This window comes from Glutamicibacter sp. MNS18 (assembly GCF_026107515.2).
Lineage (GTDB): Bacteria > Actinomycetota > Actinomycetes > Actinomycetales > Micrococcaceae > Glutamicibacter.
Genome location: NZ_JAPCHW010000007.1, coordinates 1 through 57,671, shown reverse-complemented (window position 1 = coordinate 57,671; position 57,671 = coordinate 1). Strand labels below are relative to the sequence as shown.

Below are 57,671 nucleotides of genomic sequence, written 5' to 3'. Positions count from 1 at the left end.
GATGCGCTTCGTTCCACAGGCTAGGAAGTGCGCGTTAACATCCGGCTAACGTGGAGAGAAGTTGGTTGAGTAAATCCGGTTCAACGCCTCCGCATTGCGGTTCCAGGTCCGATGGGCCAGCACGTATTCGCGTGCCATGGCACCGATCCGGGCGCGTTTGTCCTCGTTTCCCAGAAGTTCACCGAGTCTTTCGCACCATGCCTGCACGTCACCGGCCGGCACCAGGATCCCGGTCGTCTCCGGATCAAACAATTCGGCCAATGCGGGCAAGTCCGAGGCCATGACAGGTACCGCACTGGCCATGGCCTCGACCGGCTTGAGCGGAGTGACTTCCCTGGTTACCGGAAGATCGAGCCGGGGCACCATGAAAACATCCAGGGCCGCGTGGTACAGGTGTCCCTGCGCACGGTCTACCCGTCCGGGAAAATGGCAGCGGTCGGCGACCCCGAGTTGTCCGGCCAGCTCCATTAACGGGCGTCTCTCGGTTCCATCTCCCACGATCAGCAGGTGCAGCTTGGGATGGCTGGAATCGAGTTCGGCCATCATGCGGACCAGCAGATCCAGCCCCTCGTAAGGAACCAGGCTGCTGATGGTGCCCACATAGTCCAGGGTGGGATCCAGTCCCAGGATCTGACGGGCCCGGGTTCGTGGGACCGGTGCCTCGAGGTACTGCTCCCCCACCGCGTTGGGGATCAGTTCGGTCTTCCCCGGTGCCACTCCGGCGGCCAGGAGGTTGGCACGCATGGATTCACCGAGGGTCAGCACGCAGTCCGCGGCGTCGGCGCTGGCCGCCTCGCGCGCCTGGAACAACCGGTAGCGCTGGGACGTGCGGGACCCTGCCGGGCGCGTGGAGGCCCACGTATCGGCCAATTGGCCCCTGACCTCGTACACCCACGGCAGGTTGTACGCCTCGGCCACGGCGCGTACCGACACCGCGTTGCTGAAGTCCGTGGTGGTGTGCAGCACCGTCGGGCGCAGCTCCTGGACCAGGCGTGCCAGAAGCTCGGTTTGCTGTTGGATGCGCCCTCCCATGTCGAATCGTTGCCAGGCCGGCAGCAACCGGCGATAGGTGAGGTGCCCGACAACGTCCTGCGAGCGCGCCAGCAGGTTCCCCACGGTGACCGGGTACCCTGCTCTGGTCGCCACCACGACCTCGGTTCCGGTGGCGTGCAGGTGGCCCAGCAGTGAATGCGTCCGCTGGGTGTAACCGCTGGAGGTGTATGGCAGGGAGTTGGTGGCGAGGTACAGGACCCGGGTTTCACCATCCAGCTCCCAGTCGCGCGAACACGGCGGCAGGACGGGTGTCCATCCGTTGAAGACCAGGCGCTCGCTGCGATAATGCCGCAATTGCCGGCGGCTGGTTCCGGGAGCGGACTCCAGTAACCCGATCGACTCATCCATATGCCCCAGCGCCCACAGCAGGCGTGCCCGGCCCCGGATCACCGAAGTGCTCGGCGGTGCGTGATCCAGGATCCTTTCGGCATGGTTCCAGTGCCCCGCCGCCAACAGGATATTGGCCATCAATGCCGGCGAACCGCCGCGGCGACCCGTTTCCCACTGCTGCGCGATCCTGGCCACCTCGTCCCGGCGTTCCTGGAGCAGGGCCGCGATGGCCCGCAGTCCGTGGCTTCCCTTCGGCCCAGCCAGCAGCTCCATGATGCCGGGGGCACGGCGTCCAGCACAGAACTTGCGCAGGATCTGCAGGATGAAGAAGGCCGGGTCATCGGCAAGGTTCTGAGCGCTCAAACGCGCAGCGTTAGCGAGGTTCAGGACCATGCCGGCCAGTGGGTTACGGTTCATCATGTTCCTGCCTGTTGACCAGCTCTTCCAGCGCCTGGGTGTAGCGCTTGCCCAGCACCCTGAGATTCGCGTGTTCCCGCACCCACCGCGGCCCGCTGCCGCTGCGTTGAAGTAGTTCCCGGTCACCGGCCAATCGCTGGAAGTGCACGATCAGTGCCTGGGTGGTTTGCTCCACGACCTGGCCCGCTTCGGCGTCCTGGATGATCTGGGCGGCCTCACCGCGAACCAGCCCGGTGACGTGTTGGTCCAGGGCCAGCAGTTCGTAGAGCTTGGATGGAATGGTATGTTCGAAGCTCGGCCAGTCGGGGCGCAGGCTCACCAGGCAGGTATCGGCCCAGTCGTAGAGACGGAGCACCTCGGCGCCATGCACGGGTTCCCTGAAATCCACCTCCACGCCCTGATCCCGTGCGTAGTCGCGCAGTGTGACGGCTTGCGCGCCTGCCCCAACGATGCGCAATTGCACGGTCCGGGGCAGTGCCGCGGTGGCGGCGATGGCGATCTCCAACCCCTGGCTGTGTCCCAGGTTCCCCAGGTAGAGCACCCGTAGCGGTTCGTTCCGCGGTGGGGGTGATGGTTCGGTTGCCTGGTAGTTGCCCACGTCCACTCCGTTACGCAGTGTCAGGACCCGTTCGATTCCCTGGGCGCGGGCCACCTCCTCCAGTCCGTGGGAGACCGTCACCACGAGGTCTGCCCGTCGCAACAGCCACAGAATCACTTCGGTCAGCCACGGTTCCAGCCGGGAGGAACGCAACACGTTGGATTCACGCAGCAGATTGGGCCAGGCATCGCGTAGATCCACGACAAAGAGGGAACCCAGCAAGCGGCTGGCCAGGTACCCGGTGCCCAGGGTGGGCAAGGCGGGAACCGTCGCGATGACCACGTCCATGGGGCCGGAGCGAAGTGCCAGCGGCATCGAGAGCAGCGCCTCCAGCACGTGCTTGCCGGCCTTGGCCAACGAGGTCCTGGCCCGGCCCGGCGAGGGGTACCGGCGCACCCGCAGCCAGCCGTTGCCGTGCTGCAGTGTCGTCCCCAGGCTCCCGGTGGATCGTGGCGTGACCACGCTGACATCGTGCCCGGCATCGGTGAAGGCCTCGGTGAAGGCGCGCCACCGCCGTTGCGGCGGGGAGATATCGGGTGAGAACGAGTGGGTCAGCAAGAGAATCCGCAGGCCGTTCCCGTGCCGCGGCCCGGCTTCCGGGTTCCCCCGCTTCTGGACCTTGCCCGTTCCGCGGGCCGGTTGGTCCGGCCCCGGCAGGTGTAGTGTATTCATGCCTTGGTGATTTCAGGGCCACCGCGACACCGTGCTTCCCGGTGTCGCGGTGGCCCTTCGTTCCTTATCGTTTGGGCGGTTGTCTTAGCGCACGGTCTCGGTGTCCTTGAAGAACTCCCGGAGGCTTGCATCCTGCCAGTCCCGGTGTCCGTAGTATCCCGCGAGTTCGGCGATGACCTCCTTCGAGGATTCCAGTTCTTCGGCTGCCACACGTTGCAGCTTCTCCAGGTACCAGCCCTTGATGAACCCTTCCAGCCGGCGTTCCTTGTAGTCCTGAAGCAAACCGACGTCTTCAAGCCATTGGGCCCGCGAGCGCTCCAACGGAATGTACTTCCGGTAGAACGAGGTTCCCAGGGTGTTGACCGTGGAGTTCGACACGGCGGCGAAATAGGCGTGGATCGGCTCGTTCAGCAAGCTGATCTTGCGGGCATAGAACAGCATCTGCTGGAAGAAATACGAATCCTGCCCCACCGCACCCAACGGCTGCTCAATGCCCAGCGAACGCAGCCACTGCGTATTGGCGACCAAGGCCTGGATGCTCATCGGCGTGTAGTCGATCTTCGGCAGCAGCTCGCGGGAAATCCGATACGTATCCGTGCCTACCTCGTCCTGGTGCACGAACTTGCGCAGTTTGCGCACATAGTTGAACAGTTGCCGGCGGTGGGAATTACGGACCATGTTGCCGATCGCGAAATCCGCGCCGTTCCGGCTGGCCGACGCCAGGAGTTTGGCGTAGCCATCGCTCAACGCCTCGTTGTCCGGATCCAGGTAGGTGACCCATTCACTGGTCGCCATGACCAGCCCCAGGTTCCGTGGCCGTGAGGCGCTACCGGATCCCCCACTGTCGTGGAAGAAGGTGCGCACGTTGGGGTACCTCTCGGCCAGCCGCCGAACCGTGGCGACGGTGTGCTGATCGGTGGAGCCATCATCGATGAGCAGGATTTCCATTTTCTCGAAGATGGAACTGCGGCGCAGCGATTCGAAGCACTTGAATTCCAGATGGCGCCCGTTGTTGTAGATCGGCACCACCACGCTCAGCGCGTACCGGGAGGTTTCTTCCAGCCGCGCGCTGGCGCGGTGGCGTGGCTGGAGGCCGAGGTGATCCACTGCGTACACCTCCTGTCCGCTGTCCATGCCCGGGTTCTCCTCATTCCCGGTGATCCATTGCAGGGATCCGCACTCGGGTTCGGTGGCATCGGTGAAGTCGTGGTGGCCGCTCATCGGACCGGACGCGGACTTCTGGATCCGTCGGGCGCCAACGAACTTGGTCGCATTAACCAGATCCTGCAGGTAATGCTGGCCGTAGTCGAATCCGTCGTTCACCGTGCACAGCAGTTCCATGCCCGCCGCCTCGGCCTGGGCCGGGGTTTCAAAGGGTTGCAGGGCACCTGCATAGTGCTGGCAGTCGATGAACCGCGCGGTGGCAGCGTGGTCACCCACGATGCCAATGCGATGGTCCTGGCGCGTCGCATCGGCCAGCCCGCAGACGGAGAACAGGGTGCGCATCCGGTCGAAGTTGACGTGACCGGTGTAGACGTTGCGCAGCCCGGCCATCTGGTTCGTGTACAGGTGCTCGGCATCCAACGACTGGATGATGTCCCGGGCATCGAAGCTCGATTCGGGCATGTAGACGTTCGGGAACTGGTCGTTGACCCCGGCGTTGTAGTTGGACAGCACGGTGGATCCCATGGCCTGCAACTCCACCACCCGGTTGGCATACATGGTGGAGCTGGCCACCACGGAGTTCAGGTTGATGGCGATATCGCTGGTGCGGTGGATCCTGAGCAATTGCGCATGGTCGACCGAGGGTTCGACGTAGGGCATGTAGCGTTCCGGGAACAGGTAGCGTTCCTTGCCCAGTTCCCAGTTCCGGTCGATGATGCGCAGCCGTCGTTCGGAGGCGATGACGCCGTCGAAGATGGCGGCGGCCGAACGGCGGCGTTCTTCATACTTGTGGTTGTGCCATGACCCGGCAAAGAGGATGTCGTTGATCCGATGGCGGCGCGTACCGACGGGGTTGTGGTGGCGGAAGTCGATGCTGAAGGGCAGCACCTCGATGCGCAGCGCCTGGGGGCAATCCTGCCGGTACTTCTCAATCATTTCCGTGGCACTGGTGAAGACGAAATCACACAGTTTGGCCAAGCCCAGGAAGGCCTGGTAGTTCGGCGGGTCCTCCTTGGAGTAGAAGGCTACGGGCACTGCCTGGTCGCGGAAGTATGGAATGAGTTCCTGTTCGATGAGCTTACGACTCACCCCGTTGGCCTGGGCCGCCCCGACCCATTCACCGGCCAGTCCGCGCCAGGTCGAGGTGACCAGGACCAGGTCCAGTCCGGCCGCCTGCTGCCGGAAATTCGTGGGGGTCAGTGGAATGAAGTGGGCGGTGCTCGCGAAGCTCTTGAACAGGAACTCATCGGCGATGATCCCTATCCGCAGGTTGAACGGGGTATACCAGCGTTGGCTGACGGTCTGCGATTGGTTGATGATTGCTGCGTACTCTTCACCGATATCCGTTCGACGGTCGGCGAAGTATCCCCGGCGTTCCAGGTACTGCTTGTGGTGCCGGGCAGGTTCCAGGAACGGATGCTTGTTCTGCAGCGCGTCGAGGTAGTACCGGGAGCCGAGGTGGGTTTCCATGTCGAATTCCCGGGGGAAGCCGGCCGGTGACGACAGTTGGCTGACTCGTCCGGCGATGGTTGCCAGGCGGTTCTTGAGTTTCTTGACGTCCATGAGGTCCTACTTTCCTGCTCGCAGTCGCCAGTACCACAGTTGCACACGACCGAGTTTCGATTGGCTGAGCGCCTGATAGCGTCGGCGCAGGTTGACCAGTTCCTTGCTGTTGCCCGTGCCGTGGGAGCTGTTCTCCGTTTCAGCGACGTAGTCCGTGGAGGCCACCGGGGCTGGTTCGGGGACCTCATCCAGGCCCGGATTCGGCGCGGAATCCCGTTTGCCCAGTTGGGCAAGCTGCGAATCGCGTGTGTGGATCAGTTTCAGCAGCTTCTCTTCCCGGGCATACAGCGCAGCCAGTTCCCGCTTGAGTTCCTGGTTTTCCTTGTGCAGCTTTGTCGGAAGGACGGAAATCCTTGAGGCCAGGACATCCAGGTCGATGCGTTGGGTTTCAGTCATTGCCTTCTTCGTTTTCATCTTTTTGTTGGTCATCGGTAACGTTCACTGATTCACTACCTGCAAATATGGGTTGTCGGTCCGTATCCGGGTCCCCGGTCGCATAGTTTCCAGTACCTCGAGCTGGATCCCGGTTCTGCTGGCGTTCTCCCAGGAAGCCTTGGGGATATCCCGCAGGGCACGCAATCGCACGGTGAGCTGTGTGTCCTTGGCCAGATCCGTCAGCGAGATCCCGAAGGGCCGGGGCCAATAGGCCAAGTCCTGGCGGGCAATGGTTTGGCCGTCCATCTCGGCGATGAGTTCCAGGTAGTCCACGGCCTTGGCACTGCTGTAGGAATTGGAGATGTTGATCCGCACGTCCGCCCTGTTCCCTGCCTCGAAGTACTCCTCGAGCGGGAAGACAATGCGGGCTTCGTTGCCCGTCAGCAGGTGCTCTCTGGGAATGTAGAGCGTGCCAGTGAAGGGAAGCCGGGCCAGCGCGGCACCGTTCGTGTCGACGACCAGCAGCGCCCGTTCACGATGGCTTGCCCTGGTAGCCTGCCCGCCGATCAGGTCCGGACGCTGGTACCGGTCGTACAGGGTCCTGGTGTCATTGACCCCGAAGAAGTTCAGGAACGGAGCCGATTTGTTGATCAGTTCATGGAACAGGAGTCCCTCCCGGCGCTGGTCCTCGGAAAAGGACAACGCGATATCGATGATCCGCCGGTGGTTGAACGGGATGACCGTATCGAACGCGCAGTCGGTTTCGTTGAACACTTCCGAGAACCACCGTGACATCCGCACTTCCCAGTAGAAGAAATCCGTCGCCAGGTAGTGTTCGCCCAGTTCATCTAAGGTGAGCAGCTCATACTGCTGCCGGGTTTCGTCCAGTATCGACGGCAAGTCCTTGCGCGCACTGGTTGCCCTGCGGTGGATCTGGTCGCGCATGATGGCGTAGATCCCCTCAAGCGGGTCCTGGTTATCGACAAATTCGTGAAAGTAGTTGCGGGCTGTTTCATTCAGGTTCCCACGTAGGTGCACCACGTTGGGCCCCGATACCCGTTCCCTGTACAGGTTCAGCAACCAGCGTCCATGGGTTCCCGCAGAGTTCTTCGCCAGGATGCTTTCTTGGTGCGCGGTCAGCGGGATCTTATCGGATTCGGGTATCAGGCAGTGGTTGAGGTTGACCACTTCCAAAATGCGTTCCACTATCACCTGGTCCTTGTGCAGGGACTTTGAACGCGAGTTCCCGCTGACCGGTTCGGTGGTGTAGGTGAAGGTGCGGATCTCATCCCACCAGGGCCGTGCCATGGCCAGCGAGACCCGGCTGTCCAAGCCGCCCGTGATGGATAGGGCAATCTTCTTGGTCCGGGCAAGGACCCGTAATTGCTCCGTCCACAGCGCATGAACCATATCGACCCGTTGGCCAACGCTCAGGTTGCGGTATTGGTTGGTCCCCTGCCCGAAAAAGCGTTCCATGTCTCCGGTGTCCAGATTCAACCGGTGGTTGGGAATCACTGCGCGGATGCCGTCATAGCGGCTGCGGGTCCAACGGATCCCCAGCGGAAGTTTGGCAAGCGGATGGTGATCGGTGACGGCACCTGTCAGATCCGCAAGGAGCCGCTCATGCGAGGTGACCAGGCGGGCGTCCGCGCTCCGGTACATGGACCGCATTCCGTGGGCATCCTGGTAGGCGTAGCTCTGCGCACGTCCGAGGATGAACAATCCGTACCTGCCGGCCAGGTCGTAAAGGATCTCTTCGACTCCGGATGTCGAGGCTTGCCGCCACGCCGCGGAGATCCTCCGGGCGATGTCAGCCAGCGAGGATATGGACTCCTCGGTTGTCACATAGTGGGCATGGCCGAACAGCACCACCGTGGCATCCGCGCGCTCCGCAATGTGGAAGTCCAGATCCGGGGAAAACCAGAACACCGCGTTGGCAGCCTCCCGGCGCTGGAAATGCCCGGGCATGTCAGGAAGTTCCAACGGGGTCCGTGAATATGCGAAACCACGAGGATACAGGGGAATGGTCATTGGCGGAACGGATCCTTGTTTTCTCTTGCGTGTCGAAAGCCCGGTATTCGAGACTAGCAACCGGACATGGCGTGGAACCGCGGTTCCATCCTCCGGCACCGAGCCCTCACCCAACGTTCACCGGCTGTTAAGTCGGGCGAAGGCTAGGCGCGGCTCGTAGCCATCTTCGTGGATGACGTGTGGTGTTTTTCGATCAACTGAAGGTCTTCCTCCGTAAAGGGAACATCGGATATCCTGGAAAGTCGCTTGCCGACCAACAGGTACTCGGTGCCGGTTTTGGCGTGGATGGTGAACTGACGGTATCCGCGCGGCAGTGTCCGCATGGCCACTGGCGGTTGCCCCTCGCTCTGATAGGCGCCAATCACTGTCCGGAAGGACATCTGCGTGCCGCGTTGGGTAGCCCGCAACAAGGTTGTGGCTTGGTGTTTGCGCCAGCCGGTGGCCGTCCATCCCTCCAGGGGTTTCTCCTGCCCCCTGACTTGGCTGAGCTGCCCCGCATTTCCCACCCATTCGATACGGTTGGGCACCCCGTCGGAGGTCAACAATGCGGTCTTCGACGTGAATGCGGCAACCACTGCCGGATCCAGGTGCCAGCGTTGTTCCACTTCCACCTCGTGGTCCGAGGACAGGGCATCGAGGACCAGTAGGTACTCACCATGTGTGGAGTAGATCGTTCGTCTGGTGATCAGCACTCCCTCGTAGCCGGTGTCACGGGTCATCAGCTCAACCGAACGATCACTCTGGTGGTTTCTGAAGAGCGTGACCTCGGAGTTCCGGTCGTAGTTGCGGTCCTTGACCCGCAACAGGTTGTGTCCGGTTCGTCCCACCACGTAGGTCCGGACCGGATGGCGCCCATAGGTGTAACGGCCGGTGTCGATCAGCCATGGACGGCGCGATGCGTAGAAGGTCAGTGATCCCCCATCGGCGTGTCCGTGGATTTTCCGTTGGTGGCCGAAACACAAGGAGAAGAACGTCTGGTCACTGAACTGGCGCTTATCATCTCCCCAACCGCTGCGTCCGTATGCGTAACCCTGGTCGTAGATCTTGACCAGTTCCTTGGGCGCCGTGCCTTGCTGGCCGTTGCTGGTCACCCAGGTGGTCTCCGGTGCGCCGATCTTGTTGGGCGTTCCCGTGTCGGTATCGCCGATACGCACGTACGACCCGTCGGGTTGTGTGGCGTAGGCCAGCGTCTGCGGCGCGCGGGCAAGGCGTTCGGCCCCGTTGGGGCGAGGCAGTCCTTCGACGTCGAAGCGTTTGAGCGCTTCGTTCCACCAGGTGAAGTTCATCTGGTGGTAGGCGATGCTGCCCTCTTCATTCAGCCCTTCCTGGTCGTAGGAAACCAGGATCTGGTCGCTGATCCGTTGGATCGCAGTCTGCAGGTACCCCTCGTTTTCCAGGACCCGGGCGACGGTGAACAGGGCCTGGTGCTGGTGCAATGCATGGTTGCCGCGACCCACGTTGGCCTCGTCGGCAAGGTACCGCGCGTGTTGTTCCAAGGCGTCGACCAGCCATTGTGGTGGTTCCGCGAACAACGGCACGGCGAAAGCCAGTTCGTAGGTGCGCAGCGCGTCTCCCATATCGATCCACGCCCATTTGGTCGGCGAGGCGCCCGCGGGGTTGGTACGGAGCCATGAGCGGACGTAGTGTGTCCAGAGCTCACGGGCCTCGGTATCCCCCTGCCTCGCTACCCGACGTAGGGGGTCCAGCCAACGCAGTGCGTGGTATTGGAACTGCCAGTTGTCGTCAGCGAACGGATTCTCGGTCCAGGTGGGTTCGTCGGGAAGCTGCCACTGCGCATGGGGTGCCATGATCAACTGACGGTCCTTGAGCTGTTGGGCGAGTTTCGCGTCATGCTTGGTCACTTCATATCTGTTACCAAAGGCCTGACGCCCTGCAGCCGAAAAATCCACGCTCATCTACTTTCTACCCGAAGCACGACGATCCTCGGGCTTCCTGTGCTGACCAACTGCCAGCCTGTGGCTGGTGGCTAGGACCTTTGCGGCAGTAAGTGCGAAAGACCCGTTAACACCGTAAGTTGCAGGTGGGCCCGGAAATGCCGTTTTCGGCCCGGGCCGAAAGCTGTTGGCGCAGAGTTCAGGTCAGGGCCCTGCGGCATTCACGAGAAGTTCACTCCAGGTGGCGAGCGCCGCCGGATCTCCATTCGGTAGCGGAGGCGCGCGCCCGAACATACTCCGGGCTATATGGACCCCTCAGGTGATTACCGTTGCGTCTTCGAGTCCCTGGCCAGGTAGATCACCGCTCCGCACACGGTGGCCAGCACCCCGACGGCCCACCAGGGGAAGCCCACGGAATCCACGTCCTGCCCGGCATCGGCCGGGGTGGGGGTGACCCGTTCGGCGGTGACGATGATGCGGTGGGAATTGATGCCCAAGGGGGTGCATGTCACCAGGGAGAGCTGGTCCAGGCCCTCCTGCGCCCGCAGGGTCTCGGTCTCGGTGGGCAGCACCACCCGGGTACCGGTCACCCGGTAGACCAGGGTGGTGGAGAGCACGTCGACTTCTAGGTGATCGCCCATGTCCAGCTGGTCCAGCTCGGTGAACATCGCCGCCTGCGGGAGCCCACGGTGGGCGGTCAGCACCGAGTGGGTGCCGCTGCCGCCCACCGGCAACGCGGTGCCCTGCAGGTGGCCCGCCCCGCGCACCAGCACATCCCCGGCGGTGCCGTGGTAGATCGGCAGCTTCAAGTCCAGCTTCGGGATGCGGATGCGTGCCATCTTCCCGTCCCCGGCCGGATCCAGCAGCTGCCAGTAGGGGTCATCGGTCTTCACGGTCTGCTCGGCCAGGGCCGAGAACGGGTCCACGACCCGCGAGCCGCTGGCCAGGGACCGGTTGTAGTCCCGGGCCAGCTGCAACTGCTCGCGTTGGAGGGCGGGGTCGATTCCCTCGGTGACCTGCACATAGCGCTCCGACTGCTGGGTCTGCAGCACGGCCGAGTACCAACTGGCCGCTGCGGGGTAGAGCATGACGAACACACCCAGCACCACCATCACGGTGATCACCAGGCTTAACGGCGCAACGCGTCGCCGCCGGGCCTTGTAGGCCGGGCGGCGACGCGTTGCCACACGTGTAGCTGAGGTCATCCGTTCGGGATCCTTGAACCGAGCGGCTAGCTAGTCTTGCGCTTGCGCAGCACAGACAGGCCGATGCCGCCGCCCACCAGCAGCAGCACGCCGACGATTGCGAACATCAGTGCACCGGTGCTACCGGTGAATGGCAGTTCGAAGGGCTCGACCTGGGTGTTCTCGACGCTGATGTTCGTGGCCTGCGCTACCGACCCGGCGGTGATGGTCACCGGGATCGGGGTGGAATCCATCTTGTAGCCCAGCGGTGCCTTGGTCTCGACCAGTTCGTAGTTTCCGGCTTTCAGGCCCTGGACCAGGAACTGCCCGTTGTCGCCGGAGACGAAGCTGGCGCTGGACCCGGTCTCGGGCGCGGTACGCAACGCGCCGCCGAGACGTTCACCATTGGCAGCCAGTGCGTAGAGCTCGAATTCGGCTCCGGACAGGCCCAGGGATTCGTCCTGCGCGGCGTACTTCAACACCTGCAGGGCACCCCATTCGGTGCTCACGGTGTTGGACTCGAAGGAATTCTGCGGGTCGTTGATGAAGTTCGAGGCCTGGTTCGTGATCCGCCCATTGCCCAGCGAGTTGATGGTGGTGTTGATGACCACGCTGATCTGCGCGCCCTGGTTGGCCCGCAGCTTCACCAGACCGGATTCGTTGAAGGTCAAGGAGAACTTGTTGTCCGTGGCACCCACGGTGTAGTCGCCGCCCTGCAGCTGCACCCCTGCGATGTTGATGTCCGCCGAGACGTAGTCCAGACGGGAATCCAGGGTATCGGTGAAACCGAACGCCGTGAGCGGGCTCTTCGCCGGAAGCGAGGGCACATGCGAGTTCAGGGTGAAGCTGATCGGATCCCCGATGACGAACGCGGAGGAATCGTTGATCTCCTTGGTGACCTCGGTGACCGTGTTCTTCGGGTAGACATGCACGTCATAGAGCCAGCCGTTGTCCAGTGCCAGCGGCATGGTGACCAGGAACGGCTCCCCGCGCAACCCGATGTTGTTCTCGCCAACGCTGGTTTCGGTGACCAGGTACAGCCCCACGGGCAGACCGGTGAAGGCGGCCACACCCTGGGTGTTGGTCACCTTGTCCTGTGCGCTGCCCGCGACGAGGTTTTCCTGGGCCTGGGCGACCGTGTACTGCTCAAGACCCTGCCAGTTCTGCGCGTCACTCAGGTCGGTATCCACCCGCTGGGCGGTGAAGGTCACTCCGCCGATCGGCTTCAGTCCGCTGGTATCCTGCTGCGTGCCGTTGTTCGGCAGGCCCGTGGCGGTGGTGGGCTCTTCGAACTTGTGGATCGTGATGGAGCCGGTGGCCTCCGGGTTGATGTTCTGCGCAGCCGAGGCCGGTACCGTCGACCCGAGGGTCATGGCGGTCCCCGCCACGAACACGCCCAGAGCCGCGATGATGCGGCGCAGGCCGCCATGGCCCGGGATTTGGGTGTTCAAGGACATGATGTCCGTTCCTTTCGTTGGGATGATTCATTCATGCATCGGGTGACGGGGATGCCGCCCGTGGTTCTAGGAGCTGTGCTGGCGTTTTGTCCGCCGCCGCAGCAGCCACCCGGCGAGTAGGGCCATTGCGAGCAGTGCCCCGCCCCCACCCAGGTAGGGCCAGGATCCGGTGGCGCCGGTCAAGGGCAAGGCGAAGGCCATGACCTCACGGTTCACGAAGCGGTAAACCGCCAGTTTCCCGGTTTCGACACTGATGCCGGGGCCCTGGGCGGCCGTCCAGTTCGCGGCATCCGCCAGTTGCGCCGGGTCGCGGGGATCGTTGCCGGTGAACTTTTCCAACGCCACCCGGGTGTATCCCCCGGGACCGCGCTCGTCCAGTTCATAAACGTGGCCCGGGCGCACGGGGAAGGAATTGCCGTCAATGGCCAGGGCTCCGGCCACTTCACGTGGCTGCAAGCCCTGGACGCCGGCGGCCGGGGTGGCCGACAGCTGCCAGTCCCCCGGTTCGGCGGTGCCGGTGCCGTTGGTGTTCTGCACGACCTTCAGCAGCGCCAGGTGCGCGGTGCGGTTCACCGCCTCGCACCGGGTGCTGGTGCCCAGCCCCGGAGTCAACGTGCCATCCAGGCCGGCACGCTCGGCCAGCACCCCGTCCAGGGCCCGGCCCTGGCCGTCCACGGCCTGGCACTGCCAGGATCCGGTGGCCCGCGGGGAGCTGTCCCTTTCCTCCGCGGTGCGTTCATCGTCCTGGATCCATTCGGCCGGACCGCCGGATTCGGCCAGGAAGAGGCGTGTCCCGGCGGCAACCCGGACGCTCCCGCTGCCCTGCCCGCTCACTACTGCGGTCCCGCTGTTATCCACGGCGCTCACGGTCCATTGCGCGGGATCGGTTTCCTCCCCGGCAGCGGTCTTTTCCAGGAAGAGCGTGGTGTCGCACTGCACCTCGTTGGTGATCCCGATCGAGTTCCGCCCCGGTGCCAGCTTGGTGTCCAGGGGCAGGGACTTGTCCGTGGCCTGCTCGCCCAGAGCGCTCACCCGTTGTTCCAGCAAGAGGCAACCCGGCAGGTAGTCGGCCACGCGGGTCTGCTCATCGATGCGCACGGTATCGCCGGTGAGCATGTTCCCCGTCGCGGTTCCCCACTGCACTTCGCTGGCCGCGGCCCCGTTGACCGCCAGCCGGGCGGCCGCCTCCAGCCCCTCGGGCTGCTCGCCATGCTCCAGCGGCTCGCCGTTGACGATCCACTGCTTGTGCAGTGTCAGTTCGGCGGGCCGCGGATCGTTGGTGAACACGCAGGTGATCGCCGGCGCGCCGAGTGATGCCTGGTAGGCCGGAACGGTCACGGTGCCCTGGACGGTATCACCCGAGCCCAGGATGGTGCTGGTGCCGTTGGCATAGCGGGCGGTGCACTGGTACCGGCTGGTGTAGTCGCCCAGCACGGACCCGGAGCCCGGGGCCATGGCCTCGCTGAAGGTGTAGGTCCGACCGGGCAGCACCCCGACCGGTTCGATCTGGCGGGACTGGACACCCACCGCCGAACCGGTGGTGCTCGCGGTCCCCAGGGCCGTGTGCCCTTCGCTCAGGGCCAGCACGAACTGGTCCGAGGCATCCGCACGTTGGCTGATGCTCTTCTGGATACCCAGGGTGGGCGTGGCGATCCGCAGGGCGTGGTCCTCCACCTCGCCGGTGGCCGTGATTCCGGTTGGCTGGGCCAGCTCGGCCTGGGTTGCCGCAATCCGTAGCCTCAGGAAGCTGGAGGCAGTGCCCGCCGTGGTACTGGCATCCTCGGGCACCGTCCAGCTCACGGCCACGGATGATCCGGTGCACTGGACCCGCGTTGAGCCCTCCTTGGGGTCGAAGGCACCGTTGTTGTTCCAGTCCAGCCAGCCAGCCACGTAGCCGGGGCCGGTGCAAGCAACGTTGGATTGGGTAAATGACTGGCCGGGAACCGCGTGGATCGTGCCCAGCGCACCCACCGCGTCCTCGTCGTCATCACCATCGGTGTCATCGGCATCGGCAGTGGCCGAGGGCTGGTGGCCGGAATCGGCATCGATCCGGGCGCCCAGCCGGGTGTTCGGTGCCTGGGGGCTGGAGAGCAGACCCTGCTTGAAGACGCTGGTCGTCCCCTGCGGCAAGGGGGTCCCGCTCCAGCTGCGCTGGAACAACGCGCCGGCCTCGCCATAGCTGGCCGGTGCATCGCCGAAGTCCGCTTCGAACACCACGCCGATCGCCACGGCGCTTGTTCCTTCGCCCTTGACCGCCACATTGGCGCCGTGGGCACCTTCCATGAAGGCAATGCCCAGCGGGCCGCCAGCGCATTCGCTGTTGGACACCGGGGATAACCGCAAGGTGGTGCCGGTGACGATGGCATTCATGTCGTAGGAACAGGCGCGGAAACGCTCGATAATCCGCCAGTCCGCGCTCAGGTGCGGGGTGGCTTGGACATATTCGGCTTTGGTGGCGTTGCTCGACTCGGCATCCGCGATGACCAGACCCGCCATGGGCACTGAAACCCCGTTCAGGGTGGTGTCACAGGACACCGAGAAGTCCACGGTTTGCCCGTCGTTGCGGTTGGCCAGCCCGGCAATCAACTGGTTACTGCCGTTCTGCCCGCCGATGTTGTACATGTTGTCCAGCGCATCGTTCTTCCAGGTACCCGGACGGTATGCGGAGAGCGGATCCGTCCCGCCTCCGGTGATATTACCCAGCGTGCAGGAGGTGGCCAGCACCTGCCCGCCAATGGTGCGTTCGGTGCGGGCTACCTTGCCGTCACGGACAATTTCCTTGTGCGCACCCCATTCAATCCAATCGATCAGTCCCTTGTAGGTGCCGACTCCGTCGACCGCATATCGCGCCTTGGCATCTGCGGAGGTGGCCAGTTGCACGCCCTGCAGCCCCACCACGGCCAGGAGCAGCTCCAGCAGAGCGGCAACGATTCGGCGGGGACGGCGGGGACGGACAGTGCTGACACGGGTGGACTGAAGGAGCATGAAACCAAACTTTGTGATCCAGAAGGGGAACGGTGACAACCCTTGTGGATTCGACCCAAATTGAGGTTTCCATGAGGTTCTAAAAAGCTACTAAAGAGTAGAATTTGAAGGTTTAAGCAAACCGTCCGAAGAACCCCAATCGCTTGCAGAATCGACATCCGGCAAGAAATAGAGCTGTTGACATGGCTAGACCCAGAGGTACATGATGCGTATCACCAGTTATTGGGCCCGAAAACCCGAGTAGTTGACTCCGTCACACCCCAACCGGGACCATCTTCCATGGGGCTGCACTAAAGTAGGTAGCGCCAAAAAACCCTTTTGCTCAAGATTTGCCAAATCGCCCCTTGTCCCAATTCCGTGCAGTTACTTGGCTGATGGTTCTGTCAACGTGGTGGCCGGTGTCAGTTGGATGGTTAGCCTGACTGGCAGGGTTGGCTCGGGGCTTGCTTGAACGGGCTTACTGTTCGCTCGTTGCGTTGTTCGCGGCCAGTAGCGTAGCCTGTGTGCGCTGCCCTCGTTCGTGTCCAGCAGGCTGGTGACAAGCGTGTACCGATCTGTGTGGTGCTCTTGATCGGTGATCAGGGTGATGGTCGCGGTGATCACCCGGACCACGCTGCCGCCCAGGTCCGAGAGGTAGGAGCCATCGGCCAGTGCGCTGTGTACCGGTAGCCGGCGCCCGTTCTCGACCCGTACCAGGTAGTGGGCTCCGGTCGCGTGGATCTTGTGCAGCAGCACGGCGGCAGCGAAGTTGCGGTCGCCGAGGATGATCATTGACGGGTCCAAGGAGCGCAGCAGGTCTCGGGTGTAGGTGGTTTCCCCGGTGCGGGTGCTGCCGAACACCGCGTCCACGCGGGCTTGCGGGTATCCGGTGCCGTCGTGGTTCCCGGGTCAAGCCTCGTTGAATGGGGCTGTTAACGGGTGGTGGTTGACTTCATCGATAAGTCTTTAACTGCACGACATTGGCACTAGTGCCAATGATTCTGACGTGACGCAACATCACTTCTAATACCGTATCCCCAATAATTCAACGCGCACGCTAGTCTTCCTTCTGAACATCTGCCATGATGAAGCATCACATGCTCTGTAGGAACCGATACGCGCCGTGGAGAGTGTAAACATGAGCGAAAAATCTGACGAGACCAAGATTGGCCTCAGACAGGCAATTGAGCAGGTTCGACGCGAACTCAATGATGCGCAATCAACCGACCCGTCACCTTCAGGAATTAGGTTCCTTATCGATGAAGTGGAAATTCAATTTGTTGTCGAAATCGTTCACGATGAATCAGTTAACGCCGGTCTTAAATTTTACGTTTTCAATGCTGGAGCATCCGACTCTGTTAAAACTGGAGAAACTACTACAGTAACTATTAATATGAAACCGCAATTCCTGGGTAGCGATGGTGAATTAGGGGACTTTTTAGTCAAAAAGCCTGTCGACACCAGACCACCCACCGGACGCTCGCGCGAACAATCAGCCGGGTGAAATCATGGCAATCGATAGTCGACGGGTTGCGGCGGTCTACGCCAGGGGAAAAGAAGGAAATATTGGCTCTGCCTATTTTGTTTCTAACGGCGTAGCTCTGACAGCCGCACATGTCCTTTCAGATGCAGGATTAGAAGTAAATGACAAAGTAGTAGTCCTACCATCTGATGGTATTGACTGGCTGATGGCTACAGTGGTCTGGCTAGGTCAGGATCCATATTTGGATGCTGCACTCCTATCGCTAGACGATCCAACTCAATGGGAGGTCGCAAGCAATTCACTTTGGGGCAAGCTGCCCGGCAGTGACCCCGTCGCAGTCCAATCCGCTGGATTCCCAAGTTCGGTCACTCAAAACGATGGTCGCCTTTCGCGCGAGAATCTAATAGGGTTTGTCACGCCACCTGTAGATTCCGTAAACGGATGCATTGACCTACATGTCGCGTCCAGTACCCCCGTCAATTCTCGTGGTGAATCACTGTGGGCCGGAATGTCCGGAGCTGCGCTTATTGCGGGTCCTTGTATAATTGGCATCGTTATCAAGGTTCGCTCTAAGTTTGGCACCGATCGATTACAGGCCTTATCAGTTGAGCATATGGTCGAAAGTGAGAGTTTTCTTTCTGCCTTAGGATACAGACCGGAGCTGAGTGAAATCGGAAGTGATTGGCGGCTTCAGTATGGCAGCCATGCAGATAAATCGCTAGTATTGTGCAACCCCAACCAGCTTTTACCCGATTCATACAATATTGCCCGTGATCCATACCGCTTACTTCGCCCTGATCATAGACAAGTTGATTTCCTATTTCGTCACGATCTTGTAGCTGATATCAAACAATGGGTGCTAGAGTCAAAAGAAAATCTAGCCATCAAAACGATCACAGGCGCAGGGGGATCAGGGAAAACCCGACTTGCTATTGAGGCGTGCCTGGCCGCAGCCGATGATGGCTGGGATGCCGGATTCGCTGATTTTCAATCGCCCGGTGGTAACGTCCGTTATCATCTCGAGTCACCCACTTTAATTGTCATAGACGAAGCAGATCTGCTTGCCAGTCAGATAGCCGCCATAGTGAAAACCACACGCAACAGCAAGACGCCCATTCGCCTCCTACTGGTAGCCAGGTCTCGAACTACGTGGTGGGAGACGTTGCACAGCTTAAGCGGAGATAACTTACTAGGCTACGATCAGGGAGAGATCTCCCTTGATAATTTTCCTATGAGCAAAGGGGATTGCGCCGAATTATTTCGTATATCACTGCAAAGATTCTCAAATAGGCTTTCCGTTACGTTGCCTGCAAATGTAAATTTGAATTTTTATGAAGAAGACTTGACAGATCCGCTTATTGTACAGATTGCGGCAATGATAGCTATCTTGGACGATACTGCTAACGTTGATCACAAAGGTGCAGAATTGTGGCGCACCAAAATTATGCGCAGGGCAGTCCAGAATGAAGCAAATCGCTGGGTTCAAATGCACGAGATGCATCACACCAACTGGAACGAGAAAGTTCTTCGCCGATGCGTCAGTACTGCTACTCTTGTTAGTCCAAGCTCTAATGCTATGTCCGGTGTCACCGAATTAGAGAAATCTGCGATACGTTTTCTTCGTACAATAACGGATCTAAACGACGCAACCAATCATCAGATTCTTTCATTGTCAGACTGGCTGCATACTTTGCATTCCGGACCCGCTTATTGGAACCCATTGCGTCCTGGACAGCTCGCAGATCAACTCCTTGCAGATCTTACCATTTTACCTGAACTCGCTGAAACAATCTACAAAGTGGCCATGGATCGCCGGGATGCGAATAGTGCAAAAACGCTTATCCACGCGATAACAAGAGCGGCAGGAAGTTCTCAAGGCTGCGCTCAGTACGCCATGGAAAGAATTTTTCGACTCATGGGGAAGGCGTCATGAGTAAAGAGCACTCGTTTCCTAAACATAGTATTGATGACCTAGTAGCTATGGGAGTTGCAGACGACTCAGGAGTTCTTCTAGCGACGCTCAATGCTGCACTAATAGCGGCTCCCGTACCAGACATTGCGGACCAGCTCCTCGCCAGAATTCCATCTGGTTCGAAACTACTTGTTGAAATAAGTTCGACTCTCGGGTCCCAAGTCATCGAGCACATTCGCAGTTCACAACGAAGCTCAAAATTCGACATTGAGTCACAGGATAGGCTCGCCACCGCATTGCTTGACCAATCTAACCGCCTAGCAGATTTGGGTCGCTTCAAGAGCGCCCTAAACACCGCTGAAGAGGCAGTCAGAATTCGCCAGCAATTAGCAGATCGCGATCCAGAAACACACCTGCCCGGACTTGCAACGGCTTTAAGTACATTGTCCATGCGCCAATCTGAACTTGGTATGTTTAGGAACGCTCTATTCGCCATCGAAGAGGCCGCTAGGATTCGCCGACGTTTGGCTACGAAAGATCCAACGACTTATCTCCCTGACCTTGCTGCAACTTTGAGCAATCTTTCTAACAGATTGTCGGTCAGAGGAAATCGGTCAGGAGCATTAGAAACGATCTCCGAATCCATTCGATACTTCCGGAGTCTTTGCGATGCGAATCCAGAACTTCACCGGCCGCACCTCGCCGCAACGCTCAATAACCTGTCGAACCGATTATCCGACATGGGCATGGAAAACGAGGCCCTCCAACCCATTGAAGAGTCAGTAGAGATTCGTCGGAGATTAGCTGAATTCGATCCGGTTTTATATTTGCCTTCTCTTGCCAGATCGTTAAACAACTTGTCGAATCGATTGGCCAGTTTAGGAAAGATACCGAGAATGCTCGTAGCCATAGAAGAATGCGTTTCGATACGACGAGAGCTGGCCGACTCGGACCCAGCTAGATACCTACCCGAACTTGCTAAGTCTCTAAGCAATCTTACAATTCGTTTACTCGAAATCGGAAGATTATCAGATGCACTTGAAACTGGCAACGAATCAGTTTTTATTTTTCGGAATTTACTGTCCGCGCGTCCCGAATTGTTCCGTCGAAACTTGATCATCGCGCAAAGTAATCTTTCCTCTGCGGCGAAGAGAATATCAACGGATCGACCACACAAAATTGTAGGACAAACAGAGAACGATCACCCAATGGAAAAGAACTACAGTTCACGTCGATTATCCTAATCGTTCATAATACGTAAATCACCGCAAGTAGAGCAATTTATTAATATAAGTGCCTTACGAAAAGAAAGTATCTATATGTCAAAAATGATATAACGATAAGTTTGCCTATTTAATGAACTTTGGCTTTATTCCACGCTCAGTACTCTGTACTTCGGAGTTTATAAAAATTCTGAAATCCCTGAATTTGCCCTGAAAATCGAGTCGTTCGCAGAAGCGTGGTCTGGTAAATGGGAGAAAATTATTGGGTACAGACAACTGCTGCCCCAAACTCATAATTCCCGAGAACATGCAGATCTCGCATCCAATTTTCCCCCAACAGCCTATCAGCAGCGTGATCAATTCTGCCGCGATGTGCAGAGCCCTGCAGCCCTGAGCATCACACGTGGATCCGAGCGTAGTTGCCATACTCCGCGTTGTCGGAAATCGACCATAGCGGCTTAGTGATGTCATGTTCCCACATCAAGTCTGTAATTGGATTCATCGGCAGAGTCAATTTTTCGTGAATCTTACTGAATGAGTGTCAGGAAACAACCGCCGAGAATTCCTGGACGAGGTCTTGCCGTAGGCCATCGACGTCGGGGTAAATTGACGATGCGTCGTATCCGAACCACGCATCGAGCTGCCTTCTCAATGTCGGCTTAGCACTGGCTGGAACCCTCAAGGTATACGTCGAGGCAAAATTACGCATAGTGGTTTTGTTTTCCTGCCCGGGTCGATAAAATTTCAAGTACAAAGACCCCGAAGATAGAAGATCAGCCATTTTCCAATTGTTGTTTTTTCCTAAGTCAACTTTGCGAAAGGATGACTGGATAACTTTGTCACTAATGGGGATTCCATCGATCACGAATACAGAATTCTGCGCCAACATTCGATCGTCGTAAATCGGCGGAATCCAAAATCTTCGAAGAGATCCAGTACCCCAATTATGCTCTCTGCGTGACAAATCAGTCTTCCATTTATGCCATTCTGGTTGATATCCGCCCCAATCTGAATCCAAGCGTATATTGGGTTCTTCGGATGCCGCAGATGGCCCTTTAAGCGCAAGACAGAATAATCTTGCATCGACTTCTTCGTGTGAATTGTCAGACACCGCAAACCACAGTGCTACCAAGGGATTAAAACTAAAATCAATGAGACGTGTTGGGCCACCGCGATGTTGAACGCGGGCAAAAATCTCCATTGCATTTAGTGAATCCAATCGCCATGATGAACGAGCGCGCGTGAGTATTCGCACTTCAGCTTCATTCATCTCGTTCTCAGTCGGAAAGAATGGCTTTAGATCGGTTTCTTCACGCTGAAGGGTTATGTGTTTCTCTGCCGTGAAGACACCGTCATACTTCTGGTTTCTGAGAGTTCGAAAAAGTGAGCTATGGAGTCCCCAACAATGATTGGCTTGCCCTCGCCAAAGTAATCGACTTCGATGCGTAGACTGAATCGCATTCATCGCTGTCCATAGCTCATCAAGAGTGCCTACAGTATCTTCATGTCCTTTGAAAACTGATGCTGGAGACTCATACTCGGCTGAGTGTTGCCATTTTGGAGGCTGGTTACCTTTACCCATTCAAATACTCCAAATTGCAGATTCACGCTCAAAGATTTTCGTCAAATCTTAGAGCGCGAATCTGCGTATTCGTATTGATATTATAACGCTAAAGACTGATGTCTCTTAGCGGGCGACCGAACCTTCCACGTAGTCATCATCAGCGGCAACCCAGCTGAACAGCTGGCGCAGCTCGCGACCGGTGGACTCGATCGGGTGGTCCTCGCCCTTCTTGCGCAGTTCCAGGAATTCCTTGGCGCCGTTGGCCTGGTCTTCCATGAAGCGCTTGGCGAAGTTGCCGTTCTGCACGTCGGCCAGGACGGCCTTCATGTTTTCCTTGACCTCTGGGGTGATCACGCGCGGGCCCGAGACGTAGTCGCCGTACTCGGCGGTGTCCGACACGCTCCAGCGCTGCTTGGCGATGCCACCTTCCCACATCAGGTCCACGATCAGCTTCAGCTCGTGGAGTACCTCGAAGTAGGCGATCTCCGGCTTGTAGCCGGCTTCGGTCAACACCTCGAAGCCGTACTGGATCAGCTGGGAAGCGCCACCGCAGAGTACGGCCTGCTCACCGAACAGGTCGGTTTCGGTTTCCTCGGTGAAGGTGGTCTCGATGACGCCGGCACGGGTGCCGCCAATGCCCTTGGCGTAGGACAGGGCCAGTTCCTTGGCCCCACCGGTGAAGTTCTGCTCGATGGCGATCAAATCCGGGATACCACGGCCGGCCTCGAATTCGCGGCGCACGGTGTGGCCCGGGGCCTTCGGGGCCACCAGGGCCACGTCGACGTTGGCCGGCGGGGTGATGAAACCGAAGCGGATGTTGAAGCCGTGGCCGAAGAACAGGGCGTTGCCCTCTTCCAGGTGCTCGGCGATCGAGTCGGCGTAGACCTTGGCCTGGACCTGGTCCGGGGTCAGGATCATGATGACGTCGGCCCACTTCGCGGCCTCGGCCACGGTGGCGACCTTCAGGCCCTCGGCCTCGGCCTTGGCGCGGGACTTCGAGCCCTCGGCCAGGCCCACGGTGATCTCGACACCCGAGTCGCGCAGGCTCAGTGCGTGGGCGTGGCCCTGCGAGCCGTAGCCGATGATGGCAACCTTCTTGCCCTGGATGATCGACAGGTCCGCATCGTCGTCATAGTACAAATCAGCCACTGTATTTCTCCTTATGGTTTTCTTCGTTTCAGAAGTGTGTAAAGCTCTTGTGTTCTGGTGTCCTAGGCGGACAGGGTCTTCAGTGCCCGGTCGCTCATCGACTTGGAGCCGCGGCCCACGGCCAGGGTGCCGGCCTGGACGATCTCGCGGATCCCGAAGGGTTCGAGCACTGCCAGCAGCGCGTCGATCTTCGAGGAGTTGCCGGTGGCCTCGACCACCAGCGACTCCGGTCCCACATCGATGACCGAGGCGCGGAACAGTTCCGCGGCCTGGGTGACCTGCAGCCGGGTGGCGGCGTCGGCACGCACCTTGACCATGATGTGGTCGCGTTGCACCGAGGCCTCGGGCAGCAGCTCGACGATCTTGATGACGTTGATCAGCTTGTTCAGCTGCTTGGTGACCTGCTCCAGGGAGTCCCCCTCGGCGTCCACCACCACGGTGATGCGGCTGATTCCCCCGATTTCCGTGGGTCCCACGGCCAACGAGTGGATGTTGAAGGCACGGCGGGCGAAGAGTCCGGCGACCCGGGTCAGCACGCCGGGGACGTCCTCGACCAGCACCGACAGCGTATGCTTTGCCATCTTTCTAGTCCTCCTCTTCCCATTCCGGGGTCATGCCCCGGGCAATCTGGATCTGGTCGTTGCTGACCCCTGCCGGGACCATCGGCCAGACCATCGAGTCGGCCGAGACCACGAAGTCGATGACCACCGGGCGGTCGTTGATCTCCAGCGCCTTGGCGATGGTCGCATCGATGTCCTCGTCGCGTTCGCAACGCAGTCCCACGCACCCGTAGGCGTCGGCCAGCTTCACGAAGTCCGGGATGCGTGCGGTGCCGTGACCGGTGTTCAGGTCGGTGTTGGAGTAGCGCGCATCGTAGAACAGGGTCTGCCACTGGCGGACCATGCCCAACGAGGAGTTGTTGATGATCGCGACCTTGATCGGGATCTGGTTGATCACGCAGGTGGCCAGTTCCTGGTTGGTCATCTGGAAGCAGCCGTCCCCGTCGATGGCCCAGACCACGCGGTCCGGTTGGGCCACCTTGGCGCCCATCGCGGCGGGCACCGAGTAGCCCATGGTGCCCAGCCCGGCCGAGTTCAGCCAGGAGCGCGGGCGTTCGTACTTGACGAACTGCGCGGCCCACATCTGGTGCTGCCCCACCCCGGCCACGTACACGCCTTCGGGGCCGGTCAGGGCACCGATGCGTTCGATAACGCGCTGCGGGGCGGTGAGCCCGTCATGGGTTTCGGTGAAGCCGATCGGGTAGGTGGTGCGCAGCCGGTCCAGCAGGTCCCACCACGGCTTCAGGTCCTGCTGCGCCTCGGTTTCGAACCGGGTTTCGCAGGCCGCATGCAGCTGCGGGATGATCTCATCCAGCGAACCGACAATCGGCACATCCGCGGTGCGGTTCTTGGAGATCTCCGCCGGGTCGATATCGGCGTGGATCACCTTCGCGTTCGGCGCGAAGGTGTGCAGCACACCGGTGACCCGGTCATCGAAGCGCGCCCCGAGGGTGATCAGCAGGTCGGACTGCTGCAGCGCGGTCACGGCCGAGACCGCACCGTGCATTCCCGGCATGCCCACATGCTGTTCATGCGAGTCCGGGAAGGCGCCACGGGCGGTCAGGGTGGTGACCACCGGGGCGCCGATATATTCGGCGAACTTCTTCAGTTCCTCGTGCGCATTGGCCTTGATCACGCCGCCGCCCACGTAGAGCACCGGTCGGGTGGCGCTGGCGATCAGCTTGGCGGCCTCGCGCAGCTGCTTGTTGTGCCCCTTGGTCACTACCCGGTAACCGGGCAGTTCCACCTTCGGTGGCCAGGAGAACGTGGTCTGCGCGGTCTGCGCATCCTTGGTGATATCCACCAGCACCGGGCCGGGACGGCCGGTCTGGGCCAGGTAGAAGGCGCTGGCCATCACCCGCGGGATGTCCTCGGCCTTGGTGACCAGGAAGGCGTGCTTGGTGATCGGCATCGTGATGCCGACGATATCCGCTTCCTGGAACGCATCGGTGCCAATGAAGGCGCTGTTGACCTGGCCGGTGATGGCCACCATCGGTACCGAGTCCATATTGGCATCGGCCAGTGCGGTGACCAGGTTGGTTGCGCCCGGCCCGGAGGTGGCGATGCATACGCCCACTTCCCCGGTCACCATCGCGTAACCCTGTGCGGCATGGCCTGCACCCTGTTCATGACGAACCAAGATGTGATTGAGCTTGGTTGAGTCCATGAGCGGATCGTAGGTGGGAAGGATGGCCCCACCGGGTAATCCGAAGACGTCTCTGACGCCCAGTTCTTCCAACGAGCGGACGATGGCTTGTGAGCCCGTCATCTGTGTGGGAGCGACGATATTATTCGGACCCTGTACCGGGTTCGAAGCCTCCACGACGGAAGAGACAGCGGTGGCATCCTTGCTGCGGTTCAATGACTTGGCAACCGTAGCCGGATTGGCAGGTTTTCCGTTGCTCATCGGGATCCTTCCTTCTCTATCTCTTCATTTGCGCATAAAAAACGCCCCGCGGCCGTCACGACTGACGAAAGGGGGCTATGCGCGTCACCGAATGTTCTGTCTGGTTCAGACAGCGTTTCAGGCTCCGCGCCTGATAACTAGTAGAACATTGGTGTTTGTTTGCATATACCCAGTCTTGTCCAACTCTTGGTAAAGTTCAACACGACACGTCACGCGTCTCATTATATGAGATGAGTGTTCGATGGGTGGACACCGCTCGGTGTCCACCCACCCTTGAAACCAGTTGCTAGCCGCAGTAGGCGCCGGTGGACGCCGAGTTGACCAGCTTGGCATACTTGGCCAGCACCCCGGAGGTGAATTTCGCCGGCAACGGCTCCCAGCCGACCTTGCGGGCTTCGAGTTGCTCCGGATCGACCAGCAGGTCGAAGCTGCGGGCCTCGATATCCACGCGGATCCTGTCCCCGTCCTTGACGAAGGCGATCGGGCCGCCATCCACGGCCTCGGGGGCCACGTGGCCAATGCACAGGCCCGTGGTTCCTCCGGAGAAGCGGCCGTCGGTGAGCAGCAGGACATCCTTGCCCAGGCCCGCGCCCTTGATGGCACCGGTGATGGCGAGCATTTCGCGCATGCCCGGACCGCCCTTGGGGCCTTCGTAGCGGATGACCACCACATCCCCGGCCTGCAGCTCTCCGCGGTCCAGGGCTTCCAGGGCGCCCTGCTCGCGCTCGAACACGCGAGCGGTTCCCTCAAAGACGTCGGCATCGAAGCCGGCGGACTTCACCACGGCACCCTCGGGGGCCAGCGAGCCGTGCAGCACGGTGACCCCGCCGGTCTTGTGGATCGGATCGTTCATGGCGCGCAGGATCTTGCCATCAGGATCCGGTGGGGCAATGTGGGCGAGGTTCTCGGCCACGGTCTTGCCGGTCACGGTCAGGCAGTCCCCGTGCAGCAGCCCGGCATCCAGCAGCGCCTTCATGATCACCGGCACCCCGCCGATGCGGTCCAGGTCGGTCATCACGTAGCGGCCGAAGGGCTTCAGGTCCGCCAGGTGCGGCACCTTATCGCCGATCCGGTTGAAGTCGGCCAGGGTCAGGTCCACCTCGGCTTCGCGGGCAATGGCCAGCAGGTGCAGCACGGCGTTGGTGGAACCGCCGAAGGCCATGGTCACGGCAATGGCGTTCTCGAAGGCCTGCTTGGTCATGATGTCGCGGGCACGGATGCCCTTGCGCAGCATCTCGACCACCGCTTCACCCGAGCGCTTGGCGAAGACATCGCGGCGGCGGTCGGCCGAGGGCGGGGCGGCGGAACCCGGAAGGCTCATACCCAACGCCTCGCCGATCGAAGCCATGGTGTTGGCGGTGTACATGCCGCCGCAGGCGCCCTCACCGGGGCAGATCGCCTTTTCGATGCGGTTCAAATCTTCTTCGCTCATCTTGCCGGCGGCGCAGGCTCCGACCGCTTCGAAGGCGTCAATGAGGGTGACATCCTTTTCGGTGCCGTCTTCCAGCTTGACCCAGCCGGGCATGATCGACCCGGCGTAGAGGAACACCGAGGACAGGTTCAGCCGGGCGGCGGCCATCAGCATGCCGGGCAGCGACTTGTCGCACCCGGCCAGCAGCACCGAGCCGTCCAGGCGCTCGGCCATCATTACGGTTTCCACCGAGTCGGCGATGACTTCACGGGAGACCAGGGAGAAGTGCATACCTTCGTGGCCCATGGAAATGCCGTCGGAGACCGAGATGGTGCCGAACTGCATGGGGAATCCACCGCCGGAGTGCACGCCTTCCTTGGCACCTTGCGCCAAACGGTTCAGCGAGAGATTGCACGGGGTGATTTCGTTCCACGAGCTGGCGATGCCGATCTGCGGTTTGGCGAAGTCCTCATCGCCCATGCCGACCGCACGCAGCATGCCGCGCGCGGGAGCTGCATGGATACCATCGGTGACCACCCGTGAGCGTGGCTTGATATCTGGTGTAGTGTCCTGGCTCATGACTCAAATTCTAGAAGTCAATATGACCAATCGGATAACCCATGACGCGACAATGACATAAATTATTTTCGACTTGCATTGGTCAATCTGCCCAGCGATCTTCGCGGAGAGCGAGCTTTAGACGGATTTGCGCGAAGGCTTCGATCATGGTTTCCAGTCACCGGCGCCGGAATGGACACGGCGAACTACTCAATCAGCGGCGAAGAATCCCTGATTCATGCTCATGTACACCCGCGGGGCGGCCTGCGCTTGCCGCGGCTCACTCCAAGGAACGTGAGCACCAACAGGCGTCCGGGCATCAAGTGCCGCCTTCCGCTGGTTGACAAAGCCTATGCCCAATTCGCGGATTCGGATTCCCCGTGCCACGTTCTGACATATTTCGCCAGGAGCTTTTGTCCCCGAGAATGTCGGTCAACCTTAGTAGAGTGTGGGGTATGGACATAAGCCCAGCCGAAAACCCCGTCGATACGGTCAAGCGCCTGCTGCACGAAGCCTTCGACCAGCAGATCCCGAACTTCGCCAGCTACAACCTGGTGGCAGCTGACGGCATGGCTGGTAGTGGCGGACTCAAGGTTATCGGCTACCGGCGCCAACCGGCCGAATTGGTGGTGGCTCCGATCGACCCGGCGGATCTGACGGCCTCCGAGGCGGCGATCACGATCAACAACACGAATGTCAACCAGCTGGCCGCGATCAATGACGGCGGGTACGAGATTGCCACGTCCACCGGACGGGTGTTCCGATTCAACATCAGTGAGCGCCCGAGTGTGGACCTGCATCTGGATGATGCGGTCGTGCAAAGTGTCGAGTTGGATCAGGCCTCCGATACCGAAGACTTCGCCGATTTCATGAACCACTTCATGAACACCATCGAAGGCACCGAGAACTTCGTCTAGGACAGAACCCGGAGACGAACACATGCCGCAAAACCCCGCCCCGTTCCGCGATCTGCTGGCCACAGGTAGCACCGATGAACTACTGGGGGAACTGCTGCGGCTTCCGGTCGACTCGCGCCGGGCCATCGCACGCAAGCTGGTGAAACAGGCACAGCTGATCAGCGGTGCCCCCAGCGGCGCGAGCTGGACAAACCACTGGGTGCCGTCCCAGGCTGATGCCACCGCGGCGCCAACGGACCCCGCCTGGAAGGGCCGGCTCGCGCAGCGGCACTGGGACTGCGCCAGCCTGGTGAGCCTGGCCAGCCGCTCCCCCGAACACGCAGCCAGATACTATCCCCTGCCGCATCGCACAGTGGCCCTGCAGGCGATCCCGGCGCTGTTCCCCGGGGACCTGGACGTGTTCTGCGACCAGTGGTCCGAGGATTATTGGAAGAATCCGAAGAACTGGGATCGCAACCTGAACCGCGACATCATGTTCGACTGGGTAGAGCAAGGTCTGGTTGAGGCGCCGGCCCATGATGGGGCCGTACTTTTCCTCATCTCCTGGACCAGCGTCGGTGATCATGGCCGCACGTTCCTGCGTTGGCTTGGCGACCATCCGCGCGTGACCGCAACGATCTTCAACAGGGTTTTCGATACCAACGGGCGCAAGGGCGCTTCCCTGGCCCAACGGGATGAGACCCTGTCCTTCGACAACTACCGGTTCGACCGGTTTGTCATCCCGGGATTGATCGATCTCGGGATCTGGAGCAAGGACTTCGTGGCCCAGGGGATCAGCCGCGCCTTGGCCAGGGACATCTCCGAGTACGAGAAACGCTGGTTCCGTTCACTCGCCCGTCAGTTGGAATTGGATATCCGCTGGCCATGACCCTATCCGCTGGAACGTTCGGGTCGTGCCGTGGGCGGGTCTGCGAGTCACTGTCCCCAGTGGCGATCGGGCTCGCACCGGCCTACCGGATCCGGACACTGGCCGGAGCCTGCATGCGCGGAACACCCCGGCGAAGCAGTCCACCGAGCGGCGCGATCCGGGCGGTCCGACCTTCCGTTGGGCGACACTGATCCGGAAACCCCGGCCATCAAGTACCGAGCTACTGGGCGCGCCGGTAGCGCACCTTGACGCTGCTCTGCCAGGGCGCCTGGGGACGAGCCGTCTCGGGGTGATCCAGGTATTTCAGAATCGATTCAAGATACCCGGCCCCGGAATCCGCTGACAGTTGGCTGGTCGTCCACACCGCAGCCAGTTCTGTCTTTTGTTGACTCGCCTCCAGGGCGCTTGCCAGTAGTTCTGCCTCAGCCACGGCGACTGCCCCTGGGTTTATGCTCTCCGGTTGTGCGTGGCCCAGTGTGCTTGGCACCGCGACGCCAGATTGATGGCTAGCACGCCGCATCGAACCGACGTGGTGAACCCCTCTCGGCCGTTTCATAAGGTTCATCATCTTGCCTCCATTAACTTGCTCCCCCGTGACCATGCAGGTGCACTGCTGGCCGGCAGGAGATCCACTGAGTTCAGGTCGATCGCTCTCGGTGAAGTGATTGAACGGGAAAACCTCGCCGAAACCCAGCCGAGCGAACTCATACGCCGAGTGGCTCCCGGCGACCAGTACGGCAGCGATAAGCCTTCCGCCCAGACGCGACAACGAACGTAGGGCCCGGGTATGCCGTCGCCCTGCGCCACCGTCAGCAGTCCAGGATTCCTCCAGCAGGACAACCCTTGGACGCCAACGGATCCACGACTCGATCACTGCCTCGTTGTTCCAGATCTCGTGCGCCGCACCCTCCACCAGATGCACCGCATCTTCGGCCGGCAACGCGGCAAGTTCTTCCACGACCACCTGATCTGGTTCAGCAACGATTTCTGCCGCACCGAATATCCCGGTTCCATCCCGAAACCCGACTTGTCGCCGGCGCGTATCCTGGGCAACCAGAACCACACGATAGTCAGGATTCTGGGCCAGTTGGGCGATCAACGCCGCCCTGTCGATGGAGTACGAGCGTTGCCAGAACACAAAGGTATTCCTTGAACCCACCGCTTCTGACACTTCATGCATGTGAACCACCAACGTCCTGCCGCAGGGTGTGGCGGTCGCTATGGTCCGGTTCCGGATTAATCCCGAGGACGGGCACGGATGCTTCCGTCTCTCCCCGACCCGGCATAAATTGCCCCTCGGGGCGCACGGCTTGACAGTCAAGCCGTGCGCCCCGTGAGGTCACACCCCAAGTGAAAATCACTCTTCCCCCAAGTAAGACACAACCGTCGCGCTAGGCAACAGTCCCCCAAAGTTGTGTTGCGGTGTAGAGGCAATCAGCGTGTTGCCCCTCCATAAAGATAAGCATCTTTCGACATCCGAGCGAAACCACGATTCGATGCCGTAAAGCACGTTTTCAGTAGGTATTTTGCCGCAGGACACCGTGAATCCGACATCCGGTTTGACAGTGCAAATCAAGGGTTGCAGGGTAGATCTTAAGCAACTGAACTTACGTCTACTTGGGTAGATAAATATCAACTCAAGAAAAATTGCGTGATCTCCCTCACTCAAGGACCGCGGCGGGAAATACCCCTCGGAGCGTTCCGCATGCTCCAAAAGTGGTTGAGGAATTGGGCAAAAATTACGCTTGGTTTCGATTTGAGACTACGAAGCTCAACGGGTTACCTGAAAACCAGAGCGAAACCTCAGTAAAACAAAAGGTAACAATACTGGGCTCAGGTTGCTAGCTATGCTTGATAGGTTCACCTCGATGGCTACCGGACACGCGAAGCGAACGAAGCACCGATAACCGGTACATGGCCTCGGGTGCAGCAAAGCCGTCCCCCTCGAGGAACGCAGGGAACGGCTCCTGTAGTGGCGTTCAGCGCCGGTGTTACCCATTGGGTTTAGTACGACGACAGTCCACCGGCGCTGCATGTGGCGGTCCCGTTCCTGATCGTGTTCTTCTCCCTCTGGACCCTGGGGCGGGTCCTGGGCCAGCAGGGCCGGGGCAACGCGGTTTTCGCTTCGATCCAGGGCAACGACGTCCAGACGGCTGCTTGACAGTTTTTCGGGTCCAGGAAAGGGCCTCGATCAGGAAATAGTGCGTCCTTCAACGGAACTTGTCCCGCCGGATATCACCGGCTACATTGCGGATTATGCCTGGCTGATCCCGTTTCGTCGGCACCACCGGTATCGCCTAAGGGTTGTAAATCCCCAGCTGCGGCAGTTGCTCCACCAGCCAGGGGCTGAACGCCCACGGGGTTGCGCGCACCGCACGCGCCAGGTCGACGGGATCCACCCATTGCCAGTCCATGACTTCCTCGGGATTCGGGGTCAAGTCACCAACAAGGAGTGCGGTGTGCACCGGGCAGATCTCGTTTTCCACGATCCCCGAGGCGTCGGTGGCCCGGTACCGGAAGTCGGGTAATGCCACGGCCAGATCGGTGATGTCGCACCCGAGTTCGTGCCGCGCGTGGCGCCGCACGGCGTCCAGCGGGTCCTCACCGGGCTGTGGATGCCCGCAAAAGGAATTCGTCCAGACTCCCGGCCAGGTGATCTTGGACAGCGCGCGGCGGGTAACCAGCACCTGGCCCCGGTCATTGAGCAGGTGGCAGGAGAACGCCAGGTGCAAGGCGGTGTCGGTGGTATGCACCAGCGTCTTCTCTTGGGTCCCGATCGGTTGCCCGTCCTCGGAGAGCATTACCACGTGCATTGAATCCACCACTTACCAGTCGAAATTTTCCATTGCTTGCAGAGTGCTTCCACCATAGCCCGGTTGCGGGCGGAACCGGTCGGAGTCCGGTCCGCGGCCCGTGTGCTACCGCTCACCGCCGCCATCCCAGGTAGATCAGCAGCATGGTCAGCAGGAACCCGGCCAGGTAGTTCAACCAGAGGAAACGCACCCAGCCGCGGTGCGCGGTGCCGGCGTCCCGGTCCGCCAGGTTCAGGTACGGCAGGACGTTGCACAGGTATGGCACGGCCAGCAGCGCCGCCCAGCGCCCCTCGCCGGGAACGAGAAGCACCAGCAGCCCGGCCAACACGTACCACAGGGCCACCAGCCTGGCGGTGCGCCGGGCACCGAGCACCGTGGCAATCGATCCGAGTCCGGCCCGGCGGTCCGGCTCGATATCCTGGATCGCCCCCAGCGCATGGGAGGCCATGCCCCACAGCAGGAACGCCCCGAACGCGGCCAGCGGTGCCAGGGTGAGCTCGCCTCCGGCCAGCAGCCAACCGTAGACCCCGGGGGAAACGAAGTGGACCGCACTGGTCAACGAATCCAGGAAGGGGCGTTCCTTGAAACGCAACCCCGGGGCACTGTAAGCCAGCAGTGCCGCCATGGAGAGGGCAAGTGCCAGGTTCGCCGCGCCACCACCGCCGGAAGCCAGAGCCACCAGGAAGGGGGCGGCCACCAGCAGGCAGGCCCACAACACCTGACGGTGCACACTGCGTTCGAGCAGTGCCCCCTCGGCCCCGCCCTTGCGCGGGTTGCGCAGGTCGGACTCGTAGTCGAAGACATCGTTGACCCCGTACATGACCAGGTTGTAGGGCACCAGGAAGAACACGCTGCCCACGATCCACCGCCAGTCGATGCACCCGCCGGCCAGCAGGAATGCCACGGCGAAAGGGTAGGCGGTGTTGATCCAGGACACCGGCCGGGAGGTCAGGATCAGGGACGAGGCTAGCTTGCTCACGGCCGCTCCTTCCTTCCTGTGCGCGGAGCATCCCCGCCCACAAGCCACCACAGGGCGGGCATGAACATCACGGCGCACAGCGGGTAGAGGAAGTCCTCCACCGGCGCCAACCCGACGCGCACCCCCAGCAGCCGGTGCTCACCGTAATCGAACAGCCCCGCGGCGATCATCACGTTGTCGAACACGGCGGTGAGCAGGAACAGTACGGCGGTGGCAGCCAGCAATGCCGGCAGCACCCGACCCACCCCGGGACGCCGGATCGCCATGGCCAGCAGTAGCAGCGCCAGCGACCCCGCCACGAAGAACAGGCCCATCTGCATGAAACTCATCGGCTCTCCCTTGCCTGGATGGGACGGGTTCTCGCCCGGAAGAGCTGCCATCCGTTGACCAGGATCATCGTCTGGTAGCACAGGAAAAACAGGAAGAAGATCTCCTCCAGCGGCAACTGGTCGGCCACCATGATACCGGTCATCCACGGGGATTCCAGGTGCAGGAAGATGCCCTCGGCAATGGCCAGCACATCCCAGAGCACGAAGATGCCGGTACCCAGCACCAGCGACAGCAGGGCCGGGACGGGGCGGTGGAAGACAAAGAGCCGGTAGCGGGCGTCGAGCAGCACCATGCACCCGATCAGCACCAGCAGGGTCAGCAGGTAGGCCATCAGCTCGGTTCCCCCGCCGGCACCGGTAGCGGCAGCGGCCCGGGAGCGCTCACGCCCGCGACCGCCTTGGCGACCAGCTCGGCGCTGATCAGGCACATCGGGATGCCGATACCGGGGCGGACCGAGGATCCGGCGTAGTAGAGGCCGGGCACCTTGGGGTTGCGGATCCCGGGGCGCAGGAAGGCGCTCTGCCCCAGGGTGTGCGCCAGTCCCAGCGCGCCGCCCTGCCAGGCCCCGAAGTTCTGGGCGAAGTCGGCCGGGCCGAAGCTCTGGCGCACCACGATCCGCTGGCGCAGATCGTCGATGCCCGCCCAGCGGGCCACCTGGTCGATGGCCGCCTCGGCGACCTGCTCCACCATCGTATCCCCGGTGCCGTCGGCCCCGCCGCGGCCCCAGGAGGGTGCTGCCGGTGCCGGGATTAGAACGAAGAGGTTCTCATGGCCTTCAGGGGCCACGGTGTCATCGGTGGCGCTGGGCATGCAGGCGTAGATGCTGGTTTCGGCCTGCAGCGGCCGGCCGCTGTCGATACGGGAGAAGTTCTCGTCCCAGTCGCGGGTGAAGAACAGGTTGTGGTGTTCGAGCTGCGGCAGCTTGCCCTTGATGCCCAGGCACAGCAGCACGGCGCTGGGGCCCGGGTCGGCGCGGTTCCACTGCCGTTTGCTGCGGGTGCGCCGCGCGGGGGGCAGCAGCTGGTGTTCCAGGTGGTGCAGGTCCGCGGCGCCGACCACGATCTGGGCGGGGCTGCGGTGGGTGTCGTTGTGCTCATCGATCCACTGCACGGCGCTGACCGCGCCATCGGCACCATCGGTGGACAGCTCGGTGACCCGGGCGCGGGTGACCAGCAGGACCCCGGCGGCTTCGGCGGTGCGGGCCATCGCGTCCACCAGGGCGCTGAATCCGCCCCGCGGATACCGCACCCCCTCGACCAGGTCCAGGTGGCTCATCAGGTGGTACAGGGCCGGGGTGCGTCGTGGGCTGCTGCCCAGGAACACGGCCGGGTAACCCAGCAGCTGGCGCAGGCGCGGATCCTGGAATCGGGCCGCGCCGTGGTCGTGCAGCGAACGCAGCAGCAGCGGGAGCAGCTGCGGCAGGCGGCGCAGGATCGATCCCTTGGCCAGGTTGCCCGGGCGGGCGAAGTCGTCATAGAGGAAATGCTCCAGGGCCAGCTGGTAGTTCCCGGAGCTTTGGGCCAGGTAGTCCCGCAGCCGGGATCCGGCGCCGGGTTCCAGGGATTCGAAGGTGGCGGCGGCGGTCTGCGGGCTGAGGTCCACCGGCGGCTGGCCTTCGAAGAAGGTGCGGTAGGAGGTTTCCAGTTCCACCAGGTCCAGTTCGCGCTGGACGCTGGTTCCCATGAGCCCGAACCAGTGCTCGAACACCTCGGGCATCAGGTACCAGGAGGGACCGGTGTCGAAGCTGAACCCGCCACGGTGCAGCCTGCCGGCCCGTCCGCCCAGGTGCTCCCCCTGTTCCAGCAGGGTCACCCGGTGGCCCGCGGCGGCCAGCAGGCCTGCACTGGCCAGGCCGGCGAAGCCGCCGCCGATGACGATCACGGATTGGGGTTCTGTCGGGCTCATACGTGTCTCCTGCTCGTGGCCGGTAGGAAGGTGCGGGCCGCAATCAGGGCCTTGCGTGGGCTGGAGACCGAGATCCGGCGTTCCAACAGGTCACGGGCCGGGGTGCGGGCCAGCTTGGCGTTCAGTTCGCTGAACAGCCCATGGGCCATCCGCACCGCCTGTGCGGCCCGTGGCGCCAGGTAGGGCACCCCGTCCAGGGCGGCATCCAGGTCCCCGGTGATATCCCGCACCAACTGCATCTTAACCTGTTCGTCCAACCGCGAGGGGTGGCTTTCGGGCAGGTAGGTGCGCCCCAGCTCCTGGCTGTCGGCGGCCAGGTCGCGCAGGAAGTTGACCTTCTGGAATGCGGAGCCCAGGCGGCGGGCGGCCTGCTCGCTGTGCTTCTGGGGATCGGGGCGGGCCCCGGGCATGGCCTGGAAGACCTTCAGGCACATCAACCCGACCACCTCGGCCGAGCCGTAGATGTAGTGCTCCAGCGATTGCTCGTCATGGCTCTGGGATTGCAGGTCCTGGCGCATGGAGGCGAAAAACGGGGCGGTCAGCTCCGTGGTGATCCCGTGCCGGCGGGCGGTGCAGACGAAGGCGTGCACCACCAGGTTGGTGCTGTATCCGGTGCGCAGGGCCGCCTCGGTCTCCTGCTCCAGCCTATCCAGAGCCTCGGCGATGGCCACGGCGGGCAATCCGGCCTCGCTGGCCACCCCGTCAACCACCTCGTCCGCCAACCGCACCAGCGCGTAGATGTTGGCGATATGGGCGCGCGTGGTACGGCCCAGCAGCCGGCAGGCCAGCGAGAAGGAAGTGGAATACTCCCCGATGACCACCTGCGCGCTGCGCGAGGCGGTCCGGGTGTACAACTGCAAGGCGGTCGGTCCCATGGCCCTAGACCTTTCGTTCGAGGATGAAGGTTGCATAGCCCTGCAACTCCTGCTGGGTGTGCGGCGGCAAGGCGTTGAAATGCGGGGACTGCAGGGCCGCGGTGCACAGGCTGGCGGCCAGCCGGTGGGCGGTCTGCGCCGCCCCGCTGCGGTGCAAGGCCTGGCGCAGGGCCTGGATGCTGCTGCTCCCGTTGCGGTAGGCGGCCAGTTCGGCCTGGAAGTCGGCGTCCTCGGAGGCCAGGGCGGTCAGCACGGTGCTCTTGCCTTCGCGCAGGTCCGACTCCACCGACTTGCCGGTGCTGCGGGGATCCCCGAAGCAGCCCAGGATGTCGTCCACCACCTGGTAGGCCACCCCGAGCCGGCAGCCGATGTCGCTGATCCCCGCAGCCTCGGTTTCACTCGCCCCGGCCAGCAGGGCCCCGCACAGCAACGGCAGCTGGAAGGAGTACCCGGCCGTTTTCAGCTCCTCCATCCGCAACACCTCGGCGGTATTGGCCGGTAGGGCCTGCACCGAGTACAGCAGGTCCTCCAGTTCCCCGGCCCCGGCCTGCGCCACGGCCAATTCGAAGGCCTGGCCCACGGCCTCGGCCGCGGGCAGCCCGGCCGCGGCGCGCGCCGCCTGGCGGATGGCGGCGCTGAGCAGCAAGTCCCCGGCGATGATCCCCGCGCTGCCGCCCACATGCTCGGCCGCCGCCGGCTCCAGCCCCGCGGCGCGGGCCTGGTCGCGGTAGTGCGCCGAGAGGGTGGGCCGGCCACGGCGGATGAAGTCGCGGTCGATCACGTCATCATGCATCAGCAAGGCGCTATGCAGCAGCTCGAAGGCGCAACCCAGGTCAATGCTGCGGGCCTGGTCCTTGCCGCCGAAGGTGCGGTAGCCCAGGCTCACCAGCTTCGGGCGGGTCAGCTTGCCCGCGCCCACGGTCGGGGCGATCCGCTGCCAGAGATCGGCGGTGGCGCGGGAGTAGCGGGCGGTACGCCGCTGCTGGTCCTGCAGCAGCTGCTGCAGCTGGGCGCGGATCAGCTCCTCCTCGGCCTCACCGTGGTGGCTGGCCGGGGCTTGGCGGGTGCGTTGCGGGCTGGGGTGTGTGGCAGTCATCTCTGGTCACTTCGCTGGGTGGTGGCTGGGGACGGGGAATTGCGAAATCGTGTGTCGCATCCTGTCGCTCAATTCGCGCAGGCAGGCGAGCATCTGCTCGCGTTCGGGCTGCGGCCTGCTCGCCAGGACGGTATCCACGTCGCTGAGCAGGGCGTGCGCCGGGGCCAGGGGATCCTGGATCAGGGCGTCATTCACGGTGATGCTGCTGCGCCGCCGGTCGGTGGGATGCAGGGTGCGGGTGACGTAGCCGTGGGATTCCAGACGGTCCACCACGCCGGTGGTGGTGGCGGTGCTGATATGCAGCGTGCCGGCCAGCTCGCCGGGTCCCAGGGGTCCGCGCTCGCACAGCAGCTTCAGCGCCTTGAAGTCGGTGACGTTCAGGCTCAGCCGCTGCCGGGCCGCCGCGTCCGCCGTCTCCCAATGCTCGATGAGTTCCTGGAACAACCGTGCCGCGTCCCGTGCCGTCTTTCCTGTCTGCTCCATGGGAACTTCTCTCGTGTAGTTGATAATTAGCTAAGTTAGATACATCATTGTTTAGATAGTTTGTCATGTCCAGTCCTGATCTCAAATTCCCGCAAAATACCCAAGGAGACAGCAACATGAGCAGAACCACCCAGTCCACCCGCCGCGCGCCGCTCGGGATCCCGGTGCTCACCGCCGCGGCCATGGCGATCGCCATCTTCGGTGCCTTCCTGGGCAGCGGGGCCTGGGGCGGAACCCCCATCCGCGAGGCCTCCGGCGGCTGGCTTGACACCGATTCCACCCTGCTCTCCCCCGCGGGCCCGGCCTTCGGCATCTGGAGCGTGATCTACTGCGGGCTGGCGGTCTACGCGATCTGGCAGTTCACCGGCACCGCCCGCACCTCGGTGCTACAGGCCCGCACCCGCGGCTGGGTCATCGCCTCCGCGCTGCTGAACGCCGTCTGGATCGGCGTGGTCCAGCTGGGCTGGCTGGCGGCCAGCCTGGCGGTGATCCTGATCCTGCTGGCGGTGCTGATCCGCCTGTTCATCCTGCTGGTGGCCACCCCCGCGCCCTCGGCGGTGGAACGCTGGCTGATGTGGGTGGTCTTCGGCCTCTACCTGGGCTGGGTCAACGTGGCCAGCATTGCCAACACCGCGGCCCTGCTCGGCTCGCTGGGGGTGGGACAGGACGCCAGCTGGATAACCCCGCTGGCCGTGGCCCTGCTGGCGGTGGCCGTGCTCATCGGCCTGGGCACCTGCTGGTACAGCCGCGGCCACCTCGGTGCCCCGGCGGCCATGGCCTGGGGTATCGCCTGGATCGGGGTCAGCCGCCTTGACTCCCCCAACGCCTCCGACACGGTGGCGATCGCCGCCTTCACCGGCAGCGGGGTGCTGGTCCTCGGCGCGCTGGCGCTGGCCTGGGTGCTGCGCAGCCGGCGCGGCGATCGGGTCGCGGCATGAGCCGGGTCGCGGTCACCGGGGCCACCGGGTACCTCGGCGGGCGGCTGGTGCCGCTGCTGCTGGAACAGGGCCATGAGGTCACGGTGCTCACCCGGCGGCCCGAATCCCTGCGTGATGTGCCCTGGCGGCAGCAGGTGGGTGTCATCCAGGGGGACCTGGCCGATCCCGCGGCCGCCGCCGAGCTGTGCCGGGATGCCGAGGTCTTCTTCTACCTGGTCCATTCCATGGCGGCCACCAGCGACTTCGCCGCCATGGAACGCCGCTGCGCGCAGGTGGTGGCGCGGGCCGCCGCCGAGGCCGGGGTCCGGCAGATCGTCTACCTCTCCGGGCTGCACCCCGACGGCGAGCTGAGTCACCACCTGTCCTCGCGTGTGAATGTGGGGCGGATCCTGGATGCCGGCCCGGTACCGGTGCTGGTGCTGCAGGCGGGACTGGTGATCGGCTCCGGTTCGGCCAGTTTCGAAATGGTCCGCCACCTGGCCGATGTACTGCCGGTGATGCCGGCCCCGCGCTGGGTACTGAACAAGGTGCAGCCGATCGCGGTGCGCGATACCCTGTACTACCTGGCGCAAGCCGCGCAGCTGCCCGAGCCGGTCAACGACTGCCTGGATATCGGCGGAGAGCGGGCCTACACTTATGCGCAACTGATGCAGCTGTACGCCGAGGCGGCCGGCATCCGCCGTCCGCGGATCCTGGCGCTACCGGTGCTCACCCCGTGGCTGGCGGCCCAATGGGTCAACCTGGTCACCCCGATCCCCCGCTCGCTGGCAATCCCGCTGGTTGGTTCCCTGCAACACCACTGCGTGATGCGCGACCGCCGGATCGATGAGCTGATCCCCCCGCCTGCCGGGGGCCTGACCGACTATCCGCGGGCACTGGAACTGGCGTTGGAGAAGATCCGCAGTGATGCGGTGCAGACCAGTTGGGCCACCGCCCACCCGGTGCGTGACCCGGGAGAGCCGCTGCCCTCGGACCCGCAGTGGGCCGGGCGGCGGGTCTACCTGGATCGCCGGGAACGGCTGACCAGCGCCGGACCGGCGGAGCTGTTCACGGTCATCTCCTCGCTGGGCGGTGACACCGGCTACTACTCGCTGCCGATCGCCTGGCGGATCCGCGGGGTGCTGGACAAGCTGGCCGGCGGCGTGGGGTTGAACCGGGGCCGGCGCAACCGCACCCGGCTGGAGCTGGGGGATGTGGTGGACTGGTGGCGGGTCGAGGCGCTGGATCCGCAACGGATGCTGCGGCTGCGCGCAGAGATGCGGGTGCCGGGCCGGGCATGGCTGGAGTTCACCTTCCGGCCCGAGGGTGATCGCTACCGGTACATGCAACGGGCGATCTTCTTCCCGCGCTCGCTGGCCGGGCGGCTCTACTGGTATGCCTTGGTGCCCTTCCATGGCATCATCTTCTCCTCCATGGCCCGCAGCATCACCGCGGCGGCCGAGAAACTGGCAGCGGACAGGCGGTCGCGGGGCGCTGCTGCCAACGGGCAGTGAGGTCCCCCGCAGCCGACTAGCGGCCTGCGGGCAGCCCCAGTGCAGCGTGCCAGCGGGCGAAGACCAGGTCGCGTCCCCCGTTGGCCGCCAGGGTGGCCCGGGCCCGGCGCACCGAATCACCCAGGCCCCCGGCACGGGTAAAGACCCGGCCCGCCGCGCCCACCCGCAGTCCGGGGTCGAAACGCACCCGGGTCCCCGCCGGTAGGTTGCAGCTGAAGTCCAGGTCGTCATGGATGTGCGGGATCTGCAGGTGCACTCCCGGGCGTACCGCTGGCCACAGGTCCCGACGGAAGGCCATATTTGATCCCCACAACGGGGTGCGGGCCAGTGCGGCGGTGTAGCCGCCGAAGTACGCGGCGGTGTAGAACAGCGATCCGGCTGCCCGGGCGCCGGCGGGCAGGTCGGTGAAGTATCCGGGGCCGGTCAGTGCCCCGAGCTGCGGGTCGCGCTCGAATCGGCCGGCAATGCGTTCCAGCCAATGGGCCGGGGGCAGGGTATCGGCATCGCAGCGCACCACGATCGAACCGGTGGCATGGTCGTAGCCGGTGGCCGCGGCCGGGCCAATCCCCCGGCGCGGCTCGGTGACCACCATGGCCCCGGCTTGCCGCGCCAGCGCGGCACTGTCATCCGAGCACCCGTTATCCACCACAATGACCTCCTCCGCCAGGCGGCACTGGAGAGCCAAGGCCTGCAGCAGGCTGCGCAGGTGCACGGCATCATCCAGCACCGGAACCACCACGCTCAAGGTCGTCATTGCCCTGTCCCGCTCCGGGCGGACCCCCGCCAGATGTTCCAGGCGGCCACGGCCGCCCCGAGCATCCCCGCGGCCAGGTCCCCGATCGTGTCGCGGTAGCCGACCCCGACCCCCGGGTCGATGAATTCATGGCCGATCCATTCGCCGATTTCCCACAGGACCGCCAGCGAGGCGCCCAAGGAAGTGACCGCAATGGCCTCGCCCCAGCGCAACCGGCCGGTCAATCCCCCGGACAGCAAGCCGTGCGCGCGCAGGGCATCATGGACCAGCAGCGTCAGCACCCACAGCACCAGCAGGTGCATGACCAGATCGAGCCAGACAAGTTGCCGGTAGGTGCCCAGCACGCTGAACAGGCCTGCGGCGAGCAGCACCAGCTGGCCGGACAGGTCGCGGAACCGGCTGCTGCCGTAGTAGCGCAGCGCCCAGGTGCCGCCGCTGACTAGCAACATCACCGAGGCTTCCAGCAACCCGAACCACCATCCCGCCCAGGGCACTGCCATCAGGCCCAGCAACCGGGGCAGGTCCGTCAGGTGCACCACGAAGCGCTCTTCGTAGGCGCCCGCTAGCTGGCCGGCGAGTTCTGGTCTGGATCCTGCCACAAGAGCCTGTCCCTTCTGCCGGTGCCGTCCGGCGGTGGGCGGGGCGCACTTCCCGTCCCTTGTGACACTAGCGCATTGCGGTTCACCGCCGCAGCCGCGGGCCGGGCGGGTTACCCTCCCTGGCGCCGCGCGGTGACGTTGGCGTAGGCTTCCAGGGTGCGCAGGCGCGATTCCTTCAGATCCACGATCGGGGCACTGCCCAGCGGGGCGTAGTGCGCCACATAGGATCCGTTCGGGTCGAAATTACGGGCCTGCAGTTCGGGGTTGAACACCCGGAAGTACGGCGCGGCGTCCGTCCCGCTGCCGGCCACCCACTGCCAGTTGACGGTATTGCACGCCAGATCGGCATCCACCAGGGTGTCCCAGAACCACTGTTCCCCGGCTTTCCAGTGAATCAGCAGGTTCTTGACCAGGAAGCTGGCGGTAACCATGCGTACCCGGTTGTGCATCCATCCGGTGTCCCACAGCTGGCGCATCCCCGCGTCCACCAGCCCGTATCCGGTCATGCCGCGTTGCCAGGCCCGCATCTCGTCCGCGGCCTGCGGATCGTCCTGGGGCCAGGCCCAATCCATGGCATCAAATTCCGGTCGAAAGTTCCGCTCGGGGATGTGCGGGAAGTGGGCCAGCAGGTGCCAGCAGAAGTCCCGCCAGATCACCTGGCGGCGCATCGCGAAGGCACCTTCGTTGGCGGTGGGGTCACCGAGCAAGCCGGTGAGTGCCTCGAAGACCTGGACCGGGCTCAGATGCCCCCAGCGCAGGGCGGCCGAGAGCCGCGCGGTTCCATCGAGATCGGGCCGGTCATGGTGCTGGGCGTAGGACCCGGCGATAGCCCGGACCACCTCGTCCAGCCGCGCCCGGGCGGCTGCCTCCCCCGGGATCCAGTGCTCGGCCAGCTTCGCGCTCCAGTCCGGACCGGTGGGCAGCAGCTGCAGCTGCTCCAGGTCCACGGCGCCAGCGGTCGCCGGTACCCGGGGGCGCGTTTGTTCCCGGGGTACCGGGACCAGCGGCCGGGATTCCAGCTCCAGGATCCGGCGGTGGAACGCGGCGAAGACCTTGTAGGGTTCACCCTGCCCGTTGAGCACCTGCCCGGGCTCGGCGAGCAGGTTGGCTTCGTGGCTGTGGACTGCGCATCCCAGAGCACCCAGCCCGGTCGCCACCGCGGCGTCGATCTCGCGCTCGGCCGCTGCGTAGCGCCGGTTGAGGTGCAGGTGGGCGGCGCCCAGCTCCCGGACGGCGCGCTGAAGGACCTCGTTTGCCGAACCGCGCATCAGCAGCAGCGGCACACCCAGGGCTGCCAAATCGCTGTGAAGCGCTTGGAGCGCATGGTGCAGCCACCAGCGGGCGGCGGCGCCAAGTAAGCGGACCCCGTCACTGGTTTCATCAAGCACGTAGATCGCCACGCTGGGACCGGTAAGCATGGCCGCATGCAGCGCCGGGTGGTCCTCCACCCGCAGGTCATCACGGAACCAGACCAGGTTCAGTGGCGTGGCGGTGTTCACGGGGTACGCCCCTCCAGGCTCGCTTCGAGGTCATCGGCGGATTCGGCCAGGAAGCGGATTACCACCTCACGTTCGGCGGGGGTGAGCCGGCGGGCGGCCTCGAAGCGCACGGCGTGGTGCCGTCCCACCTGTTCGCGGGCGGCCAGATGGGTTTCGGGGGTGATCTCCACACATTGCGAGCGGCGGTCGTTCGGGTGCGGGCGGCGAGTGATATGCCCACCGGCCTCCAGCCGGTCGAGCATCTTCGTCACCGAGGCGGTGCTGACGTTCACGTGCTTGGCGATCTGACCGGGAGTCACCAAGTCTCCGCGGTGCTTTCCGGCTATCAAGAGGCGCAAGGCGCGCATATCGGTCTCATTGAGTTTCATGTAGCGTTGCGAGCTGCGGGAAATCTTGCGTTCGACGGCCCGAAGGCGCCCCATCTGGGCCATGATCTTCTCGATCTGCTCCAAGGACTCGGGGTCCACCGCGGAACGTTCGACCAGCTCACTATCCGGGTCGCTGGCCGCCAGGCTGTAAACCGTTGGAAGAGGTTCCGATTCCATGATGCCTTCCCTTCCCGTGGCGTTGGCCTATGTCATGCCCCACCATCATACGTCCGCACACATGCCAGGCCTGCGGGCCCGTGCGCTCGACAGGCCGGACATGGCAAGAGCCTTGCTCCCGCCCCATCGGGTACGGCACGCAAGGCTCTTGTTCACGGTGCGAGTGGAGAGACTTGAACTCTCACGTCCGAAGACACTGGAACCTAAATCCAGCGCGTCTACCAATTCCGCCACACTCGCTTGGGCTGCACCGGGCTTCAGGGCCCGTGCGACCTCAACCAGTGTAGCGGAAACGCAGACCGATCAGAAATCGGCTCACTCCTGTTATTTCGGGTCAATTCCCAGGTCGCGACGCAGCTTGGCAACGTGCCCGGTGGCCCGGACGTTGTACTGGGCCAGGGCCACCTTGCCCTGCTCGTCCACCACGATGGTCGAGCGGATCAGACCCTCGTAGACACGTCCGTAGTTCTTCTTTTCACCCCAGGCCCCGTAGGCCTCGGCGACCGCATGGTCCTCATCCGAGAGCAGCGGGAAGTTCAGTTCCTCCTTGGCGGTGAACTTTTCCAGCTTGGCTGTGCCGTCCGGGGAAATTCCCAGCACCACATAGCCTAGGCCTTGCAGGGATTCGATGGAGTCCCGGAAATCGCAGGCCTGCTTGGTGCAGCCGGGGGTTGATGCTGCCGGGTAGAAGTACACAATGGTCTTTTTGCCACGGAAGTCCTCCAGGGAGACCGGGGCACCCTGGGCATCGTTCAAGGTAAAGGCCGGGGCGGTGTCCCCTACGGCAAGACGCTTCGCTGCTGTTTCGGTAGTCATGCGTTTCCCCTCATCAGGATTGCGGTATACAAAAAATCCGACCTGATAATTCAGATCGGATCACTGTGCGCCCCCCGGGACTTGAACCCGGAACCTACTGATTAAGAGTCAGTTGCTCTGCCAATTGAGCTAGAGGCGCTTACCGTTGCTGACTAGTTCGTTTCCGAACTTGTCCTTGCGACGCATCCAATCATACGCAGAATTGGCCGGAAAATAAAAATCCGCCCCGCGCGATGAATGGTCGATCAAAGCACCTAGTCAACTATGATTTTCTTGGACCCGGATGGTTCCAGGCATAAGAATTCGCCAAGAATTCAGCAGTGCAATGGATCACAGGATGCCAAACGGCCTTCGCATACGGCATCCACTGGTCATCGTCTTGGCCACGTTCCGCCCGGACACACGTTTCTTCTTGGTCTCTGGATGCACCTCAGGATCTTGGCGGCGTACACGCCGGCGCCGCAAACCACAGCTGTTTCCCTGCGTCGAAGCCGTGCGGAAGCCATCAGGAGCGCGATCTCATCAGCACCCTCCGGAGGTGGACAGAGAACAGGCCCGCGTCTCGTCGAGAGAAGCGGGCCTGTCGTGTTGCCATGGGGATCCCGGACCGGAATGTCCGTAACGAGGCTCCTTTTGTCGTCCATCACTCAGCGCAGCGGTGCCGGGACGCTAACCGCTCTTTTCCTCCCCCGCACGGGCCAGTCCACGGTTCTGCAGTAGGCGCCGCTCCAAGGGGGCGAAGATCAGCAGCTCGATCAGGATCCCCACCAACAGGATCGAGAGGATCACCAGCATCACCAATGGCAGATCCGCCAGGTCCCTGCCACGCTGCAGCAGTGAACCGATTCCCGGTGCCAGCGAACCGCCCACCGCGATCAGCTCGGCGGCCATCAGCGACCGCCAGGCGAAGGCCCACCCCTGGCGCAGTCCCCCAACATATCCGGGAAGCGCCGCGGGCAGCTCGACGTGGATGATATGTTGCCAGCGGCTGGCACCCAGTACCTGGGACAACGCCCGGTACTGCGGAGGGATCATATCCACCCCGGAGAGCAGCCCGTTGATGATCGAGGGAATCGCGCCCAGCAGCAGCACCGTGTAAATGGTGGCATCACTGAGCCCGAACAGGATGATGGCCGCCGGCACCCAGGCGATCGAGGGCAACACCTGCATGGCCGAAACCAAAGGGCCCAACCCGCGACGCAAGGCCGCCCAATGCGCGAGGATCAGCGCAATGGGTGTGGCGATCAGTACCGCGATCACATACCCGCTCAGCGCCCGCCACAGTGAGATGGCCGTGGCGGAGACCAGGGATCCATCCGCCAGCAGCGCCGGAAGCTTCTGGAAGACCATGACCGGTGAAGGGAAGAGATCCGCCCGTAGCGGCGAGGCCCAGGAGGCGATCTGCCAGATGGCCACCAGCACCACGATAGCCACCAGCGGGGCGAACACCGAGCCGAGGCGTGTAGAACGCTGCCGTGCACCGGGCTGCCTGCGGGCCACCGGTGGGGCGGTCAGTGGGTTAGAGCTGATCAACGCGGTCATTTTTCATCTGCTCCCTTCGAAGGATGGTGGTCAGCTCATCGGCGAGCGCCACTGAATGGGCCGGGTCGTTGCGCAGCGTATCCGAGATCCGGCGGATCTCGATGATCCGTCCGGGACGCGAGGAGAGCACCAGGATGCGTTCGGCCAGCCTGATGGCCTCGCGCACATTGTGGGTGACAAAGACGATCGTCTTACCGGTGGCCGCCCACAGGCTGTGCAGTTGTTCGTGCAGCATGTCCCGGGTAATCGCATCCAGGGCGGCGAAGGGCTCGTCCATGAGCAATACCTGTCGGTCCTGGGCCAGGGAGCGTGCCAGTGCCACCCGTTGGCGCATCCCTCCGGAGAGCTCATGGGGTTTGCGGTCCCCGGCGTGGTCCAATTGGACCAGTTCCAGCAGCTGCCTGACCCGTGCGGCGCGTTGCCCGGCCGGATAGTCGCAGAGCTTGAGCGCCAGTTCGATATTGGCCGCGGCGGTCAGCCAGGGCAAGAGGTTGGCGTCCTGGAACATGAAGGCCGCACCGTCATCGGGGACCTGCAGCCACCCGTCACTCGGTGGCAGTAGCCCGGCGATGACGTTGAGCAGGGAGGACTTCCCGCACCCGGAGGCACCCAGGACGGCCACGAATTCGCCGTCATGGATCTGCGTGGAAATCGAGTCCAAGACCAGTTCGTCACCGCCGTAGCTCAGCGAGACCTCGTTCAGTTCGATGCTCATCTCTGCTCCTTGACCCAGGTGCTGTCCACCAGTCCCGAGACGTCCCCGGGGCTTCCGATGCCGACGTCCACCGCGTGGGTGACCAGTTCGTCGAAGGTGGAGGTCAGCGGCACCGGATCGAAGTACACCTGGCCCAGGGCCGCGCGCAGCACGTCCTCGTCCAGGCTGGTGCCGTTGGCCTGATGCATGCCGGCCTGCACCCCGGCGACCTGTTCGTCATCGCTGGTGGTGTTCAGCCAGGCGATCGCCTGGGCGTTGGCGTCCACCAGGCGCTGGACGGTTTGCGGGTGTTCCTGCAGGAAGCTGCGTGATACGGCCAGGACCGTGGTGGGGAATTTGCCTTCGGGCCACAAGTCCGCCTCATCGATCAGCCGGTGTGCCCCGTACTCCAGCACCAGCTGGGAGGCGTAGGGCTCCGGTGACCAGGCGCCGTCGATGGCACCACGGGCGAACAGCTGCGGTACCGTCCCGTTGGAACTCGGGGTGACGGTGACCTCTGCTTCCATACCCCGGTCCTTCAGGAAGTGGCGCAGCGCCACATCCTGGGTTCCGCCGAATTGCGGGGTGGCCAGGTTGCTGCCGACCAGGTCCTCAATGGAGGTGATGTCCTCGGAGACCACCAGGCTAGCTCCCCCGTAGGTCACCCCGGCAACGATCCGCAGGGATTGGCCCTCGCTGGACAGGTAGCTGGTGATCGAGGGGTTCGGCCCGATATAGGTGGCATCCAGCGCCCCGCTGTTCAGCGCCTCGATGGCCGCCGGTCCGGCATTGAAGACCTCGGTGACCAGGTCGGTCCCGTCGGCTTCCAGTGCGCGTTCCAGCAGCCCGCGCTCGTTCGCGATCAGTGCCGGGGCGTGGGTGACATTGGCGAAGTACCCCAACCGAAGGGTCTGTGCCGGCACCGTGGTTGTTTCCTCGTGGGCGGCCCGGTCGCGCGGCGGTTCCAGGAACAGGGTGCCCACCGCCCCGGCCACCAGCAGGGCCGCCGCGCCGATACCCAGGGCACGGAATGCCGGGGAGGATTTCTTCTCGTGCGGTTTGATGGTCCGTTTGCCGGGAACCCGCGGTTCAGTTGACGCCATGACCAACCCCGGCGCCCGGACCGCTGACCGGTCGTGGCAGGTCTGCCTTTTGCCCGTCTGGGCACCGATAAGCTCTCATGTTCGAAGTCCCCCAAGCCTTCTGACCATCCAGCGCCCTACGCGGTATCCCAGGCCCCCTGCCTGGTTGCGTTGCCGGATGGTTGGCAGGAGATTATCACCACGGATACTTCCGGTATATAGGGGAATACTGCCTGCGGATACTCGCTTTCGGGTTTTCCAAGAGAATTCTGGATCTTCGTCTACTCGTAAGCCTGGGGAAAATTCCCCGTATCACGCGGATCCCGGCCGGTCGGCACCTGGCCGCTTCCCGTACCCGGCCCAGCACCGGCTGCGTGAATCATGCGGAAACTGGTCCGCTATTTGCCCGGGGAGACGAAAAAACCGGCGAGAGATACTCTCGCCGGTTTGCTGTGCGCCCCCCGGGACTTGAACCCGGAACCTACTGATTAAGAGTCAGTTGCTCTGCCAATTGAGCTAGAGGCGCCCGTTGCGATGGTCTAGAAACGTGTGTTTCGCGCTTTCGCAACGAGATAAAACTCTACCAGCTTTCTGCGATCGCGCAAATCGAGATGCCAGCTTTTGGCCGTGAGTTGGATTACACGAGATGACTAGGCGTTCTACCTACTTATCAACGGGCTGATTAAGGTGGAGCCATGAGCCAACAACGTACCGTATCCTTTCCATCCACCGAGCTGCTTGACGCGGTGGGACCGCTACCCGAGAACCTGAACGCCGTGGTGTGGGATCTGGGCCAGCCCCCGGCGGATGTTGACCTGGCGCAGATCGAGATCGCGATCTTCCCCTACATGGCCAACTTTGCGCAGCTGGAGGGAATCAACCAGGCCCCGAACATCACCCAGGTGCAAACCCAGACCACCGGCTATGACGGGTTGATCGATCTGGTCGGAGACCGGGCCACCATCACCACCGCCGGCACCGTGCATGCGGCGGCCACCGCGGAAATGGCCGTGGGACTGGCCATAGCCTCCCTGCGCGGCTTCCCGGACGCGGTACGGAACCAGCTCACCGGCACCTGGGCACCGCAGCGTTGGCCCGGATTGGCCGATCGAACCGTGGCAGTGGTGGGCACCGGGCGGATCGGCGAACAGATCCGCCGCAGGCTCGAACCCTTCGAGGTGAACCTGCTGCGCTTCGCCTCCAGCTCCCGCACCGATGAGCACGGCCAGGTCCATGGGATCGACCGGCTGGCCGAGCTGGCCCCGGAGATCGAGGTGATGATCCTGATCGTCCCGCTCACCGATTCCACCCATCACCTGGTGGATGCGCAGCTGCTGGCCCGGTTGCCGGACGGCGCACGGGTCATCAACGTGGCCCGCGGCCCGGTGGTGGATACCGCGGCGCTGACCGCGGAGGTGGCCTCTGGACGATTGTTCGTGGCCTCTGATGTCTTTGACCCCGAGCCGCTACCTGAGGACCACGCGTTGTGGCGTCAGCCGAACGCGCTGATCCTGCCGCACAATGGCGGGAACACCGAGGCGTTCTTCCCCCGCATGGTCTCCCTGCTCAAGCGCCAGCTGCAGGCCTGGTCCACGGGTGGAACCGGAGAGAATGTCGTGCATGCACCGTGAGATGGGTAACCGTTTGGCCACATTTGGGGCGAGTCACCGGTAGTTCCCGGTCTACCTGAGGAGCGGTGCGCTATCTTGGGAAATACCCTCCCAGGATGAGGCGCCCCGCCCACCGGTGCCCCTATCGTGGTGTGAGGAATACATCTTCTGTGACCACGTGACCCAGGAAGCCGAGCCACTATCTTGTCATCGCATACCCCGCAGCCCGTCCCACGCCGAGCCGTACTCTCCGGATCGCTGGCTGCCCTGCTGCTGGGACTGACAAGTTGCACGGACACCGCGCCCCAACCCGCCACACCCAGTGGTTCACCCGCCACCGAGGCTCCCCCACGGGTCTTCCGCATCGCCGCGGCCTCCCCTCCCCTGTCACTGGATCCCGCCGCGGTCGGGGACAACGATTCCTTCCGGGCCACCCGGCAGATCTATGAGACATTGATCGCCATCGACCCGCAGACCGGTGGCCCCATGGCCGGATTGGCCGAGTCCTGGACCGAGAGCGAAGACGGGCTACGCTACACCTTCACGCTGCGTCGCGGAGTGCTTTTCCATGACGGCACCGAATTCAACGCGCAGGCCGTGGTGGCGAACTTCGAACGCTGGCTGAACCTGGACTCGGAGCTGCGTGGGCGTTCCCTGCAGGGTTTCACCCAGGTCTTCCACCATTTCTCCGATATCCCCGAGCTACCCGAGGATGACGACACCGCCCAGGCCCCGCAGCAGGAGGAATCGGCCGACAGCGAGCGGATGCAGGCCACCCTGGCCCAGCAGAAGGAGCAGCTTGAAGCGATGCGGATCTTGCTCGAGGACGAGCTGTTCACCGGCGATTCCCGGGCGGGAACCGCCAGCTACTTCGACTCGGTGAACGCCACCGACCAGTACACGGTGGAGCTGAAGCTGCGACGCCGGCTGACCGGGGTCATCGAGGCGTTCTCGCTTCCGGGGCTGGCCATTGCCGCACCTGACTCCCTGACCGGAGGATCGGAGGACAACCCGGCCCGGTCCCTGGACGAGCACCCGGTGGGCACCGGCCCCTACCGCTTTGTTGAACGTACCGACACCGGGCTGCGCCTGGAACTGAACCAGGACTACTGGAACACCCAGCGGGTGGCCAACAACCCGCAGCACCCCGTGCAGATCGAACTGTCCTCCATCACGCTGGCGCAGAACCGGCAGACCGCGTTGCTCGCCGGGGATATCGATGCCTTCGACATGGTGTCGGTGGATATCCTGCGCACCCTGGTGCGCAACGCCCGCATGGTGGTGAACCGTGACCCGTTCTCGGTGTTGTACCTCGGGCTGCACCATGACACCGCCTGGCTGGAGAACCCGGTGTTCCGGCGGGCCCTTGCCCACGCGGTGGACAAGGGCCGGCTCGCCCGGGAACTGTTCATCAACGGCACCAAGTCGGCACAGGGGTTACTGCCGCCCACCTTCGCCGTGGACAACCCGGACAATGTCATCTTCTACTCCCCGGATGAAGCCACCAAGCTGCTGGAGGAGATCGACTATGACGGCACGGCGATCGATTTCGCCTACCCGCGGAACGTGTCGCGCAATTACATGGCCCTACCCGAACGCACCTTCGCCCTGATCGCCGAGGATCTGGCCAAAGTGGGGATCAGGATCAATCCGATTCCGGTGGACTGGAGCGAAGGCCGGTACGTGGACAAGGTGCGCAACCAGGGATTCAAAGGACTGCACCTGTTGGGGTTCTCCGGCGCCTACCGCAGTGAAGATGACTTCATCTCCGGCATCCTGGCCGCAAAGCACTATGAGTTCGGTTACAGTTCACCGCTGCTTGACGCGCAGATCCTGGCGGCGCGGTCCATCCCGGTGGGCGAGGAACGCACCGCGGCCTACCGCAATATCCTGACCACGCTGACCCACGACTTGCCACTGGTGCCCTTGGTGTTCCCGATCTCCGCACTGGCCCTGGATGCGGACGTGAGCTACTACCCGTCCTCCCCGGTGCTCGACGAGGTGTTCCTGGATGTCAAAATCGAGCAGAACACTGATTTGACGGGTTGAGAATTTCTTGTCCTTGACGTAATGGGTCTAGTCTGACCTAAGAGCAAAGTATCACTGTCGATGGAGATTCTCGTGCCTTCTGAAACGTCAACCAAGAATTTTGACGTCGTACTTATCGGTGCCGGTATTATGAGCGCCACCCTGGGTACCCTCATCAACCAGCTGGAACCGAACTGGTCGATCGGCCTGTTCGAAAACCTGGACAAGGCGGGCGAAGAGTCTTCCTCACCATGGAACAATGCCGGCACCGGACATGCCGCGTTATGCGAACTGAACTACGCCCCGGCACAGGCTGACGGCTCGGTGGATCCGGCCAAGGCCGTGGGCATCAACGAGCAGTACCAGATCTCCCGGCAGTTCTTCTCCTGGGCCGTACAGAACCAGCGTGTGGGCTCCCCGGAGAACTTCATCCACTCCCTGCCACACATGTCCCTGGTGATCGGCCAGGACCACGCCAAGTACCTGAAGACCCGCTACGAGGCCATGAAGGCACAGGCCCTGTTCGCGGACATGGAGTACACCGAGGATCTGTCCACCATCAATGAGTGGGCCCCGCTGGTAGCCCGTGGCCGCGACGAATCGCAGCAGATCGCCGCCTCCCGCGTGGTCGGTGGAACCGATGTGGACTTCGGCCGGATGACCAAGGACCTGACCGCCTCGCTGGGTGAAAACGGGGCCGAGATCAACTACGGCCACAAGGTCACCGGGTTGTCGCGTGATGGTGCCGGCTGGCAGCTGACCGTCAAGAACAAGGCCACCGGGGCCAGCTTCAAGGTCAACGCCAAGTTCGTCTTCGTGGGTGCCGGTGGCGGCGCGCTGCCGCTGCTGCAGAAAAGCGGAATCGACGAGATCAAGGGCTACGGCGGCTTCCCGGTCTCCGGGCAGTTCCTGCGCTGCACCGACCAGTCGATCAGCGACCAGCACCATGCCAAGGTGTACGGCCAGGCCTCGGTGGGCGCTCCCCCGATGTCGGTGCCGCACCTGGATACCCGTTTTGTCGACGGCAAGCGTTCGCTGATGTTCGGTCCCTACGCCGGTTTCTCGATGAACTTCCTGAAGTCCACCAGCCAACTGGACCTTCCGCTGTCGGTCCGCCCGCACAATCTGCTTCCGCTGTTGGCGGTGGGCAAGGACAACATGTCCCTGACCGCCTACCTGATCAAGGAAGTGCTCAAGTCGCGCGCCAAGAAGGACGAGGCCCTGGCCGAGTACTTCCCGGAAGCCGATGGCTCCAAGTGGGAATTGATCACCGCTGGGCAGCGCGTCCAGGTCATCAAGAAGGATGCCAAGAAGGGCGGCGTGCTGCAGTTCGGCACCGAGGTCATCACCTCCTCGGACGGCTCGATCTCCGGCCTGCTCGGTGCCTCCCCCGGTGCCTCGACGGCGACCCCGATCATGATCGGCTTGCTCTCGCGCTGCTTCCCGAAGCAGTTCGCCGGCTGGGAGACCAAGCTGAAGGACATCATCCCGTCCTACGGGCAGAAGCTGAACGAGAATCCGAAGCTGTTGGCTAATGTTGTTGCCGACACCGACAAGGTGCTCAAACTGAAGTAACAGGATCTTCATCGCCCGGCTGGGTACACCGTATTGCCACGGTGTACCCAGCCGGGCTTTGACGTATACCCATGACCAGCCGCTGTCCTCCCAAAGTATGATTTTGCCCGCGGATACCCGCGCGGATTCTGTTGCCGGAAGCCAACCAACTAGAGTTATTCCCAAGCCCCTTTGACTCCGCGACACCGCTAGGAACACACCCGCATGCAGCGTCTGGCACAGCTCTCGCTCAAGAATCGCGCACTGATCGCCCTCATCACGATCTTCTCCGCGATCTTTGGCCTGATATCGATGAGTTCCCTGAAACAGGAACTGATCCCGTCCCTGGAATTCCCGCAGATCGCCGTGGTTGCAGTGCAGCCCGGCGCCAGTCCCGAGGTCGTGGACGAGCAGGTTGCCCGGCCGTTGGAAACCGCCATGCAGGCGGTGGAGGGTCTGGAGTCCTCCTCGGCCACCTCGCGCACGAATATGGCCACCCTGTCGTTGATGTTCGAATACGGCACGGATATGGATCGGGCGCGTTCCCAGGTGGAACGCGCCATCGCCAATGCCCGGAGCCAGTTGCCCGAGGATGTGGAACCGTCCAGCTTCGCCGGTTCAGTCTCGGACCTGCCGGTGGCTTATCTGGCGGTCGCGTCGGATGAGCCCCTGGAAAAGCTGCATGATGATGTGGAGCGGATCGCCCTTCCCAAGCTGCGCAAGATCGATGGGGTGCGGGAAGCCGCGGTCTCCGGTGGTGCCTCGCAGCACATCCTGGTCCTTCCCGACGATGCGGATCTGACCCAAGCCGGGTTGAGCGTGGCTGATATCAAGGATGCGATCGAGAATGCCGGTTCCCCGATCCCCGTGGGAACCTTGGACACCGATGGCATGGAACTGCCGATCATTGCCGGCTCCGCCCCGGATACCCTGGAGAAGATCCGGGAGATCCCAATCTCCACCGACACCGGCCCGGTACTCCTCTCGGAGGTAGCCGAGGTCTCCATCGAGGCGGATGAGGCCACCAGCATCACCCGCACCAATGGCGCGGAGACGCTGTCAATTTCGATTACCAAGACCCCTGCCGGTGACACCGTGGCGATCTCCCACGCCGTGGCCGGCATGCTTTCCCAGCTCGAGGCCGAGCTCGGCTCCAACGCCACCATCACCACCGTGTTCGACCAGGCACCATTCATTGAGCAGTCCATCGAGGCGCTGGCCACCGAGGGCTTGCTGGGCCTGGTGTTCGCGGTGATCGTGATCCTGATTTTCCTGTTCTCCATCCGCTCCACCCTGGTGACCGCGATCTCCATCCCGCTGTCATTGATGGTCACCTTCATCGGGATGAATGTGTTCGGGTACACGCTGAACATGCTCACCCTGGGCGCCCTGACCATCTCGATCGGCCGCGTGGTGGATGACTCGATTGTGGTGATCGAGAACATCAAGCGCCACCTGTCCTACGGTGAGGCGAAGAAGGACGCGATCCTGCTGGCCGTGCGCGAGGTCGCCGGGGCAATCACCTCCGCCACGCTCACCACGGTAGCGGTATTCCTGCCGGTGGCACTGGTCGCCGGCATGGCCGGGGAGCTCTTCCGCCCCTTCGCCATGACCATGACCATTGCGCTGCTGGCCTCCCTGCTGGTGTCGCTGACCATTGTGCCGGTACTGGCCTACTGGTTCCTGCCACACCGTCCGGGCACCGGGGCAGCCAAGACCGCCCACACCGCCGAAGACAAGGGCCTGCTGCAGCGCAGCTACGCCCCGGTATTGCGTGGAACCCAGCGGCACCCGGTCATCACCCTGCTGGTCTCGGTGCTGATCCTTGCCGGTACCGTGGCCATGACCCCGCTGCTGAACACCAACCTGTTCGGAGGCACCGGGGAGAACTCCTTGCAGGTGACCCAGAAGCTGCCCTCGGGCACCGCGCTGAACACCACCCTGGACGAGGCCAAGAAGATCGAGACCGTGCTGTCGGATGCCGCGGGTGTCGAAGACGTGCAGTTGACCATTGGCAGCTCCGGGGATGCCATAGGCGCCATGATGGGCTCCTCCGGTACCGATACTGCCAGCTTCACGGTGATCACCGACGCGAATCTGGACCAGGAGGCCCTGGCCGATGAGCTACGGGCCACGATCGCCGACCTCAACCTGCCCGAGGACCAGGACGTGACCGTGGCCTCGGGCTCCGGAATGATGATGTCCTCTGATGTCACCGTCCAGGTCAGTGCCCCGGACGAGGGAATCCTCACCGAGGCCACCAGCGCGGTGCGTGAGCAGCTGGGCGAAATCGAGAACACCATCGGGATCACCGATAACCTCTCCGAGAAGCGTGACCAGGTCACCGTGGACATTGATGCCGGCAAGGCGGCCGAGGCCGGGCTGACCGAAACCCAGCTCGCCGGCATGGTCGCTTCCCAGCTCTCCCCCATTCCGGCAGGCACCCTCCGGATCGACTACACCGATCTGAGCATCAACATCGGCCAGCCCGACCAGTTGACCAGCGAGGCGCAGTTGCGTGAACTGCAGATCCCCACTGCCACCGGCATCATGGAACTGCAGGACCTGGCCGAAGTGGGCATCGAGGAAGTGCAACAGGTGGTCACCACCTCCAATGGTGAACGGGTGGCCACCGTGAGCCTGACACCACAACCGGACCAGTTGGGTGCGGTGTCCAGCGCGGTGACCGAGAAGCTGGATTCCCTGGAGCTGCCCGAGGGCGCCAGCGCAACCCTGGGTGGAGCCGCCACGGAGCAGGCCGAGTCCTTCGAGCAGCTCTACCTGGCACTGTTGGCCGCCGTGGCCATCGTCTACGTGATCATGGTGGCGACCTTCAAGTCGCTCGTCCAGCCGCTGATCCTGCTGGTGTCGATCCCGTTCGCCGCAACCGGTTCGATAGGCCTGCTGCTGTTGACCGGCATCCCGCTGGGCCTGCCGTCACTGATCGGCATGCTGATGCTGGTAGGAATCGTGGTGACCAACGCGATCGTACTGATCGACCTGATCAACCAGTACAGGCTCAAGACCCCTGAACGCGAGGCCATGGGTTTGGAGGATGCCATCACCCATGGCGCCCGCCAGCGTTTGCGCCCGATCCTGATGACCAGCGCCGCCACCATCTTCGCCCTGGTACCCATGGCCTTGGGAATCACCGGGCACTCCGGTTTCATCTCCCAGCCACTGGCCGTCGTGGTCATCGGTGGTCTGGTGACCTCCACCTTGCTCACCCTGATCCTGGTGCCGGTGCTCTACCGGTTGGTTGAAGGACGCAAGGAGAAGACCTCAGCCCGCCGCGAAGCCAGACTGCAGGCCAAATACGGTACCGCTGCCGCCGTGGGTGCCCATGCCCCGGTTCCCGATCCCGGCGCGAAGCCGTCCTTGGATACCGGCACCACCACGGTGATCACCAAGGCCCGCAAGACCGCCCAACGTATCCAGTCTCCTGAAGGTGATCTGGTCAATCCCCTGACTGGTCAAATCCCGATCACTCGTAGGGAACGACGAGAAGTCGAGGAAATGCTGAAGAAGGAGCAGCCGGATACCGACAAGTAGTCCGTCAGCATGAGACCCCCTGGGTGACACCGACAGGTGTCGCGCAGGGGGTCTTTCGTTTGAACTTGTTGAAGTCCTCAAGGCTAGCGCAAGGAATTGCGATGCTCACCCAAAAGGCGACTAGTTGGCTCTGCACCAATGCATGACCGACTCGAAAAAGTACCGTTAACAATAATCCACAAGTGTAGGTTTTTGCATTCCAGATTGCTAAGCTTCGAACATCTGAAACACGTCAGACTTGATTTCTTGGGGAAATTAATAATGCAGCCTGCTACACGTGGACGACGCCGTGATCCGGAATACAAGTTTGGACCGAGGATCCCGGTCATCTGGAAAATCATAGGTGTAGGCGTACTTGGGGTAATCGCCATCGGACTGACAGCCTACGCAATCCTGAATTAGCCTCAGAGGCCTGAATCCGGGCACTACTGCTTGAATGAAGTCTCGGACATCATTAGACCGCAGTTCGCCGCTTTGCGTCGGATAGGCGACCACGAGCCCAGATTGATGGCCGATCACTGATCCGAAGGCGGTCACTCACTTTTATGTGTCACGAGACGCTTCAAGGAGTTCGTTAAAACGACAGCCACCTCGAGGCCTCAACGACACTGGATCAATGGTTGATTTGTGGGATGCATGCGTCCGCCACAGGCCCATAGGACGTCATTTGTAACGTAGATTTCCGAATCACCTGTGCTGTCGATTCATCACAGGCGAATCTGCGCGGTAAAGCCCTGCAAGGGAATGCGTAAGAATCACATGTTCATGTGGCGATGACAATCGACTTCGAGTCCTTTCCATATCCTGTCATACAGGAAATTCAACCCGAGAGTGATTTCGGGCGTGGTTTATGGCATTAGGGGTCTGGTGGCTGTGGTTCTGGTGATTCTATTGTTCTAAACGGTAACGCCGGGTTCCATATAGAAATGTCCAAGCATGAATACCGGCGCAAGAAGATCGGAGCTCAGCTTGGGAATCCAAACAAGAATGTACACCGTCACGCAGGTTGCGTCCCTGCTCGAAATCTCCGGTATGACTGTTTACCGGCTAATCAAGACAGGGGAACTTTCGGCAGTCCAGTTTGGCAAGTCGGTGAAGATCAGCAAAGAAGCGGAGCCTGTCAGGAAGTTTGTGTAAGCCCCTAGTCACATCCGTTATTCAGGGCTTCTTAACACTCACTTCAAATACGGCTCGATGCGCTCCGGGTAGGCCATGGCCAGCTGCTGCAAC

At 62.5% G+C, this 57,671-nt stretch carries 45 protein-coding genes and 3 tRNA genes; 13 read left to right on the top strand and 35 right to left on the bottom strand.

What is annotated here, in order from left to right:
• Window positions 1-45: 45 nt before the first annotated feature.
• From OK351_RS11580 to OK351_RS11535, 10 genes are all read right to left on the bottom strand, one after another.
• On the bottom strand, window positions 46-1,803 hold the full coding sequence (locus tag OK351_RS11580) for a glycosyltransferase family 4 protein (protein WP_265159044.1): 1,758 nt from the start codon (window positions 1,801-1,803) through the stop codon (window positions 46-48).
• Entirely contained in the window at window positions 1,790-3,070 is a 1,281-nt protein-coding gene (locus OK351_RS11575) for a glycosyltransferase family 4 protein (RefSeq protein ID WP_265159042.1), read from the bottom strand. Before OK351_RS11575 ends, OK351_RS11580 begins: the two co-directional genes overlap by 14 nt.
• Window positions 3,071-3,154: 84 nt before the next feature.
• Window positions 3,155-5,797, bottom strand: a complete 2,643-nt coding sequence (locus tag OK351_RS11570) for a glycosyltransferase (protein ID WP_265159040.1) — start codon at window positions 5,795-5,797, stop codon at window positions 3,155-3,157.
• A 6-nt stretch (window positions 5,798-5,803) separates the two neighbouring features.
• Complete coding sequence (locus OK351_RS11565; RefSeq protein ID WP_265159038.1) at window positions 5,804-6,193, bottom strand: hypothetical protein; 390 nt, start codon at window positions 6,191-6,193, stop codon at window positions 5,804-5,806.
• Between the two features lie 42 nt (window positions 6,194-6,235).
• A complete protein-coding gene (locus tag OK351_RS11560; RefSeq protein ID WP_265159036.1) occupies window positions 6,236-8,203 on the bottom strand; it encodes a hypothetical protein in 1,968 nt (655 codons plus the stop codon).
• Between the two features lie 143 nt (window positions 8,204-8,346).
• Window positions 8,347-10,065 (bottom strand): heparinase II/III domain-containing protein, encoded by a 1,719-nt coding sequence (locus tag OK351_RS11555; RefSeq protein ID WP_265159034.1) that lies wholly within the window; start codon window positions 10,063-10,065, stop codon window positions 8,347-8,349.
• A 356-nt stretch (window positions 10,066-10,421) separates the two neighbouring features.
• Window positions 10,422-11,303, bottom strand: a complete 882-nt coding sequence (locus OK351_RS11550; protein WP_265159032.1) for a class C sortase — start codon at window positions 11,301-11,303, stop codon at window positions 10,422-10,424.
• A 26-nt stretch (window positions 11,304-11,329) separates the two neighbouring features.
• Window positions 11,330-12,739, bottom strand: a complete 1,410-nt coding sequence (locus tag OK351_RS11545; RefSeq protein WP_265159030.1) for a SpaH/EbpB family LPXTG-anchored major pilin — start codon at window positions 12,737-12,739, stop codon at window positions 11,330-11,332.
• 66 nt (window positions 12,740-12,805) lie between these two features.
• Window positions 12,806-15,724, bottom strand: coding sequence for a CshA/CshB family fibrillar adhesin-related protein (locus OK351_RS11540; RefSeq protein WP_265159028.1), 2,919 nt, complete (start codon window positions 15,722-15,724; stop codon window positions 12,806-12,808).
• 363 nt (window positions 15,725-16,087) lie between these two features.
• On the bottom strand, window positions 16,088-16,573 hold the full coding sequence (locus OK351_RS11535; RefSeq protein ID WP_265159026.1) for a hypothetical protein: 486 nt from the start codon (window positions 16,571-16,573) through the stop codon (window positions 16,088-16,090).
• Window positions 16,574-16,841: 268 nt separating this feature from the next.
• Here OK351_RS11535 and OK351_RS11530 point away from each other — a divergent pair, with 268 nt between their 5' ends.
• The 3 genes from OK351_RS11530 to OK351_RS11520 are packed head-to-tail and all read left to right on the top strand — an operon-like array spanning window position 16,842 to window position 20,342.
• Window positions 16,842-17,207 (top strand): trypco2 family protein, encoded by a 366-nt coding sequence (locus OK351_RS11530; protein ID WP_265159024.1) that lies wholly within the window; start codon window positions 16,842-16,844, stop codon window positions 17,205-17,207.
• A gap of 4 nt (window positions 17,208-17,211) precedes the next feature.
• Window positions 17,212-19,119 (top strand): P-loop NTPase, encoded by a 1,908-nt coding sequence (locus OK351_RS11525; RefSeq protein ID WP_265159022.1) that lies wholly within the window; start codon window positions 17,212-17,214, stop codon window positions 19,117-19,119.
• Window positions 19,116-20,342 (top strand): tetratricopeptide repeat protein, encoded by a 1,227-nt coding sequence (locus OK351_RS11520; protein ID WP_265159020.1) that lies wholly within the window; start codon window positions 19,116-19,118, stop codon window positions 20,340-20,342. The genes OK351_RS11525 and OK351_RS11520 overlap by 4 nt, the downstream gene beginning before the upstream one ends.
• A 520-nt stretch (window positions 20,343-20,862) precedes the next feature.
• Here OK351_RS11520 and OK351_RS11515 read toward each other — a convergent pair.
• The 5 genes from OK351_RS11515 to ilvD form a co-directional block, all read right to left on the bottom strand.
• Window positions 20,863-21,903 (bottom strand): FRG domain-containing protein, encoded by a 1,041-nt coding sequence (locus tag OK351_RS11515; protein ID WP_265159018.1) that lies wholly within the window; start codon window positions 21,901-21,903, stop codon window positions 20,863-20,865.
• Between the two features lie 105 nt (window positions 21,904-22,008).
• Entirely contained in the window at window positions 22,009-23,034 is a 1,026-nt protein-coding gene (ilvC, locus tag OK351_RS11510) for a ketol-acid reductoisomerase (RefSeq protein WP_265159016.1), read from the bottom strand.
• A gap of 62 nt (window positions 23,035-23,096) precedes the next feature.
• Window positions 23,097-23,615, bottom strand: coding sequence for an acetolactate synthase small subunit (gene ilvN / locus OK351_RS11505; protein ID WP_265159014.1), 519 nt, complete (start codon window positions 23,613-23,615; stop codon window positions 23,097-23,099).
• A 4-nt stretch (window positions 23,616-23,619) separates the two neighbouring features.
• Entirely contained in the window at window positions 23,620-25,500 is a 1,881-nt protein-coding gene (locus tag OK351_RS11500) for an acetolactate synthase large subunit (RefSeq protein ID WP_265159013.1), read from the bottom strand.
• 286 nt (window positions 25,501-25,786) lie between these two features.
• Window positions 25,787-27,490, bottom strand: coding sequence for a dihydroxy-acid dehydratase (ilvD, locus tag OK351_RS11495; protein WP_265159012.1), 1,704 nt, complete (start codon window positions 27,488-27,490; stop codon window positions 25,787-25,789).
• Between the two features lie 434 nt (window positions 27,491-27,924).
• Between ilvD and OK351_RS11490 the strand changes: the two genes are divergently transcribed.
• Complete coding sequence (locus OK351_RS11490; RefSeq protein WP_265159011.1) at window positions 27,925-28,386, top strand: hypothetical protein; 462 nt, start codon at window positions 27,925-27,927, stop codon at window positions 28,384-28,386.
• Window positions 28,387-28,408: 22 nt separating this feature from the next.
• Window positions 28,409-29,254, top strand: coding sequence for a hypothetical protein (locus OK351_RS11485; protein WP_265159010.1), 846 nt, complete (start codon window positions 28,409-28,411; stop codon window positions 29,252-29,254).
• A 220-nt stretch (window positions 29,255-29,474) separates the two neighbouring features.
• Here OK351_RS11485 and OK351_RS11480 read toward each other — a convergent pair whose 3' ends face one another.
• Window positions 29,475-30,434 (bottom strand): hypothetical protein, encoded by a 960-nt coding sequence (locus OK351_RS11480; protein ID WP_265159009.1) that lies wholly within the window; start codon window positions 30,432-30,434, stop codon window positions 29,475-29,477.
• 855 nt (window positions 30,435-31,289) lie between these two features.
• Between OK351_RS11480 and OK351_RS11475 the strand changes: the two genes are divergently transcribed.
• Window positions 31,290-31,415, top strand: a complete 126-nt coding sequence (locus tag OK351_RS11475) for a hypothetical protein (RefSeq protein WP_265159008.1) — start codon at window positions 31,290-31,292, stop codon at window positions 31,413-31,415.
• 136 nt (window positions 31,416-31,551) lie between these two features.
• Here the strand turns inward: OK351_RS11475 and idi are convergent, their stop codons facing one another.
• From idi to OK351_RS11435, 8 genes are all read right to left on the bottom strand, one after another.
• Complete coding sequence (idi, locus tag OK351_RS11470; protein WP_265159007.1) at window positions 31,552-32,067, bottom strand: isopentenyl-diphosphate Delta-isomerase; 516 nt, start codon at window positions 32,065-32,067, stop codon at window positions 31,552-31,554.
• 112 nt (window positions 32,068-32,179) lie between these two features.
• A complete protein-coding gene (locus tag OK351_RS11465) occupies window positions 32,180-33,046 on the bottom strand; it encodes a prenyltransferase (protein ID WP_265159006.1) in 867 nt (288 codons plus the stop codon).
• Window positions 33,043-33,375 (bottom strand): lycopene cyclase domain-containing protein, encoded by a 333-nt coding sequence (locus OK351_RS11460; protein ID WP_265159005.1) that lies wholly within the window; start codon window positions 33,373-33,375, stop codon window positions 33,043-33,045. The genes OK351_RS11465 and OK351_RS11460 overlap by 4 nt, the downstream gene beginning before the upstream one ends.
• Entirely contained in the window at window positions 33,372-33,707 is a 336-nt protein-coding gene (locus tag OK351_RS11455; RefSeq protein ID WP_306349485.1) for a lycopene cyclase domain-containing protein, read from the bottom strand. The genes OK351_RS11460 and OK351_RS11455 overlap by 4 nt, the downstream gene beginning before the upstream one ends.
• Window positions 33,707-35,281, bottom strand: coding sequence for a phytoene desaturase family protein (gene crtI, locus OK351_RS11450; RefSeq protein WP_265159004.1), 1,575 nt, complete (start codon window positions 35,279-35,281; stop codon window positions 33,707-33,709). Before crtI ends, OK351_RS11455 begins: the two co-directional genes overlap by 1 nt.
• Entirely contained in the window at window positions 35,278-36,156 is an 879-nt protein-coding gene (locus OK351_RS11445) for a phytoene/squalene synthase family protein (RefSeq protein WP_265159003.1), read from the bottom strand. The genes crtI and OK351_RS11445 overlap by 4 nt, the downstream gene beginning before the upstream one ends.
• A 4-nt stretch (window positions 36,157-36,160) precedes the next feature.
• The gene (locus tag OK351_RS11440) at window positions 36,161-37,252 is read right to left on the bottom strand and encodes a polyprenyl synthetase family protein (protein ID WP_265158998.1); all 1,092 of its coding nucleotides are present in this window, start codon (window positions 37,250-37,252) and stop codon (window positions 36,161-36,163) included.
• A 6-nt stretch (window positions 37,253-37,258) separates the two neighbouring features.
• Window positions 37,259-37,735: a MarR family winged helix-turn-helix transcriptional regulator gene (locus OK351_RS11435; RefSeq protein WP_265158996.1), complete on the bottom strand. Its 477-nt coding sequence runs from the start codon at window positions 37,733-37,735 to the stop codon at window positions 37,259-37,261.
• Between the two features lie 116 nt (window positions 37,736-37,851).
• Here OK351_RS11435 and OK351_RS11430 point away from each other — a divergent pair, with 116 nt between their 5' ends.
• Together OK351_RS11430 and OK351_RS11425 are read left to right on the top strand one after the other, a co-directional pair.
• Window positions 37,852-38,673, top strand: a complete 822-nt coding sequence (locus OK351_RS11430) for a tryptophan-rich sensory protein (protein WP_265158994.1) — start codon at window positions 37,852-37,854, stop codon at window positions 38,671-38,673.
• Window positions 38,670-40,166, top strand: a complete 1,497-nt coding sequence (locus OK351_RS11425; protein WP_265158991.1) for an SDR family oxidoreductase — start codon at window positions 38,670-38,672, stop codon at window positions 40,164-40,166. The genes OK351_RS11430 and OK351_RS11425 overlap by 4 nt, the downstream gene beginning before the upstream one ends.
• A gap of 16 nt (window positions 40,167-40,182) precedes the next feature.
• Here OK351_RS11425 and OK351_RS11420 read toward each other — a convergent pair whose 3' ends face one another.
• The 11 genes from OK351_RS11420 to OK351_RS11370 form a co-directional block, all read right to left on the bottom strand.
• Window positions 40,183-40,920, bottom strand: a complete 738-nt coding sequence (locus tag OK351_RS11420; protein WP_306349484.1) for a glycosyltransferase family 2 protein — start codon at window positions 40,918-40,920, stop codon at window positions 40,183-40,185.
• Entirely contained in the window at window positions 40,917-41,519 is a 603-nt protein-coding gene (locus tag OK351_RS11415; RefSeq protein ID WP_265158989.1) for a DUF2238 domain-containing protein, read from the bottom strand. Before OK351_RS11415 ends, OK351_RS11420 begins: the two co-directional genes overlap by 4 nt.
• A gap of 110 nt (window positions 41,520-41,629) precedes the next feature.
• Window positions 41,630-43,018, bottom strand: coding sequence for a cryptochrome/photolyase family protein (locus OK351_RS11410; RefSeq protein WP_265158987.1), 1,389 nt, complete (start codon window positions 43,016-43,018; stop codon window positions 41,630-41,632).
• Window positions 43,015-43,563, bottom strand: coding sequence for a MarR family winged helix-turn-helix transcriptional regulator (locus OK351_RS11405; RefSeq protein WP_265158985.1), 549 nt, complete (start codon window positions 43,561-43,563; stop codon window positions 43,015-43,017). Before OK351_RS11405 ends, OK351_RS11410 begins: the two co-directional genes overlap by 4 nt.
• 158 nt (window positions 43,564-43,721) lie before the next feature.
• A tRNA-Leu gene (locus OK351_RS11400) sits at window positions 43,722-43,803 on the bottom strand.
• A gap of 84 nt (window positions 43,804-43,887) precedes the next feature.
• Window positions 43,888-44,379, bottom strand: a complete 492-nt coding sequence (gene bcp, locus OK351_RS11395) for a thioredoxin-dependent thiol peroxidase (protein ID WP_265158982.1) — start codon at window positions 44,377-44,379, stop codon at window positions 43,888-43,890.
• Window positions 44,380-44,445: 66 nt separating this feature from the next.
• Window positions 44,446-44,518, bottom strand: a tRNA-Lys gene (locus tag OK351_RS11390).
• Between the two features lie 530 nt (window positions 44,519-45,048).
• Window positions 45,049-45,921, bottom strand: coding sequence for an ABC transporter permease (locus OK351_RS11385; protein ID WP_265158980.1), 873 nt, complete (start codon window positions 45,919-45,921; stop codon window positions 45,049-45,051).
• Window positions 45,899-46,636 carry an ABC transporter ATP-binding protein gene (locus OK351_RS11380; RefSeq protein ID WP_265158978.1) on the bottom strand — a complete coding sequence of 246 codons (738 nt, stop codon included), beginning with the start codon at window positions 46,634-46,636 and terminating at the stop codon, window positions 45,899-45,901. Before OK351_RS11380 ends, OK351_RS11385 begins: the two co-directional genes overlap by 23 nt.
• Entirely contained in the window at window positions 46,633-47,718 is a 1,086-nt protein-coding gene (locus tag OK351_RS11375) for an ABC transporter substrate-binding protein (RefSeq protein WP_265158975.1), read from the bottom strand. Before OK351_RS11375 ends, OK351_RS11380 begins: the two co-directional genes overlap by 4 nt.
• Before the next feature lie 432 nt (window positions 47,719-48,150).
• Window positions 48,151-48,223: transfer RNA gene (locus OK351_RS11370), tRNA-Lys, on the bottom strand.
• 169 nt (window positions 48,224-48,392) lie between these two features.
• On the opposite strand from OK351_RS11370, the gene OK351_RS11365 reads away from it, so the two are divergent.
• The 5 genes from OK351_RS11365 (at window position 48,393) to OK351_RS11345 (ending at window position 57,578) form a co-directional block, all read left to right on the top strand.
• Complete coding sequence (locus OK351_RS11365; RefSeq protein ID WP_265158973.1) at window positions 48,393-49,328, top strand: 2-hydroxyacid dehydrogenase; 936 nt, start codon at window positions 48,393-48,395, stop codon at window positions 49,326-49,328.
• Between the two features lie 183 nt (window positions 49,329-49,511).
• Entirely contained in the window at window positions 49,512-51,356 is a 1,845-nt protein-coding gene (locus tag OK351_RS11360) for an ABC transporter substrate-binding protein (protein WP_306349483.1), read from the top strand.
• A gap of 60 nt (window positions 51,357-51,416) precedes the next feature.
• Window positions 51,417-52,910, top strand: a complete 1,494-nt coding sequence (locus OK351_RS11355) for a malate:quinone oxidoreductase (protein WP_265158971.1) — start codon at window positions 51,417-51,419, stop codon at window positions 52,908-52,910.
• A gap of 204 nt (window positions 52,911-53,114) precedes the next feature.
• Window positions 53,115-56,441, top strand: a complete 3,327-nt coding sequence (locus OK351_RS11350; protein ID WP_265158969.1) for an efflux RND transporter permease subunit — start codon at window positions 53,115-53,117, stop codon at window positions 56,439-56,441.
• 936 nt (window positions 56,442-57,377) lie between these two features.
• Window positions 57,378-57,578: a helix-turn-helix domain-containing protein gene (locus OK351_RS11345; RefSeq protein ID WP_306349482.1), complete on the top strand. Its 201-nt coding sequence runs from the start codon at window positions 57,378-57,380 to the stop codon at window positions 57,576-57,578.
• The last annotated feature ends 93 nt before the right edge of the window (window positions 57,579-57,671 follow it).

Bases quoted from the DNA above. Each gene is read 5' to 3' on its own strand.
- OK351_RS11580 (WP_265159044.1), bottom strand. From the start codon at position 1,803: ATGATGAACCGTAACCCACTGGCCGGCATGGTCCTGAACCTCGCTAAC.
- OK351_RS11575 (WP_265159042.1), bottom strand. From the start codon at position 3,070: ATGAATACACTACACCTGCCGGGGCCGGACCAACCGGCCCGCGGAACG.
- OK351_RS11570 (WP_265159040.1), bottom strand. From the start codon at position 5,797: ATGGACGTCAAGAAACTCAAGAACCGCCTGGCAACCATCGCCGGACGA.
- OK351_RS11565 (WP_265159038.1), bottom strand. From the start codon at position 6,193: ATGACTGAAACCCAACGCATCGACCTGGATGTCCTGGCCTCAAGGATT.
- OK351_RS11560 (WP_265159036.1), bottom strand. From the start codon at position 8,203: ATGACCATTCCCCTGTATCCTCGTGGTTTCGCATATTCACGGACCCCG.
- OK351_RS11550 (WP_265159032.1), bottom strand. From the start codon at position 11,303: ATGACCTCAGCTACACGTGTGGCAACGCGTCGCCGCCCGGCCTACAAG.
- OK351_RS11545 (WP_265159030.1), bottom strand. From the start codon at position 12,739: ATGTCCTTGAACACCCAAATCCCGGGCCATGGCGGCCTGCGCCGCATC.
- OK351_RS11540 (WP_265159028.1), bottom strand. From the start codon at position 15,724: ATGCTCCTTCAGTCCACCCGTGTCAGCACTGTCCGTCCCCGCCGTCCC.
- OK351_RS11530 (WP_265159024.1), top strand. From the start codon at position 16,842: ATGAGCGAAAAATCTGACGAGACCAAGATTGGCCTCAGACAGGCAATT.
- OK351_RS11525 (WP_265159022.1), top strand. From the start codon at position 17,212: ATGGCAATCGATAGTCGACGGGTTGCGGCGGTCTACGCCAGGGGAAAA.
- OK351_RS11520 (WP_265159020.1), top strand. From the start codon at position 19,116: ATGAGTAAAGAGCACTCGTTTCCTAAACATAGTATTGATGACCTAGTA.
- OK351_RS11515 (WP_265159018.1), bottom strand. From the start codon at position 21,903: ATGGGTAAAGGTAACCAGCCTCCAAAATGGCAACACTCAGCCGAGTAT.
- ilvN (WP_265159014.1), bottom strand. From the start codon at position 23,615: ATGGCAAAGCATACGCTGTCGGTGCTGGTCGAGGACGTCCCCGGCGTG.
- OK351_RS11500 (WP_265159013.1), bottom strand. From the start codon at position 25,500: ATGAGCAACGGAAAACCTGCCAATCCGGCTACGGTTGCCAAGTCATTG.
- ilvD (WP_265159012.1), bottom strand. From the start codon at position 27,490: ATGAGCCAGGACACTACACCAGATATCAAGCCACGCTCACGGGTGGTC.
- OK351_RS11490 (WP_265159011.1), top strand. From the start codon at position 27,925: ATGGACATAAGCCCAGCCGAAAACCCCGTCGATACGGTCAAGCGCCTG.
- OK351_RS11485 (WP_265159010.1), top strand. From the start codon at position 28,409: ATGCCGCAAAACCCCGCCCCGTTCCGCGATCTGCTGGCCACAGGTAGC.
- OK351_RS11480 (WP_265159009.1), bottom strand. From the start codon at position 30,434: ATGCATGAAGTGTCAGAAGCGGTGGGTTCAAGGAATACCTTTGTGTTC.
- idi (WP_265159007.1), bottom strand. From the start codon at position 32,067: ATGCACGTGGTAATGCTCTCCGAGGACGGGCAACCGATCGGGACCCAA.
- OK351_RS11460 (WP_265159005.1), bottom strand. From the start codon at position 33,375: ATGAGTTTCATGCAGATGGGCCTGTTCTTCGTGGCGGGGTCGCTGGCG.
- OK351_RS11455 (WP_306349485.1), bottom strand. From the start codon at position 33,707: ATGGCCTACCTGCTGACCCTGCTGGTGCTGATCGGGTGCATGGTGCTG.
- crtI (WP_265159004.1), bottom strand. From the start codon at position 35,281: ATGAGCCCGACAGAACCCCAATCCGTGATCGTCATCGGCGGCGGCTTC.
- OK351_RS11445 (WP_265159003.1), bottom strand. From the start codon at position 36,156: ATGGGACCGACCGCCTTGCAGTTGTACACCCGGACCGCCTCGCGCAGC.
- OK351_RS11440 (WP_265158998.1), bottom strand. From the start codon at position 37,252: ATGACTGCCACACACCCCAGCCCGCAACGCACCCGCCAAGCCCCGGCC.
- OK351_RS11435 (WP_265158996.1), bottom strand. From the start codon at position 37,735: ATGGAGCAGACAGGAAAGACGGCACGGGACGCGGCACGGTTGTTCCAG.
- OK351_RS11430 (WP_265158994.1), top strand. From the start codon at position 37,852: ATGAGCAGAACCACCCAGTCCACCCGCCGCGCGCCGCTCGGGATCCCG.
- OK351_RS11425 (WP_265158991.1), top strand. From the start codon at position 38,670: ATGAGCCGGGTCGCGGTCACCGGGGCCACCGGGTACCTCGGCGGGCGG.
- OK351_RS11420 (WP_306349484.1), bottom strand. From the start codon at position 40,920: ATGACGACCTTGAGCGTGGTGGTTCCGGTGCTGGATGATGCCGTGCAC.
- OK351_RS11405 (WP_265158985.1), bottom strand. From the start codon at position 43,563: ATGGAATCGGAACCTCTTCCAACGGTTTACAGCCTGGCGGCCAGCGAC.
- bcp (WP_265158982.1), bottom strand. From the start codon at position 44,379: ATGACTACCGAAACAGCAGCGAAGCGTCTTGCCGTAGGGGACACCGCC.
- OK351_RS11385 (WP_265158980.1), bottom strand. From the start codon at position 45,921: ATGACCGCGTTGATCAGCTCTAACCCACTGACCGCCCCACCGGTGGCC.
- OK351_RS11380 (WP_265158978.1), bottom strand. From the start codon at position 46,636: ATGAGCATCGAACTGAACGAGGTCTCGCTGAGCTACGGCGGTGACGAA.
- OK351_RS11375 (WP_265158975.1), bottom strand. From the start codon at position 47,718: ATGGCGTCAACTGAACCGCGGGTTCCCGGCAAACGGACCATCAAACCG.
- OK351_RS11365 (WP_265158973.1), top strand. From the start codon at position 48,393: ATGAGCCAACAACGTACCGTATCCTTTCCATCCACCGAGCTGCTTGAC.
- OK351_RS11355 (WP_265158971.1), top strand. From the start codon at position 51,417: ATGGAGATTCTCGTGCCTTCTGAAACGTCAACCAAGAATTTTGACGTC.
- OK351_RS11350 (WP_265158969.1), top strand. From the start codon at position 53,115: ATGCAGCGTCTGGCACAGCTCTCGCTCAAGAATCGCGCACTGATCGCC.
- OK351_RS11345 (WP_306349482.1), top strand. From the start codon at position 57,378: ATGAATACCGGCGCAAGAAGATCGGAGCTCAGCTTGGGAATCCAAACA.